Source organism: Pseudomonas sp. TWI929, assembly GCF_039673335.1.
In the GTDB taxonomy this organism is placed as follows: domain Bacteria; phylum Pseudomonadota; class Gammaproteobacteria; order Pseudomonadales; family Pseudomonadaceae; genus Aquipseudomonas.
In genome coordinates this window covers 1-56,697 of the sequence record NZ_JBDJLK010000012.1, presented here as the reverse complement: position 1 = coordinate 56,697, position 56,697 = coordinate 1, and the positions used below count along the sequence as shown (strand labels likewise).

The following is a 56,697-nucleotide window of genomic DNA, read 5'->3' as shown; positions in this document are numbered from 1 at the left end:
GGGCCAAAATACTGGGCAGCATCCGTATTGGTAACAACGTGATCATCGGCGCCAATGCCGTGGTGCTGGTGGATGTGCCAGACAACTGCCTGGCAGTCGGTGTGCCAGCCACCATCAAGGCCAGGCAACCTGCCGCAACGGCACCTGTCGAGTGAAGCCCATGGCAATAGCGATTGGAGTAGTGGTCATTGGCCGCAATGAAGGCCAGCGCCTGGAGCGCTGCCTGCGTTCGCTGGCACAAGGTGCGGACAAGGTGATGTATGTCGACTCGGGCTCCACCGACGGTTCGCTGCAGTTGGCCCGCAGCCTGGGGGTGGAGGTACTGGCGTTGGACATGCGTATCCCGTTCACCGCTGCGCGCGCCCGCAACGAAGGCTTCGCCGCCTTGCAGCGGCTGCTGCCGTCGATGCAACTGGTGCAGTTCGTCGATGGCGATTGCGAGGTGGATGCCCGTTGGCTGGGTACCGCACAGGCGTTTCTCGACCAGCACCCGCAGGTAGCGGTGGTGTGTGGGCGCCGGCGTGAGCGCTTCCCCCAGCGGTCGGTATATAACCTGCTGTGCGACCTGGAATGGGACACACCGATTGGCGAGGCCAAGGCATGTGGGGGCGATGCGCTGATGAGGGTAGAGGCCTTCGCTGCCGCAGGCGGTTTCCGCCCCGACCTGATCGCCGGCGAGGAGCCTGAGCTGTGCGTGCGCTTGCGCGCCAAGGGCTGGAAGGTTTGGCGCTTGGCCGCCGAAATGACCTTGCACGACGCCGCCATGACCCATTTCAGCCAATGGTGGCGGCGCAGCCTGCGTGCCGGCCACGCCTATGCCGAGGGGGCTTACCTGCATGGCCAGCCACCTGAGCGGCACTGGCTGCGTGAGTCGCGGCGGGCCTGGTTATGGGGCCTGGGCATACCTGTGGTAACCCTGTTGGCCTGCCTGCTGCTGGGCGGTTGGGGCCTGCTGTTGCTGTTGGTGTACCCGCTGCAGGCCGTGCGCCTGGCTCGCCGGGGTGGCAAATCGGCGCGCGAGAACTGGCTGCAGGCGCTGTTCCTGGTGCTGGGCAAGTTCCCGGAAATGCTCGGCCAGCTGAAGTTCTTGCGCCACCGCTTTGCGGCCGGCAAATCGGCCTTGATCGAGTACAAATAAGAGAGGCCCGGTTGCTTGACGATGTTTTCAGCCATTTGCAGGCAGCATTGCCAAGCAGCGATCACATCCTTGGACTACAAGGAAAACAGGGGGATGCATTTATGTTGAGTGCATCGGCAGTAGGCAGACCGCCCGTAGTCGACAGCCTGAAGTGAAGGTGGACAGGGGAGGTTGGTCATCACGCGGGTGGGGATCTGGATTCGTATGCGCATTGCTTACTTCATCAATCAGTACCCGAAGGTCAGCCACAGTTTCATCCGCCGCGAAATCCTGGCGCTGGAGCGCCAGGGTGTAGAGGTGCAGCGTATTGCCCTGCGCGGCTGGGACGCCGAGCTGCAGGACGCTGAAGACACAACGGAGCGCGGCAAGACCCGCTACGTGCTGCAAGATGGCGTCAAAGGGTTGCTGAAGCCGACGTGGCAGGTGCTGCGCGCACAGCCGGGGCGTTTCTTCCAGGCCCTGCGGCTGGCCATGCGCCTTGGCCTGCGGGCGGATCGCGCCTTACCCTATCACTTGGTCTACCTGGCCGAGGCCTGCCAAGTGCTGCTGTGGCTGCAGGCAGGCGGGGCGACACACGTGCATGCACATTTCGGCACCAACTCCACCGAAGTGGTAATGCTGGCCAACGTGCTGGGCGGGCCGGCGTACAGCTTTACCGTGCACGGGCCAGAAGAGTTCGACAAGCCGCAATTCCTGCACATGGGCGAGAAGGTGCGGCGTGCTGCCTTTGTCGCTGCGGTGAGCTCCTACGGGCGCAGCCAGCTGTTCCGCTGGGTGGCGCACGAGCACTGGGCCAAGGTGAAGGTGGTGCATTGCGGCCTGGAGCGAGGCTTTCATCAGGTGGCACCGGTCAACGTTCCGTCGGCGCCACGGCTGGTGTGCGTCGGGCGCCTGTGCGAACAAAAAGGCCAGTTGCTGTTGGTCGAGGCGGCACGCAGGCTGGCTGCCCAGTCGGTTGCCTTTGAGCTGGTACTGGCGGGCGACGGTGAGATGCGCGAGCAGATCGACGCCTTGATTGCCCGGCACGGCTTGCAGCAGCAGGTGCGCATCACCGGTTGGATCAGCAGCGCACAGGTGCGTGAGGAAATCCTCGCCGCCCGCGCACTGGTCCTGCCCAGCTTCGCCGAGGGCCTGCCGGTGGTGATCATGGAGGCCATGGCCTTGCGCCGGCCAGTGCTCACCACCTATGTGGCCGGTATCCCCGAACTGGTGCGGCCTGGCGAGAACGGCTGGTTGTTCCCCGCCGGTGCCGTGGAAGCACTGGCGGCGGCCATGGCCGACTGCCTGGCACAACCTGCCGAAGTGCTGCAGCGCATGGGGGAGGCTGCCTATCAGCGCGTGTTGCAACGGCACGATATAGACACCGAGGCGGCCAGGCTGGCCGGCTACTTCAAGGCATCCGCATGATGAGTGTACTGGGTTGGTTACTGGGCCTGCTGGCGGTTATCGCCTTGCTGCCTGCAGTTGTGTTTTTCGTGCAGGTGCTGCTGGCTTGCCTGCCGGCGCGCTCGCGGCCCATGGGCAACAGCGTGCGCCCACGGGTGGCGGTGTTGGTACCTGCGCATGATGAAGCTTCGATCATTCGGGCAACGCTGGCGACGATCGGGCCGCAGCTGCTGGAGGGCGACCGCTTGCTGGTCGTGGCGGACAACTGCACCGACGACACTGCGCGGCTGGCTCGCGAGGCCGGTGCCGAAGTGGTGGAACGCCACGATGCGCTGCTGCGCGGCAAGGGCTATGCGCTGGACTTCGGCGTGCGGTACCTGGCCCAGCAGCCGCCCGAAGTGGTGATTGTGGTGGATGCTGATTGCCAGGTGAGCGAAGGGGCGATCGAGCGCCTGGCGCGTCGCTACCGAGAAGTCGAACGCCCGGTCCAAGCGCTTTACCTGATGCGCGCACCCGCAGGTGCCGGGTTGAAAGTGCAGGTAGCCGAATTTGCCTGGCGTGTGAAAAACCTGGTGCGCCCACGTGGTTGGGCGCGGCTGGGCTTGCCTTGCCAGCTGATGGGCACAGGCATGGCGTTTGGCTGGCACGACTTGGCCTTGATCGAACTGGCCAATGGTCACCTGGTTGAAGACGTCAAGCTCGGCCTGGACCTTTGCCAGCAGGGCAAACCGCCGGTGTTCTGCCCAGAGGCCTTGGTCACCAGCCAGTTTCCTGCCAGCCAGCATGGCCTGAACAGCCAGCGTACGCGTTGGGAGCATGGCCACCTTGGCTTGATGCTGGCCGATGCGCCAAAGCGGGTACAGGCTGCGCTTGCCCAGGGCAATGGCAGCCTGCTTGCGATGACCTTGGACCTGATGGTGCCACCCCTGGCGCTGTTGGTGCTGACGTTGATAGGGCTGAACCTGGTGACGTGGTTAGCCTACCTGCTGTTCGGCCTTGTGGCTCCGGCGTGCATCGCCATCACCGCGTTGGGCATGCTGGGCCTTGCCGTTTTGCTCGCGTGGGCCCGGTTCTGTCGTGAGCTGATCCCGTTTTCGGTACTGCTGTATGCGCCTTTCTACGCGGCAAGGAAAATCCCCTTGTATCTCGGTTTCCTGATCAGGCGCCAGGTCGAATGGGTACGTTCAAAAAGGGATGATGACTGATGGGCGAGAGGGTTTGGCATACACGCTGGAAGGCCATCATCGACAAGCTCGAGGTGGTCCCTGATGACGCTGCGGCGCAGCGCCTGCTGAAACAGCTGGCCGGGACGGAAACCGTAACGGTGTTGGGTTTTGTCAATGCCCATGCCATGAACCTGGTGGTGGGAGACGCTGCTTACTGCGACGCGCTGTCGGCCGCGGACGTGCTGCTGCGCGACGGTTCCGGCATGTCGCTGCTTTATCGCCGCGTGGGGCTTGAAGCTGGTTTGAACATGAACGGCACCGACTTCATTCCCAGGCTGATGGCTGCTTACCGGGGGCGCAGGGTTGCGTTCTGGGGCACGCAGCACCCTTATCTGAGGCAGGCCGTGCAGCGCAGTGAAAGCCTGTTCGGGGTGGTGCCGGTTTCGGTTCACGATGGCTTTGCCAGTATCGATAGCTACCTGGCGCTGGCCACAGAGCAGCAACCGGAGCTGATCGTGCTGGGCATGGGTATGCCCAAGCAGGAAGCCGTGGCGGCCAGGCTGGCAGCCACGGGCAGGCCCTGCCTGATTGTGTGCGGCGGGGCGATTCTGGACTTTCTCGGTGGCAAGGTCAGCCGGGCGCCGCGCTGGCTGCGGCACTTGGGGTGTGAGTGGGCCTACCGGCTGCTGTGCGAGCCAAAACGTTTGTTCATGCGTTATGTGGTGGGTAATCCGCTGTTTCTGCTGCGCACCTTGTTTTTTGGCAAAGCGGCGGTTTCGGCCAGGCGCACCGTGTGAATCGGCCAAAAAACCCGGTGGCGACCTTTCGCGGCACACCTGCGGCAGGTGGCTGCTACAGTGATATCAATGGCTTGGGGGCTGCACGATCCTGCTTCATTGGCTTTGCATTAGCTGTTTTCAAGACTTGATGTTTGATGGAAAGGCACTTGCTACGCTCAAAATGATGAGGCCTGAAATGGTTTTCGAACCCAGAAGCAGTCGTTCCTTACTCCAAAGAAGAAGCAGCGTAAGTAACGCCATCCAGGCAGGGCTCGACGGCGTTGCTGTAACCGGAATTGCCTGGTACCTGATCTACGATCAATTTGGTTACATTACGTCTGATTACGTGATCATGCTGCTGTTGCTGATTGGCGCGCTGGCAGTCATTTACGACCATTATGCGATCTACCGTACCAACGTCGGGCTTTCCATCAAGGCATTCCGGCTATTCAAGGCGTGGTCGGCAACTTTTTGTTTCCTGGTGGTCATGGCGTTTTTGACCAAACAAAGTGAAACCTATTCTCGGCTGCTGGTCGTGCAGTTGTTCATCATTGGCTACATTGCCCAGCTGTTTCTGCACTTTGCTGTACGCGAATTGCAAAAGCGGTTTACCGCGCATGCGCGGCTGGATAATGCACTGATTATTGGCGCCGGTGACCTGGCTAACTTCTTGTATCAAAAAATCAGCAACAACCCGTGGTTCGGCGAGCGGGTGCTGGGCTGTGTGCTGATCGACCAGGCTGATGTGCCGGAGCGCGAAAATGCCGAGGGCAAGCAGCGCCTACCGGTGCTCGGGCATATTACCGACCTTGATGAGATCGTCGCCCAGCACGGTATTCGAACCGTTTACCTGGTGACACCGCTTGGCGGCTCCGCAGTCATCAATGATGTGTACTTCAAGTTGCTCGACAAATGTATTGCCGTGAACTGGGTGCCCGATATTTTCTCATTACGCCTGATCAACCACAGCGTACGGGAAATTGCCGGTATTCCGGTGCTGACCTTGTCTGAAACCCCGTTGACAGGCATGAGCCTGTTCTTGAAAAACCTCGAAGACCGGGTGTTGGCGGCGCTGATTCTGTTATTTGCATCGCCCGTGCTGCTGGCGGTTGCCCTGGCAATCAAGCTCGATAGCCGTGGGCCGGTATTCTTCCGTCAGGAGCGTGCAGGCTGGACCGGGGAGTCGTTCCGCATCTGGAAGTTCAGGAGCATGCATGTTCACCAGCCGCAAGACGGCGTGGTCAAACAGGCGCAAAAGAATGACCCGCGGCTGACCCGGGTGGGCGCTTTTATCCGCCGCACCAGCCTGGATGAACTGCCGCAGTTGTTTAACGTGCTGACCGGGGAAATGTCGCTGGTTGGCCCTCGGCCGCATGCCTTGCAACATGACACGGTGTACTCACAGGACATCGTCGACTACTTTGCCCGCCACAACATCAAACCGGGCATGACCGGTTTGGCACAAGTGCGCGGGTTCAGGGGTGAGACCAAGGATATCGAGCAGATGATCCAGCGGGTAGACTCGGACATCGAGTACATCAACAACTGGTCACTGTGGCTGGACTTCGTGATTCTGCTGCGCACCCTCAATGCGTTCACTGGCAAGCAGGCTTATTGAGGCAGTAGGCCCAGCGATGTGAGGCACTACTGGCCAGCAGCACATTTGCGTTGCTGGCCAGGATCACTGTAGCTTCCGGAAACCCCTTTCAGGAAAGCTTCCCTTGGACTCGATCACCCAAGCCGTTCTTGGCGCCGCCCTGCAAGGTACCGTGCTCGGCCGCATCCAGGGCCGCCGCTCGCTGCTTTATGGCGCTGCACTGGGCACGCTGCCTGACCTGGATGTAATCATCCGCTATGCCGACCCGGTTTCGCAGATGACCTATCACCGCGGTTTCTCCCACTCGCTGTTCGTGCTCACCGGGCTGGCCTTGCTGCTGGCCTGGCTGGTCAACAAATGCTGGCCCGGCAAAGGTTACACCTTGCCCAGGTTGTTCCTGGCGTTCTGGTTGGCGCTGGCCACGCACCCGCTGCTCGATGCTTTCACGGTCTACGGCACGCAGCTGTTCTGGCCTTTGCACACCACCCCGGAAAGCTGGGCGGCGGTGTTCATCATCGACCCGGTCTACACCCTGCCGCTGTTGGCCGCGGTGGCCTACTCGGCCATCAAAGGGCTGACTGGCAAGGCTGTACGGTTACTTACCTTGTCGCTGCTGTTCAGTACGGCTTACCTGGGCTTTGGCCTGGCTGGGCGCATGGCGGCCGAGCAGCGCTTCCAGGCGGCCCTGGACCAGCAAGGTATCGTCGCCAGTGATGTACGCGCAGTGCCAATCGCTTTCAACAGCCTGGTCTGGCGAGTGCTGGCCAAGACACCGGATGGCAATTACTACGAGGGCATCAGCAGCTGGTTCGACCGGCAAGCACCAGAAATGCAGCGTTTGCCACGTAATCTGGAGTTGGCCAAAGCGTTGGCGGGTGACCCTTTGCACCAGCGCCTGCGTTGGTTCACCAATGACTGGCTGCGCTACGACGAGGTAGGCAATGCGCTGGTGGTCAGCGACCTGCGCATGGGGATCCCGGGGAGTTACACCTTCCGCTTCAGCATGGCGCACCGCGACAACCAAGGGCACTGGGTTGTCGATGTGCCTTCGATGTGGAAAGGGGCCGGGCCAGGGTCGATGTTCAATGGCGATGACCTGGTGCTGATCTGGCGACGCATCGTCGAACAACAACCGCCTTTGCCGCTGGCCGCCTGGACCGAGCGGTACCTGGGGCCCGGCGCTGTCGAAGGCAGGCGCTGAGGGGCCATTCGGTTGTCATGCCGTGCAGGCTCGATGCACCTGCTTGTAATCTGCAGAACTACACCCATTTAAAGCGGTCTCCCTCGATTTTCAGGATCCCAGCCATGGAACCCAACCGCTTCGGCGACATCGCCGCCTTCGTCAGTGCTGCGAAGGCCGGCAGTTTCACGGCCGCTGCCGCCAGCCTGGGCCTGACACGTTCGGCGGTGGGCAAGAGCATCGCCCGCCTGGAAGCACGCATGGCCGTGCGCCTGTTAAACCGCACCACGCGCAAGCTGAGCCTGACCGACGAGGGCCTGGTAGCCTACGAGCGCTGGCGGCAGATTCTGGATGACCTGGACGAAGTGGAAAGCACCATGGCCCAGCGCCGTGGCAAGCCCACCGGCACCCTGCGCCTGACCGCACCGTTGTCGCTTGGCCAGCGCCACGTGCTGCCGATCCTGGACCAGTACCTCAAGCAATGGCCCGAACTGCGCGCTGACATTCGCTTCACCGACCGTTTCGTCGACCTGGTCGAGGAGGGCGTGGACGTCGCCGTGCGTATCGGCGCCCCCAAGGAAGATTCGCAATTGTTGACTCGCACGGTGGCCTGGCAGCAGTTCGTCACCTGTGCGTCGCCCGCGTACCTTGAGGCGCGTGGTGTACCCCAGGTGCCTGCCGACCTCTACGGGCACGACAAGATCGCCTTCCTCGCCGGCGAGAAGGCAATGCCCTGGCGCTTTCATACCGAGGCTGGGCTGCATTTGTGCGAAGACCCCGGGCGGCTGAACATCGACAGTTCCGAGGCCATGCTCGATGGCGCCCGGGCAGGCTTTGGGCTGATTCACCTGCCTACCTACATCACCGGTGACGACCTGCGCGCCGGCACCCTGGTGGAAGTGCTGCAAGCCTACCGGCCACCGGCAGACCCGATCCGCATCGTGTACCCAAGCAAGCGTCACCTGTCACCACGGGTACGTGGCTTTATCGACCTGTTGGTGGCCAGTTGGGAACCGGGCGTGCCCTGGGAATACTGATTGGGGACTGCCAGGCCCCTATGTCGGGCCTGAAGCTGGGTTTATCACTGGCTTTGCAGCAGGGAAACTGGCAGCCACTGATAATCCCTCTGGAGACCCCATGACTGCTCTGTCCGTACTGGATCTGGTGATGATCGGCGAAGGCAAGACCTTTGCTGACGCGATCGAAGAATCCCGCCAATTGGCACGCCATGTCGAGCAACAGCAATACAGCCGCTACTGGATCGCCGAGCACCACGACATGCCGGGCATCGGCTCGGCTGCCACGTCGCTGGTGATCAACGAAATTGCCAACGCCACAACGCATATCCGCGTTGGTGCCGGCGGCATCATGCTGCCCAACCATACGCCACTGGTGGTGGCCGAACAGTTCGGCACGCTCGACACCCTGCACCCGGGCCGCATCGACCTGGGCCTGGGGCGCGCGCCGGGCACCTCCGGGCCGACCGTGCGTGCCTTGCGCGGCGCTGCGCCGGAGCGCGACTTCAGCCAGGACATCGCCGAGCTGCGCGACTACCTGGCCGACAACGGTAACCGCCGGGTGCGCGGCGTACCGGGCACGCACAATGTGCCGGTATGGATCCTTGGCTCCAGCCTGTTCGGCGCCGACCTGGCGGCGAAGCTGGGTTTGCCCTATGCCTTTGCCTCGCACTTTGCCCCGCGCTACCTGTTGCAGGCCATCGCCCATTATCGGGCCAACTTCCAGCCTTCGGCGCAGTTGGCCAAACCCTATGTGATGGTGGGCATGAACCTGTTCGCGGCTAGCAGCGATGCCGAGGCGGATTACCTGGCCAGTTCCCATCGCAAGTGGATGCTGGACTTGCACGTCGGGCGCTTCGGTTTGTTACCCAAACCGCAGGAGGGCTATGTCGAGAGCCTGCCTGAGCATGAGCGGGCGGTGCTGGAACAGGTGATGGCCTGCACCGTGGCCGGTGGGCCGAAGCGGGTACGGGAAGGTTTGCGTACGCTGATCGAGCAGACCGGGGCAGATGAGCTGATGATCGATTGCCGCATTCATGACCCACTGGCGCGGCAGCGGTCGCATGCCTACGCGGCGCAGGCTCTGGCTGAACTGAGTTAACCCTCGCCGGCCTCTTCGCGGGTAAACCCGCTCCCACATGATGTCCCTGTGGGAGCGGGCGTGCCCGCGAAGGGGCCGGAACAGGCAATAGAAAAGGGAGCCCAATAAGCTCCCTTTCTGCATCAGGCCCGCTTGAGGAACGGATAATCCGTATACCCCTCAGGCCCATTGGCATAATCGAACTGCGCGCGGTGCTCATTCAACGGCGCCTGCAGCCGTAGCCGCTCTACCAGGTCCGGGTTGGCGATGTAGCTGCGCCCGAACGCCACGGCATCAATCAAACCTCGCCCGATCAGGTCTTCGCCTTTCTCGGCGGTGTAGGCACCGGCTGCAATGATCACCCCTGGATAAGCAGCGCGGATGGCCTGACGGAATTCATCACGCAGCGGCTTGCCGCCGGCCCAGTCCGGCTCGGACAGGTGCAGGTAGGCGAGGTTGCGCTTGGCCAGTTCGCGGATCAGGTACAGGCCTGCGGCTTCCTGGTCTTCTCCATTGTCCACGCCATTGAAACCACCCAGCGGGAACACGCGGATGCCCACGCGGTCGGCGCTCCAGCTGGCAATTGCTGCGTCCACCGCTTCAAGCACGATGCGTGCACGGTTCTCGACGCTGCCACCGTAGCGGTCTTCGCGCTGGTTGGCACTTGGGGTAAGGAACTGGTGCAACAAGTAACCGTGGGCGGCGTGCAGTTCGATGAAATCGAACCCGGCTTCACGGGCATTTACCGCAGCCTGGCCGAAGTCGCCAACGATGTCGGCGATTTCCGCCTCGCTGAGCGCGCGCGGTGCCGAGGTTTCGACACGCATCAGGTTGCCCTGCTCGTCACGCAAAGTGGTGCGTGCACCGGCCGGCAGTGCCGACGGTGCCACCGGGGCTTCGCCGCCAGGTTGCAGGGAGGTGTGCGACACCCGCCCGGTGTGCCACACCTGCACGGCGCTGTGGCCGCCGTCGGCGTGGATGCCCTCGTTGATGTGCTTCCAGGCAGCGATCTGCTCGGCGCTGTGGATACCTGGCGAGCCGGAATAGCCCTTGGCCTGGAAGGAGATCTGCGTGGCTTCGGTGATGATCAGCCCGGCGCTGGCACGTTGGCGGTAGTACTCGGCCATCAGTGGGGTGGGCACGTCACCCGGCTCCAGGCTGCGCAGGCGGGTGAGGGGGGCCATGAACACACGGTTGGGCAAGGTAAGCGGGCCGATTTGCAGCGGTTGCAAGAGTTTCATTGCAGCTCCAGAGGTGGAAAACCAATGGGGCGCACGATACAGAGGTGATTGGGGAAAGGGGGGACCGGGAGCCCGGCGCGGGGCTCCCCAATGGCTGTTGCTGATGCTCTGCGCCGCCTGTTCCGGCCTCTTCGCGGGCGCGCCCGCTCCCACAGGGATCCCACAATATTGCAGGCTGTGGTGATCCTGTGGGAGCGGGTTTACCCGCGAAGAGGCCGGAACAGGTTGGTGATCAGCTGCGGGCCACCCGCCCAGTCACATAATGCGCCACATCATTGAACCCCGGCGTCGACGCATGCCCTGGCGTCACTAGCGAATCGATGAACGCTTCATCCTCTACCGTGATCTTCACCGCCAGCGCACCGCCATAGGTGTCCCACTGCTCTTCGGTCCGCGGCCCGACAATCGCCGAGCTGACCAGCTGGTTGTTCAGCACCCAGGCGATCGCAAACTCGACGATGCCCACACCCTTGGCCTCCACATACGCCTGGATCTGCCTGGCAATGGCCAGCGATTCCTGGCGCCACTCCACCTCCATGATGCGTTTGTCCTGGCGGCCGGCACGGCTGCCGGCATCTGGCACCGCACCTGGTGCATACTTGCCACTGAGCACACCCCGCGCCAACGGGCTGAACGGCACCACGCCCAGGCCATGGGCGGCTGCGGCGGTGAGTTGCTCCGGCTCGGCCTGGCGGTTGACGATGTTGTACAGCGGCTGGCTTACCACCGGCTTGGGCACACCGAGGCGCTCGGCAATATGGCAGACCTCGGCAATGCGCCAGCCACGGAAGTTGGACACGCCCCAGTAGCGGATCTTGCCCTGGCGCAGCAGGTCGCCGATGGCTTGCACGGTTTCTTCCAGTGGTACCTTGTGGTCTTCGCGGTGCAGGTAGTAGATGTCCAGATAGTCCATGCCCATGCGCGTAAGCGTGGCCTCAAGGGCATTGAAAATGTGCTTGCGCGACAGCCCGCTACGGTTAGGCAAACCATCGGCCGGGCCGAAGCCAACCTTGCTGGCGACGATCCAGTCCTGGCGATGGCGCGCCACCGCTTCACCGACGATTTCTTCCGAGCGCCCAGCGTTGTACACATCGGCAGTGTCGATGAAGTTGATGCCTTGGTCCCAGGCCTTGTCGATGATGCGCAGGGCGTCCTCGGTGCTGGTCTGCTCGCCGAACATCATGCTGCCCAGGGTAAGGGCGGAAACCTGCAGGCCGCTGTGGCCGAGGGGGCGGTAGATCATGCGCGTGGGTCCTTTTCGATCGGCTGATTCAGCTGTTTTACACGCAACGAGAAGGCATTGAAAGGCTGGGTGCGACCTGCTGCCTTCCTGATAATTCTGCCAGTAGGCCAATAGCCGACATCCCTATATTGTTTGCCATGACGCTGCTTTTTTTTAAGGGAGGGCACCCATGACGAACAAGCGCAATTTTTATCTAGACGACAATCTGGCGGTGCAAGCTGGTGCCAACAAACGTCGCACTTACACCGTTTACGGGTATGGCCCAGACATGACCAGGGAGACCTTGTCAGGGTTTAACGGGCAGCTACTCGATCTGGTAACTCGAGGCTATCATCTAGGACAGGGCAGGCGATTCTACAGCCCTGCGCTGGGGAGATTTTGCAGTCCAGACCCGCTGAGCCCTTCAGGACGTGGCGGGATAAATGGTTACGCATACTGCGGCGGTGATCCTGTCAACTTCATTGACCTTTCTGGATTAAACCGACGTTGGTACAAACCTTCTCCTCCGGCCTATAGTCCACGGCGCCTTTCTGAGCAATCCAAGAGGGAGTTTGGCAGGAAAGCACTCACCCGCAGCAATAGCCTGCCAAATTCGTGGAATGACCCGGAAACACTACCTACATTCCGTGAGGCTAGCGAGGCCGCGCGTTATCTTGATAAAAGTCAGCTTGATGTTGTGCGATATGCCCAGGAAACACAACGGAACAAGGTACTACCTACTTATGCCCAAGCTACAAATCCCAAGGGGCTGGCTAAGTACCGGTTTAATGACGATTTTTCGGAGACGCGGCATTTGCAGAGCGCGCAAATTATTGATTCCGACGCTGGACAGAGTCGTCTGGACAACATGCTCAGATTAGTTACATCAGTTAAAAAAAGTACCTTGGTAAGTTTCTTGGTAGCCACAGGAAGTGTAGCAATTATTATTGTCGGGACGTATTTTGCTTCAGAGGCCATTAGAAAATGGAGCGAATGATGATGCCACGTAGCTAGCCGTCGCATACCTGATGCTGGTGCTAAATTTGCCTCGCACTGTCTGTAGCGGGGAGAAGGTTTCATCCAATCAGCTCGAGTGCTTCCCGGATGCTCATAGGGCGTTTCATGCGCTGCGACAACTCTGCCATGGCATCGGAATAACCCTTGGCGATAACGGCCTCGACCTGTTCATCCACGCATTGCAGGGCGATAAAGTCGCCTTTTTCCGGTTCACCGACGAATTCGATGCGGTTCCAGTCCCGAGCATGGCCCAGCACCTCGTAGGTGCGCCCATGCTGGAAGGTCCAGAAAAACGGCACATCGGCATAACGGCGCTGTTCGCCGAGCATGTTGGCGGCGGCGATCACCCCGTGTTGCTGGGCCAGGCGCCAGTGCTCGATGCGCACCGGGCGCCCCGAGAGTGGGAATGTGGCGATATCCCCTGCGGCCCACAGGCCGTCGGCAGCGCGCATTTCGGCATCGACACGCACCGACTTGTCGTCGGCCAGCGGCACGCACTGGATGAAAGCGGTGGCCGGCTTTACCCCGGTGCCCAGCAACACCAGCGGCGTCTGCAGCCGCTCACCGTTGGCCAACAGCACCGCTTCGACCTTGCCCTGGCCCTCGATGCGTTCGACTTCGGTGGGGCCGTGGAAGGTGACCCCTTTGCGTTCATGCAACTCGCGGATGCTGCGCCCGATACGCTCGCCCAGCTGCCTGGCCAGAGGCACTTGGTGGCGGCTGACCAGGTGCACGTGCACGCCGTACTTGCGCAACGCCGAGGCGGCCTCCAGGCCAATGAAGCTGTCGCCGACGATCACCACTGGCTGGCCGGGTTCGGCAGCGTCGAGCAATTGCGCGGCATCGTCCCGTGAGCGCAGGGTAAACACCCCAGGCAGATCGACGCCGGGGATGTCGGGGCGCAGTGCTTTACCGCCGGTGGCCAGCAGGCAGGCGTCGTAGTCGATTTGCTGGCCGTCAGCGAGGATTAGCTGGCGCTTCTGGCTGTTGAGCGTACGCACCTTGCCGTGTTTGCGCTCCAGTTGGCCCTTGCGCAGGGCGTCGGCCTTGAGCAATGCGGGAACTTCATCGGGCGGCATCTGCCCGGCGATCACGAATTTGCTCAGGGCAGTGCGGTCGTAGGCTGGCTGGCGTTCCTGATCAACCCAGACCAGCCGGCCGGCGAAGCCATGGGCCAGCAGGGTGGCGACTGCGGCACTGCCGGCGGCCCCGGCGCCGACTACCACGAAACAGCGGGCATCGCTGTGCCTTGGCGGCTCGATTGCCGGCAGAGGCTGGTCGTCGACCCACACTTCATCACCCTTAACCCAGGCCTTGTAGCGTCGCAGGTCGGCCAGGGCCGGTGGTTCACATACCGCCCCCTCGTCCACGGCGAAGGCGGCCTTGTGCCACGGGCAAACCAGCAGGCCGCCGCAGATTACGCCTTCATTGAGCGGGGCGCCTTCGTGGGGGCAGTTGCCCTGGTAGGCGTGTACCTGGTCGCCCTGGCGGATGAGGATGAGTTCTTCGCTGCCGGCCTGGACGCGCAAGGGGCGGCTTTCATCCAGTTGGGCCAGGCGGGCCACGGCGTGCTGGGTCATGAGGCTTCTCCAAAGGGGGCCTTTGGAACCATTTGACGCCTGGGCTGGGGAGGGGGGGCGTTGAGCTGACGATCGGCGGGGGCGGGAAGTTTTGTGTGGCCTGGGCGGGCCTCTTCGCGGGTAAACCCGCTCCTACAGGGGTGCCACAATGTTCAAGCTTGTTGTTGTCCTGTGGGAGCGGGTTCACCCGCGAATGGGTTCAACTGGCCCTTACAGAACTCAGCGTACCAGCCCGGGTCACGCGCAAGGCCACCAGGCTACCGACCACAATCAGCGCCGCCAGCGAGTACAGCGCGGCATCGGTAGACCCAGTCTGGTCCTTGATGAACCCGACCAGGTATGGGCTGAGGAAACCGGCCATCTGGCCCACCGAGTTGATGATCGCCAAACCGGCCACAGCGGCACCAGCACTGAGCAACGCGGTGGGCATCGGCCAGAACATCGGCAAACCGGTAAGGGCGCCCATGGTAGCGATCGACAGGCCAAGGATGGCAATAGTCGGATTGCCGGAGAAGTTCACCGCGATCAGCAGGCCAATGGCGCCCATCAGCATCGGCACTACAAGGTGCCAGCGGCGCTCGTTACGCAGGTCAGCCGAGCGGCCACAGAGGATCATGAACACACCGGCCAGCAGGTACGGAATGGCGCTGAGCCAGCCGATCAGCAGCGGGTTGTCGAAGCCCATGCCTTTGATGATCGATGGCAGCCAGAAGTTGATCGCGTACACGCCGCTCTGGATGCAGAAGTAGACAAAGCCGAAGGTCCAGATCAGCGGGTTGGTCAATACCGCGAGCACGCTGTCACCGGTGGTGTTCGGCTTGCTGGCGGCGTCGGCTTGCAGGTCGGCAGCGATCAGTTGGCGTTCGGCCGGGCTCAGCCAGGCGGCTTTCTGGTAGCCGTCACTGAGCAGGAACACCGCCAGGATACCCAGGGCAACGGTCGGCAGGCCCTGGATCAGGAACATCCACTGCCAGCCGGCCAGGCCGTGCTGGCCAGCGGCAAAGTGCTGCAGGATCCAGCCGGAGAACGGCCCACCGAGCAGGCCCGATACCGGGATGGCGGACATGAACAGGGCCATGATGCGGCCACGGCGGGCCGCCGGGAACCAGCGCGAAAGGTACAGTACCACGCCCGGGAAGAAGCCGGCTTCGGCGGCGCCAGTTAGCAGGCGCAAGGTGTAGAACTCGGTAGGGGTGGTGACGAACAGCAGGCAGGTAGAAAGGCTGCCCCAGGCGATCATCATCAGCGCAATCCAGCGTCGCGGGCCGAAGCGGTTGAGCGCCAGGTTACTTGGTAGGCCGCAGAGTACATAGCCGATGAAGAAGATGCCGGCACCAAGGCCGTACACCGTTTCGCTGAACTTCAGGGCGTCGAGCATTTGCAGCTTGGCAAAGCCGACGTTGACGCGGTCCAGGTAGTTGAACAGGTAGCAGATGAAAATGAACGGTATCAGCCGCAGGGTGATGCGCCGGTACAGCGCGTTGCGGGTGGTGTCCGTGCCTTGGTCAGGGGCGGGGCTGTGTGCCATGATCGGGTTCTCTGTTGTTATGGTTGTCGCCGCGTCGCCTGTTCCGGCGCTCGCCCTGACGAGTCTCGGGGACTGCGGCGTGCCTGTCTTTGTGCTTTTGCACAGCACTTGGCCCGGGCTGCTGTGCCCGGGCCCAAAAAGCCTGACACCTATTGGGATTACGCAATGTTCGAACTCGACCATGACCTGGCACAGGATATCGTTGACCGGGCAATGGCCATTTTGCCGTGCAACGTCAATGTCATGGACAGCCAGGGCTTGATCCTGGGCAGTGGCGAGCCGGAGCGCATCAACACCCGTCACGAAGGTGCGCAGCTGGTATTGGCCAACGGCCGCATCGTCGAGCTGGACGTGGAAGCGGCCAAATGCCTGAAGGGCGTGCAGCCTGGGGTGAACCTGCCACTGATGCTCGATGGCCGGCTGATGGGCGTGCTTGGCCTGACTGGCGACCCCCAGCAGGTGCGCACCTATGGCGAGCTGGTACGCATGACCGCCGAAATGTTGTTGGCCCAGCGCCATTTGCAGGCCGACCAGCAATGGCGACGGCAGCGCTGTGACGACCTGCTGGCCCTGCTGCTGGGCGGCAGCGGTGACTCCCCCCGGTTGCTCGACGAAGCCCGGCAACTGGGCCTGAAGCCTCAGCTACCGCGTGTGCCGTGCCTGTTTGAGCTGGCTTCCGGGCCACCCGCCGAGGCGCTTGCAGCTTGGTTGATGAGCCGTTACCCAGACAGCTGGTGCGTCAGCCCGGCCCGCCAGTCGTTGTTGTGGTGCCGCCCGGCGGGCGTTGCCCTGGACGAACCACGCCTGCTGGAACGCCTGCAACGCCATGGCTGGGAAGTGGAGCGGCTGGCCCTGGGCAGCCCCGCGCAAAGCCTGGAGCAATTGCGCCGGGGTTATCGCCGGGTGCGTGACTTGCTGGCCTACGGGCGTGAGGTGCTGCCCGCCGAGCGCTTGCTCAGCCTGCAGCGTTACCGGCTGCCGGCGCTGTTGTGGCGGCATCGCAACGATGATGCGCTGGATGAGCTGCTGGGGCCGTTGCAGCGCATTCGTGCCAAGGACAGCAGCGGCCAGTTGCTCGCCACCCTGCGTGCGTGGTGCGCCCATGACGGCCAGAGCCAGGCCTGTGCCGACGCCTTGGGCATCCACCGCAACAGCCTGCGCTACCGCCTGGAGCGGATTGCCGAGTTGGGCGAAGTCGACCCGCAGCGCATGGAAGGCATGCTTAGCTTGTACCTGGGGTTGCAGCTGTTGCCCGCTGGTTGAACGGTTCACCTGCACCGGCCCTATCGCCGACAACAGGTGAAAGGCATCTGCCCAAACAACCCGGCCAGCGATTTGTGCATTTGACCGAGGCCACCTTGGCGAACAACTGTCAGCATGCCGCTCATCAGGACAGGAGAATCCCCATGAAGATCGTCATTGCCCCCGACTCGTTCAAGGACAGCCTCGACGCTGCCGGTGTCGCCCGCGCTATCGCTGCAGGCCTGGGCGATGCGTGGCCAGACGCCGAGCTGGTCGAGTGCCCGATGGCCGATGGTGGCGAAGGCACCATGGAGGCGATCCTGGCCGCCAGCCACGGCGAACTGCGCCGCCAGGCCGTGCGCGGGCCGCTGGGGCAAAGCGTCGAGGCTGGCTGGGGCTGGTTGCCAAAAAGCCGCACGGCAATCATCGAAATGGCCCAGGCCAGCGGCCTGCAGCTGGTGCCGACCGGCCAGCGCGATGCCTGCCGCAGCAGCACCTGGGGCACCGGCGAGCTGATTGCCGCTGCCCTGGCCGCTGGCGCACAACGGGTAGTGCTGGCCATCGGTGGCAGCGCTACCAACGACGCCGGCAGCGGCATGTTGCGCGCACTGGGCCTGCGCCTGCTGGATGCATCCGGGCAAGCGCTGGAAGAGGGCGGCCTGGCCCTGGCCAAGCTGGCCCGTATCGACGCCAGCGACCTTGACCCACGCCTGGCCGAGGTGCAATTCGAAGTCGCCGCAGACGTCGACAACCCGCTGTGCGGGGCCAACGGTGCGTCGGCGATCTTCGGCCCGCAGAAGGGTGCCAACCCGCAGCAGGTGCAGGCGCTGGACCAGGCGCTGGGGCATTTTGCCGACCACTGTGCACAGCTGCTGGGTGAGGATGTACGCGACTACCCGGGCTGTGGCGCAGCGGGTGGCATGGGCTTCGCAGCCCGGGCGTTCATGGGCGCACAGTTCCGCCCGGGGGTAGAGGTAGTGGCCGAACTTGCCGGCCTTGATGCCCTGGTGCAGGGCGCAGACCTGGTGGTAACCGGCGAGGGGCGTTTCGATGCCCAGACCTTGCGCGGCAAGACGCCGATGGGCGTGGCCCGGGTTGCCAAGCGCCATGGGGTGCCGGTGGTGGTACTGGCCGGGACCTTGGGTGAGGGTTACCAGCAGTTGTATGCCCATGGGGTCGATGCCGCTTTCGCGCTGGCGAGCGGGCCGATGAGCCTGGAGCAGGCGTGTGCTAATGCCGCTGAACTGCTGCAGGCGCGGGCTTGTGATATCGGGCGCCTGTGGCGCTGCGCAAAGCGAACTTGATCAGGCTCCAAAAGCCTGTGCTGAACCCGCTCCTACAGTGTTTCTAGTGGCCTGTGATGTCTTGGTTATCGAACATGGCAATGAAGTTGGCCAGCGCTGGCGATGCATTCTGGGCGCTCCATTTCATGTACAGGCCCAGGCCAGGTGAGGGTTGCTCGCCTATCGGCCGGATCGAACAGAAGTGCACCCGTTCGCGCGGGGTGGACTCGGCGAACGATGCCGGCACCAGGGCCACGCCAAAACCACAGGCCACCAGGCCAAGCAAGGTATGGATCTGCGCAGCCTCTTGCACCACCTTGGGGTAGAAACCCGCCGCTTCGCACAGTGCCACCAACTGCGCATGGTAGCCGCCGCCCAAAGCTTGCGGGGTGAACACAAAATCTTCGTTGGCAAACTCGCGCAGGTCTACCTCGCCTGGCTGTGCCTTCGGGTGGCTGGCGGGCAGGGCCATGACGATCTGCTCGTCTAGCAGCAGCCGTGACGCCAGGGTGCCTGCCGGCAGCGGCAACCTGCGCATGAAGCCGATATCTGCTTCACCGGCCAACAGCGCCTTGGCCTGCGAGGCCGACGGCATCTCGCGGATGGTCAACTGCACGTCCGGGTAGTTTTCGCGAAAGCGCCGCAAGCTGTTCAGCAGTGAGTCGTAGTAGGCAATGGAAATGGCGGTGATGGTCAGCTTGCCGCTGATACCGACAGACACGTTGCGGGCATACTCGATGCCCTGTTCCAACTCGGCCAGCGTGCGGTGAGCAGTGTCGAGGAAGGCCGCGCCAGCTGCCGTCAAACGGACCCCGCGCTTGTTGCGCAGCAGCAGGCTGAAGCCGAGTTTGTCTTCGAGGCGGCTGATGGCCTGGCTCAGTGGCGGTTGCGCCATGTGCAGGCGCTCGGCAGCCTTGTGGAAGTGCAGTTCTTCGGCAACGGCAATGAACTGCCTGAGCAGGCGTGTCTCGATCATCCAGCATTCCTTCTGCGCGCTGACACGGCAGTGATATCCATGAGATATCAAAGTTGCATGCTTTTAATATTAAGTCATTGATTTTTTAACTGTTATCGTAAAAAAGGAAAAGCGAAGGCAGCCAGAAATGCCCGTAACAAGGAATGCAACAACGTGCCAGTCAAAGTCGCCAACACACGCGCCGACCTGGGCGAAAGCCTGGTCTGGGATGAGCGCACCGGCGCGCTGTACTTCGTCGATATTTCTGGCGGGCGCATCAACTGCTTGACGCCTGAGGGCGAAGTGGAAAGCCTGTACGAGTCCGCCGCGCGCATCGGCGCCCTGGCGTTGACTGACCAGGGCAACCTGATTTTTACCGAGGATGCCAGTGTGGCCATCTTCGACATGCTGCCGCGCAGGGTGCGCCAGCATTCGGCGTCGGTTCATTACCGGCCCACCTACCGCTTCAACGACGGTGCCTGCGACCCGCAGGGGCGTTTCGTCACTGGGCTGATGGATGAGGAAGCCAGTGGCAACACCGGGGCGCTGTTCCGCTTTGACGGGCAATTGAGCGACCAGGTCATCCATGACGACATGGCCCTGCCCACTGGCCTGGCCTGGTCGCAAGACGGCCACACGGTGTACTTCGTCGACTCGGCCGCGCGCGCCATCTACCGCGCCGAATACCTGACCGAAGGCCGGCTGGGCGCGGTCTCGCTGTTTGCCGAAACACCCGCCGAGCTGGGCCGGCCAGACGGCATTGCCCTGGACCGCGAGGGTGGGCTGTGGGTGTGCCAGTTCAATGGTAGCTGCCTGTTGCGCTATGACCGCAACGGCCACCTGACCGACCAGGTGCTGATGCCGGTACCACGCCCCACCAGTTGCTGCTTTGGCGGGGCCGGGATGAATACCTTGTACATCAGCACCGCGCGGTTCGGCATGAGTGCCTCAGACCTGCACCATTACCCGGATGCCGGTGACCTGTATGCCATCCGCCCGGAAGTTGGCGGCATCGCCCGGCACTGCTTCAAGGAATGAGGTGATGGACCTGGCTGGCCGGTAACACGGCCAGCTCGCCAAAGCGTTGCGCCGAGTCGATGTAGCGCAATGCCGACTTGGCGTCTTTCCAGCCCACGTAGCTCATCAACGACTTCAATTCCCAACCGTTGGCCGTGGCCCAGGTGGCGAAGCCGCGCCGCAGTGAGTGGCCGGTATACAGCGCCGCTGGTACCCCGGCACGTTCCAGCATGCGCCGCAACAGGCCGATCAGGCTGTTGCTGTTGAGTGGTGTATCGCTGAGGTTGCCCCAACGGTCTAGCTTGCGGAATACCGGGCCGTGGGCAATGCCGGCGACTTCCAGCCATTGCAGGTAAGCCGTGACCGGGCACAGCGCCTTGAGGGCAGGGGTGCGGTGCTGCACGCCGAGGGCTTCGCGGTCGCCCTTGCTGCGCGGCAGGAACAGGGTTATGCCGACACCGGCCTCGGCCTGGATGTGCTCGATGCGCAGGCGGGCCAGTTCATCACCGCGAAAACCACGCCAGAAGCCCAACAGCAGCAATGCCGCGTCGCGGCGTGCCCGGCGCAGGGCAGCCAGGTCATGCTGTTCACGCGCCTGGCGGGCCTCTTCTTCGAAGCATTCCACGGCGGTTTGCAAGTGCTGCAGCAACAGTGGGGCTGCCTGTTTGGGCGGTGTCGGGTGCAGGGTGCGGATACCGCGTAGTACCTGGCGCACCAGCGGCGCCTTGGTCGGGTCGGGGAAGCCTTGGGCGATGTGCCATTGGCTGAGCGCGGCCAGGCGTTGGCGCAGGGTACTGACCGCATGCTGGTCGGCGTGGTCGGCCAGGTAACGGGCGATACTCTCGGCCGTGGCCGGGAGAAAGCCGCCCCAGTGGGTTTCGAAATGCTCGATGGCGGCCTGGTAGCTGCGCCGGGTGTTGTCACGGGTGGCGGCGCGGAGATAGCGCTCGATGTCGGTCATGGTGCGGGTGTCGGCGGGTGATGGGTACACGATAAACGGAAATGGTTTGTCTGTCCCGGTTGTGATGCTTTCGTGATAGTTGGGGGCGCTTTGCGCCCCTTTCGCGACGCAAGGCCGCTCCCACAGGATTGCGCTGCCTGTGGACCCAGTGAAACCTGTGGGAGCGGCCTTGCGTCGCGAAAGGGCTGCAAAGCAGCCCCAGAATTTGAATTGCTCAGCGCGGTACCGCCGCATCCATCATTTGCTGCAGCGGCGCATATTCGGCCTGGCTGACTGGCGCCAACCCACTGTTATCGGGATTACCGCCAGGCGCAGGCTACGTGGCGTGCAGTCAGCCAGCGCGGTATTGATCAACAGGTTGGCAAGCACCAGCCCGGCCAGGGCCTTCAGTACACGCATGCCTTGTCCTCGATGCCGTTGAAGGGCGGGTATTCGCGTAACTGCGCTGGCGACAGCGGGCGGCTGAAGTGGTAGCCCTGGGCGATATCGCAGCCCGCGAGCTTCAGGCATACCACCTGTTCGCGGGTTTCCACGCCTTCGGCCACCACCTCCAGGCCCAGGCGTTTGGCGAGGATGATGGTGGAGGACACGATCGGGCTGTCGTCGTGGCTGTTGGACAGCGGCGCAATCAGCGAGCGGTCGATCTTCAGTTTGCTCAGCGGCAGCGAGTGCAAGTGGGCGAAGCCAGCGTAACCACGGCCGAAGTCGTCCAGGCTGATGCCCAGGCCGGCGCCGCGCAGGGTGTGCAGGTGCGCCACTGCCGTGCCTTCCGGGTCGAGGATGGTGGTTTCGGTGATTTCCAGCTCCAACCGCTGCGGGGCGATCCCATGTTGCTGCAATTTGCCCAGCAGCCTTGCAGCGAAGTCGGCCTGGCGTAGTTGCAAGGCGGATACATTGACTGCCAGCCGCACCTCCAGGCCTTGGGCATGCCAAGCCCTCAAGGCTTCACAGGCCAGGCGCAGTACCTCCCAGCCCAGCTCGACAATGAAACCACTGCGCTCGGCCAGGTCAATGAAGCGGTCTGGGTAAAGCAGGCCGAATTCGGGGTGGTCCCAACGCACCAACGCTTCGTAGCCCAGCACCTGCTGGGTGTCGAGCCGTATCTGCGGCTGGTAGTGCAGCACAAACTGGCGTTCGGCAAGGGCACTGCCAAAGGCCTGTTCAAGGGTGAAGGCCTGGATGTCGGCCAGGTTCAGCGACGGGTCGAAGAAACGGTACTGTGCCCGCCCGGCTTGCTTGGCCGAATACATCGCGGCATCGGCACGGCGGATCAGGCTGTCGATATCCTGGCCATCACGCGGGCAGATGCTCACGCCTACGCTGGGGCTGGTGTTGACCTCCTGGCCATCCAGGGCGTAAGTGGCCGAGAGCTTCTGCACCAGTTCACGAACCCAGGTATTGATCTGTTCTTCGCTGCGCTCGCCAGCCAACAGCACCACGAACTCGTCGCCGCCAAAGCGCGAAGCTTCGTCGCCGGGCTCCAGCAGGCGCTGGATGCGGCCGGCCACGGCCTGCAGCAGCAGGTCGCCGATCTTGTGCCCGAGCGAATCGTTGATCGACTTGAAACGGTCCATGTCGATGAACAGGATCGCCATCAGCCGGCGCTTGCCACGTTGCCGGGTCAGTGCCAGGCCAGCCACCTCGACGAACTGGCGGCGGTTGTGCAGCCCACTGAGGTGGTCGGTGGCGGCGGCATGGCTGCTGCGCCGGTGTTCATCCTCGAGGCGGCCGATAAGCTGCTGGTTGACCTGCTGGGCATGTTCCAGTGCGGCGAAGGCCTCCTGGCGCTTGCGCAACAGGCGCAAGGTCCACAGCAGGCTGGCGAGAATCATCAGGGTCATGCTCAGGTTCAGCCAGAACTGCCGGGAATAGGCCAACGCCGAGGGTGCGAGGATTTCATCCTGGCGCTGGCTGACCACCACGCTGAAGCCCCGCTCAGGCACGCGCCGGTACAAGCTCTGGTACGCATCACCGGCCGCATACTGGGTCAGCATGCCCGCTTCAATGCCGGCATCTGGCAGCTCGGGTTGCAGCGCGTCACCGGCCACCACCACGCCGCTGGTGTCGATACGCAGCCGCTCCAGGCCGTCATCCTGCAGCAGGCGCACCAGCCCACTGCTGCCCAGGTCGATATGCTGGAACAGCACCGCCAGGTAACCGATGTCCAGCTGCACCACCAGGATGTTGTCGATTTCACGGCCGGGCAGGTCGGTCAGCGGCAGCAGGAAAGGCAGGCGCCAGTTGGGCAGGGTGGCCGGCTGGCCGGGCGGTTGCACGCTGGGCAAAAAGGGTTTGAAACCATAGCGGGCAACATGCCGCTGCAACTGGCGCAACCAGTCTTCGGGCAGTGCGGCGGCCTCATCGGCATGGCTGGCCGACAATAGCCTGCCTTGCCGGTCGTACAGGCTCATGCGTTTGAACACCGGGTCTTCGGCAAGGATACGCGCCAGGCTGAAGTGGCCCTGGCGCAGTACCTTCATGTCGTCCTGGGTGACCCGGCCCACAGCCTGGGCGCGGTCGACCAGCTGGCGCAGGCTTTCGCCGACGATACTGGCCAGGTTCAGGTGCTCGGCAGCCTTGGCCGACAGCGCGTTCTGGCGGGCGGCGGCTTTCTGCGAAACGTGCAGCCCCCAGAGAAAGGCCAGGGTGGCTGCACACAGCATCAGTATCAGCAGCCGCAGAAGGCTGGCGGATGAAAGCGAACGGCGAATCACTGCTGATAGTTCCCGACCCTGGGTGATGGTCGAAAAATACGACAGTAAGATGACAGCCTAATGACTGATGGCCATGTGCCTTTAAGGTTTCCCCCTATCTGCCACGGGTGATTGCAGGCGTGCGGTCTCCTCCTCGATGTAGCTCATCAACGCGCTGACCTCGGCGTCGCCCAGGCGCATGTTGGGCATGGCCAGCCGGTTGTACTGTTCATACAGCAGCATGGCCAAGGGGTCTTTCTGGGCCAGCATCGCGTCGGGTTCCTTCAGCCAGCGGGCCAGCCAGTTGGCGTCACGCTGACGGGTCACGCCCAGCAAGTCCGGGCCGATACCGGGTTGCCCTGGCTCGGCATTGCCCAGGGTGTGGCAGGACGAGCAGCGGGTGCGGAAGATCTGTTCGCCACTGCTGGGCGGACGCACCTCGGGGGCCTTGGCATAGTCGTTGGCCATGGCGCTGGCTTGCTTCCAGTTGTGCAGGCTGTTGCCCAGGCGGTCGGCGAGGATATAGGGGCTTTCGAAGGGCGAGGCCTTCATCCAGCGGCCGGTGGCCTGGTTGCCGATGATCAGGCTCAGGTTGTGGTCCTTGGAGCGGCCGTTTTCCAGGCCGTCGATCCACAGCCCCAGGCTACGGCGCAATTGCTCGATGTCGGCAGGTTCGCCGGTGAGCAGTGTCCAGCCTGGGCCGATGCCGAACTTTTCGGCGTAGCGCTTGAGGGTGGTAGGGGTGTCGTTGTAGGGGTCGATGCTGATTGAGTAGAGGAAGATGTCCTTGCCGACCCTGTCGCCGAGTATTTTCTGTACCTGGCGCAGGCGGGCGGTTTCCACCGGGCAGGAGTCGGTACAGCCGGTGAAGATGAAGTTGATGGCGACCACCTTGTCCTTGATCAGGTCGTCGAAGAAATGCACTGTTTCGCCGTCCTGGGTGAGCAGGGGGATGTTGGGGAAGTAGTTGGAACCCCAGGGGGTTGCCGCTTCTTCGGCCACCGGTTGTTTTGGCTGCAGCGGCCAGAACGGGACGCTGGCGGCGAACAGCGCGAGTACCAGCAGGAAACGCCATGAGCCGGGCATGATGTGGTCCTCGTCAATTATTGCGACGCGGTGTATGGCACCGGCTTTGCCGGTGTTCGCGGGTGAACCCGCTCCTACAGGGATTGCGCAGTGGCTGCTACTGTGAAAACCCTGTGGGAGCTGGCTTGCCGGCGATGGGCCGCAGAGCGGCCCCCGCTTTTGGTTACTTGATGCTGATTGGCACTGTCACGCTCTGCCCCAGTGTCGACTTCACGGTCACCGTTGCCGGTGTGGCCGGGCCGTTGCCGGTGGTGGTGGTCGACAACCGCCAGCGGGCGCCGCTGGTGGCGGCGGTCAGCGTGGCATTGCCCAGGTTCAGCGGGCCACTGGTGGTTGCGGCCGTCACACTGATGCTGTTGCCGGTGGCCACCGAGGTGGTACCGGACAGGTCCCAGGTGTAGCGGTTGCCACTGCGTACCTGCACCACGGCACTGGTGACCTGGATCTGGTCGACCGCTGCCGCCGGGCTCACTGCAATGCTGACCGTGGCCGGGGTAACCGATTCGGCACCTTTGGCATCACGCGCCGTGTAGCTGAAGCTGGCGGTGTACGCTGTGTCGACCGTGGCCGGTGGGGTGAAGGTCACCGTGGTGCCGTCGGTGCTGACAGTACCCTTGCCAGAGTCCGGCTGGTTGAGGCCAGTGACGGTCAGCGGTACGTTGCCATCCGGGTCGGTGTCGTTGGCCAGCACGTTCAGGGTGATCGGCTTGCCAGCGGTGGTTGCCGCACTGTCGTTTGCCGCGACCGGTGGCTTGTTGGCTGGGTCCTCATTGCCACCCTGGCCTTTGGTGCGGAAGGTCGGCAGGCCTACCGATGCCATGTATTCCACGCCATCCCAACCCGGCAGCGGGGTCGGCATCACCTGGAACTGCCCAGGGTGTTCAATGTCCCAGCGCAGCAGCATCGACGAGTCCTCATGCTGGGTGTTGTGGCAGTGCTCCATGTAAGTACCGGCAAACTCGCGGAAGCGGATGGCCATTTCCACTTCTTCCGACGAATCAGCGTCTGGCCCGATGCGGTATACGTCCTTGCGTGCCCATTTTTCCCACTCTGGCGGTGCCTTGCCATCGCGGCTGAGGATCACGCCTTCTTCGAAGTGCACGTGTACCGGGTGGCTCCAGCCGTTACCGCCGTTGACGATTTTCCACACTTCCATCGTACCGTCGCCACTGAAGCCACCGTCGGTGGACTGGTTGGCCAGTTGCGGTGCTGCGCTGATGCGCCGTGGGTCCATGCTGTAGCCAAAGCCGCCGTCGGTCTTGATGGTCCATGGGGTGGTGTCGGTACCATCGGAGCGACCAAAGATGAACTCGCGGTGGCGGGCATCCTTGATCTTGGCCTGGTCAGCCGCCGAGTTGCGGTCAATCGGCAGCGGGATCATCTTCAGGCCTTCAGCCTTGCCCGGCTTGGCCGGCTCGTAGGCGACCGGGTCCATGCTCAGGTCCTGGCCGCTGTAAGGCTGTACTACCAACTGCAGGAACTTGCCGATTGCCGGGTCGCCTTTGTCCCACTGCGGGCCCTTGCTGGTTTGCTTGATCACTGCCTTGTATTTTTCCGACAGCACATCGGCCAGCGAGATGGCACCTTCCGGGCCCTTGCCGGTCTGGTGCTCCATCAGGTTGACGAAGTACAGCTTGTCGCCGACCTTGATGCCGTTCTTGGCGAAGTTGATGATGATGTCGTAGCGCTCGGCGATGCCTTGCAGCGGCAGGATACCGTTGTTGTCCTGCAGGTTGCCGTCGCCGTTGAGGTCCATGGTGCCGTCGAACGGCACGGCGTGTTCCATGATGTTCCCGTCGTTGGCGATCATGTGGAACGGCACCCGCGCATACGACACGTTGGAGCCGGACGGCCCTTTGAACTCACCACTGGTACCGGCAATTTCACGCACTACGGCAAACTTGAAGTAGCGCGACACCGAGCCATTGAGGATACGGAAGCGGTAGGCGCGTGCGCGCACTTTGAGCTTGGGCTGGTACTGCCAGTTGACCAGGATCTGGTCACCGAGGAAGCCGTCGGTGTTGAAAGGGTTGAACCACAGCTGGCCGTTGGCATCCCAGGCCTTGTCGGCGATCACCAGGTTGACGTCGTAGTCACGGTTCCCCCACGGCATGGCCGAGCCACTGGGGAAGCGCAGGTTGACGTTATCCTGCAAGGCTTCGTTGCCCCGGTCGATGGCACTGTAGTAGTTCATCATCACGGCGTTGCCTTTGTAGACGTTCTGCGCCGTGAAATCCATCATATGGTCGTGGAACCAGTGGGTACTCATGGTTTCACGCCAGTCACCGCGAATCTTGATGCTGCCGTTCTGGCAGGTTTTCAGGCCGGGGGTGGCGTCGTTGACGAACAAGGTTTCCCCTGGCGAGCAGGGGAAGGCCGCACGCGGGTCCTGGGCACGGGTGTTGATGGTGTCGTAGCCGGCCAACTGCACCGGCCAGCGATAGTCATAGTACTGGCCGGGGAAGAAGTAGGCGTTGGCAAAGCCGTCGCTCTCGGCCGGGGAGTGGCCGTTGTGCTCGTGGGTGGAAATGGTGTGCAGGCCAAAGCCGCCGTTGGCCGAAGGGTCGATTGGCAGCGCGTTGTAATGGCGCATCAAAATGGGTTGGCCATAACGCACCATCAGCAGCTTGGGCGGGAAGGTTCCGTCAAAAGTCCACAGCGACTTATGGTTTTGCAGCGGGAAGTTCGGGTGGAAGCGGGTATCGATGCCCTTGGTGGTGCCCAACGTGGTCGGGATGTCGGACGTCTGGTAGTACAGCCCGCCCGGTGCGAACTCACCGACCGCATAGTTATGCATCTGTTTGCGGTCACGCAGCCCCTGGTTGATGCGCGCACCGGCCTGTGCGGTCTTGAACCCGGCTTGGGGATAAAACTCGTTCCAGCGCTGGTGCGACCAGCCTTTTCCTGGTGGCCGGCCTTCAGCTGGCGAACCGACCGGGTGGCGGTTGAGGAACATCTCGATCTGCGCCTTCCATGGGTTGCGATCCAGCACGTTGGCGTACTGGGTCGGGAACGGGTACAGGCCCGGTTGCTTGAGGAAGGCTTCCAGCGCGGTGCCGCTTGGGCCGCTGCGGGCCACCACGTTGGGGTCTTGTGCGGGGGCTGCGCCCAGCGTGGGCACCGGGAAGGTCAGGTCTGGCGGCGGCAATGTAGGGTCAAGTTTTTCTGGCCCGAATTCTTCGAACAGCAGCAGTTGTTGAGTGAAGGGTTGTGCGCCGAACAACGGGCTGGGCTTGCCATTGGTGGGGTATTTGTCGGAGGTCTGCAGCGCCGGCGGCAATACGTTGTCGGTGCGTACCGTGTTGCGGTCGCCATATACACCGTCAGTCAGCTCCAGCGCGCCTTCGTTGGCCTCTGGCAGGGTAGAGAGGTTGAGCAGCGCCTGGGTCGGGTCGGCCGGCTGGTCGGTATAGGCCGATGGGTCGGTTGGCGGTGGCATGCTGTTGTCGTCGAGGGGGGCGGCCATGGCAGTGATCAGCCCAAGGCTGAGCATCAGCGCAGTGACGGAAGACAGCTGGAAAGCATGCCTTGCTGGGTGGATCACGGCAGGTGTTTTCATTGACTGATGCCTCGCTTGCGGCTGTATGGCTTTCGGCCATCAATGGCGTTTTGCCCGGTAAATGGCCCGGAGCAACCGCTGTGCCAACAGATATTTCTGTAATGCTTTGTTAAACAAATCCTTGCAGCGCTTGGGGTGCGCTAAATAACGGGGCGTCAAAAATGGGTATAAGTCCCCACTAGCGGGTCACCCAATACCCAGGGTTTGGGTGGTTTGGGTAGTGACAGCACTGGCGCGCTGGGGTATACCTGAGCGCCACCAAGGGGAGCCCGGCAACGGGCTGAGAAACCGCTGGATGCAGCAGCGCGGTGACCCTTCGAACCTGATCCGGATCATGCCGGCGAAGGGATGGGGACTTGAAACCTGCCTTTTTGCCGGCCTCACTGCGAGGCCAGTCCATGCCACCTTCCACGGTCTCGCTGTCACCCCCATCAAGGACAGCAACATGACCGAACGTTTCAGCCAGTCCCTGCGCCGCATCAGCGAGCCGACCTGGTCGGCGGCCGTTGGCCACCGCTTCGTGACCCAACTGTGTGACGGCAGCCTGCCGGACCCGATCATGGTCAATTACCTGGTACAGGATCACCGCTTCCTCGACAGCTTCCTGACCCTGCTGGGCGCGGCCATCGCTACCGCCGACACCTTTGAGGCGCGCCTGCGCTTCGGCCGCTTTGCCGGGATGATCTCCAGCGACGAGAACACTTACTTCCTGCGCGCCTTCGAAGCCCTGGGCGTAAGCCCGGCACAACGCAGCGAACCGGCCGACACCGCGCCAACCGCAGGTTTCAAGGCCATCATGCGCGAAGCGGCGGCGACCCGTTCCTACGCGGCGGCACTTGCGGTGCTCAACGTTGCCGAAGGCCTGTACCTGGACTGGGCGCTGAAGGCGCCAAAACCGATGCCTGACAACTTCGTCCATGCCGAGTGGATCACCCTGCACGACAACCCGGCGTTCCAGGACTTTGTCGCCTTCCTGCAGGCCGAGCTGGACCGCGTCGGCCCGCAGCAAGCTGCGCTGGCGGGCGACTTCTACCAGCGCACCGTGGCGCTGGAGTTGGCCTTCTTCGACGCTGTGTACCCGGAGGAAAAATGAGCATGGATATCTTCGACCGCCTCAAGGCGGCAGCCGCACCGCAGTGGAACAGCTATGTGGACCACGACTTCGTGCGTCAGATGGGCGAAGGCACGCTGAGCGAAGAAGCATTTCGGACTTACCTGGTGCAGGATTACCTGTTCCTGATCCAGTTCGCCCGCGCCTGGGCGCTGGCTGCCTACAAGAGCCGTCGTCCGGCCGATATCCGTGCCGCGCAGGCCGGCTTGGCGGCGATTCTGGATGAAACCGAGCTGCACCTGCGCCTGTGCGCGCGCTGGGGGCTGACCCAGGCCGATATCGAGGCAGCGCCAGAGCACCAGGCCACGGTGGCCTATACCCGCTACGTGCTGGACTGCGGCGCCGCCGGCGACCTGCTAGAGCTGCACGTGGCACTGGCGCCCTGCGTGATCGGCTATGCCGAAATCGGCCAGACCTTGGCTGAGCGCATTGGCGATTTGAGCAACCACCCGTACCGCGAGTGGATTGGCGAGTATGCCGGGGAAGGCTACCAAGGGGTGGCAGCGGCAGCGCGCAAGCACCTGGATGAGCTGGCGGCGCGGAGCATGACCGAGCAGCGCTTCGCTGAATTGGTGGGGATTTTCGGCCAGGCGTCCAGCCTGGAGGCTGATTTCTGGCAGATGGGCCTGGCTTCGAGTTGACGCTGTACCTGTGGGCGCGGGCTTGCCCGCGAAGCAGGCGACGCGGAATATGGGGTCGCTCCTACAATTGCGTATGAGCGAAGTCCATGGCAAGGAGCAACAATATGCACATCCTCAACGCACGCCTGCGCGGCAAGCCTGGCTTGTTCCGCATCGAACTGAACGGCGAGCGCATCGCCGCCATCGTGCCGCAGGCCGAAGTGCTGGCGCCCGGTGCTGCCGACGACCTGGATGCCGGACAAAACCTGGTGGTAGCGCCTTTTGTCGAACCGCACATTCACCTGGACGCCACGCTGACCGCTGGTGAACCGAAGTGGAACATGAGCGGTACCCTGTTCGAAGGTATCGAGCGCTGGGCCGAGCGCAAGGAAATCACCACCCACGACGACATCAAGACCCGCGCGAAAAAAACCATCGGCATGTTGGTGGATCACGGTATCCAGCATGTGCGTACGCATGTCGATGTAACCGACCCGAAACTCACCGCGCTAAAGGCCATGGTCGAGGTACGTGACGAAGTGCGCGAACTGGTCGACCTGCAGATCGTTGCCTTCCCCCAGGAGGGTATCGAGTCTTACGCCAATGGCCGGGCGCTGATGACCGAAGCAGTGGCCATCGGCGCCGATGTGGTCGGCGGTATTCCGCATTTCGAGAACACCCGCGACCAGGGTGTGTCGTCGGTGAAGTTCCTGATGGACCTGGCCGAGCGTACCGGCTGCCTGGTGGACGTGCATTGCGACGAAACCGACGACCCGCAGTCGCGCTTCCTTGAAGTGCTGGCCGAAGAAGCCCGGGTACGCGGCATGGGGGCCCGAGTGACGGCCAGCCATACCGTGGCCATGGGCTCGTACGACAATGCCTACTGCTACAAGCTGTTTCGCCTGCTCAAGTTGTCGGGTATCAATTTTGTGTCGTGCCCAACCGAGAGCATTCACCTGCAAGGTCGCTTCGACAACTACCCGAAACGCCGCGGCGTTACCCGCGTGGCGGAGATCGATCGTGCCGGGATGAACGTATGCTTTGGCCAGGACTCGATCGTTGACCCGTGGTACCCACTGGGCAATGGCAACATCCTGCGCATTCTCGAAGCTGGCCTGCACATCTGCCACATGCTCGGCTATGAAGACCTGCAGCGTTGCCTGGACCTTATCACCGACAACAGCGCCCGCACCCTGAACCTGGGCGAGCGCTATGGCATCGAGGTGGGGCGGCCGGCGAACCTGTTGCTGCTGTCGGCGCCAGACGATTACGAGATGGTGCGCAGCCAGGGGCATGCACTGGTGTCGGTACGCAATGGCAAGGTGCTGATGCGCAGGACACCTGCCATGGTTGAGCGCATGATGCGCTGACGCCAACCCTCCATTCAGATCTACACAGCGCCCCGCCGGCCTTGAGCCAGCGGGGCGCTTTGCCGTGGGCGGTACGCATTGCTTTGCGGTTTTTCGACGCTTTCAGTCGATAAGGTGCGATAAGCCGTGATTATTTAACCTTAGGAAATGTTTGCAGCTGCCATTGGTTATCTCCATAATTGGTATGTAATTACATGTTACATAACACAGTACAAAATCGTAGGAGCAAGCATGGCCCGGGGCGGTATCAACAAGGTGGTAGTGCAACAGGCGCGTCAGGCGCTGATTGCCCGGGGTGAGAACCCCAGCATCGATGCCATACGTATCGAGCTGGGCAATACCGGCTCGAAGACCACGATTCACCGCTACCTGAAAGAACTGAACGGCCAGCAGCCTGTAGCGTCGGAAGGTGGCGCGGCGCTGAGTGATGTGCTGAGCCGCTTGGTAGGGCAACTGGCAACCCAGCTGCAGGACGAAGCCGACCTGAAGATCGAGCAAGCCGAAAGCACCTTCACCCAACAGCGCGAACAGCTGGAAGCGCAGCTGGCCATCGCCCAGCAGGCATTGGCCGCAGCGCACCAGCAGCACCAGATTGACGTGGCCGCATTGGCCGCCGAGTCGGAAAAGCTGCTTTCCACCCAAAGTACGCTGCAGGCCGAACAGCTGCGCAGTGCCAGCCTCAACCAGTCGCTGGGTGAGATGCAGGTGCGCCTGGCCGACAAGGACGAGCAAGTGCGTTCGCTGGAAGACAAGCACCGCCATGCCCGCGATGCCCTGGAGCATTACCGCAGCGCCAGCCGCGAACAGCGTGAGCAGGAACAACGCCGCCACGAAGCGCAGCTGCAACAGCTGCAGGTGGAAGTGCGCCAGCTGCAGCAAGGCATGATCGTCAAGCAGGATGAGCTGACCCGCCTGCACCGCGACAACGAGCGCTTGCTCGGTGAGCACCGCCAGGCCGCCAGCGAATGCCGGGCCCAGGACGAGTTGCTGGAACAGCGCGATGCGCAGATTCAGGGCTTGCGCACGATCCTGGCCCAGGCCCAGGGCGCCAGCGAAGAAATGCGCCGGCAGCTGGATGTACAGGCACAAAGCCTGGAGGCCAGGCGCGACTTGTGCGCCGATCAGGCTCGGCAGTTGCAGTGGCTTGAGGAGCAACTGGCGGAACGTGATGAAGCGTTGGCGCAGTGCAGGGCGCAGTCGCTTCCGGCGGAGAGTGAGGGTGCGGCAAAGGGTTAATCTTTTTCGCCGTGGGTTTTGCCCGCGCGACGCTGAACTATAGTGAAAGGCGGCGAATGCGGTATGGCTAGGGATTCCAATGTGCGCAGCCAGGAAACAGGATGACGACGGGCTCTTCGCGGTAACCAGCGAGGGCCGCGCCGTGGCGCTGTTCCGCCTGGTACTGGCGTTCATGCTGGTGGTGATGCTGGCCTTTGTGCTGGTAGAAGGCTGGCGCATCTGGCGCGACTACCGGCACGCCTACAGCAATGCTGAGAACATGGTCAGCAACCTGGCCCGAGCCACGGCGCAACATGCGGAAGACGCCATCCGCCAGGTCGACGCCATCACCGCGGCCTTGGCCGAGCGCCTGGAAGGCGACGGTTTCGACCACATCAACCGGCCGCGCCTGCATGCCTTGCTGGCCCTGCAGAAACACATCATGCCGCAGTTGCACGGTTTGTTCGTATATGGCCCGGATGGCAGCTGGATCGTCACCGATCAGGCGGCTATCCCGCCGAATGCCAACAATGCTGACCGCGACTATTTCATCTACCACCGCAACCATACCGATCGCGGTGTGCGTATAGGCTCGGTGGTGCGCAGCCGCTCGACCGGCGATTTGATCATCCCCATTTCCCGACGCCTGGAGTATGCCGATGGTGCCTTCGCCGGCGTGCTGCTAGGCACCATCAAGGTGGAATGGTTCGTGCGCTACTACGGCGACTTCAAGATCGACGAGCGCGGCGCGCTGGTACTGGCCAAGCGCGATGGCACCATTCTGGTAAGGCGGCCGTTCGTGGAGCAGGTGGTGGGCCGCAGCCTGGCGAACAGCGAAATTTTCCGCAACCACCTGCCGTATGCCCCGGAAGGGCTGGCCGAGGCTGTTGCAGTGGTGGATGGCACCCCTCGACTGTATGGCTACCGCGCGCTTTCGAGCTACCCGCTGGTGGTGGAAGCGGGCTTGTCGCGGGAGTCGATCATCGCCCCCTGGCGGCACGATGCGATCAAGTCAGTGGCCGTGTTGCTGCTGTTACTGGTTGGCCTGGCAGCGTTCGGTGGCGTGGTGCTGCGCCAGTTGCGCGAGCGCATTGTCATTGAGCGGGCGTTGCACCAGGCCCACCAGACGCTGAAGTCCCTGGCCCTGACCGACAGCCTGACCGGGCTGGGTAACCGTCGGCGGCTGGATGCGGTTTTCGAGCCAGAACTGCGCCGGGCGCGGCGCCAGGGCTACCCGCTGGCACTGGTGATGCTCGACCTGGATTACTTCAAGGCCTACAACGACCGCTACGGTCACCCGGCGGGCGACCAGTGCCTGCGGCGCTTTGCCGAGTTGCTGCAGCAGGCATTGAAACGGCCGGCGGATTTGGCTGTGCGATACGGCGGTGAGGAATTCACCTTGCTGCTACCTGACACCGACGCCTTTGGGGCAGAGGTACTGCTGCAGGAACTGCAGCAACTGTTGAGGCGACAGGTGTTTGAGCATGCGGGCAGCCCATTGGGGCGGGTGTCGTTCAGTGCCGGCATCGCCGTGGGCGACCTGGCGCGGGAGGGGGTGACTGCGCAGAGCCTGATCGCGGCGGCGGATGGGGCGTTGTACCAGGCCAAGCGGCAGGGGCGGGATGGCTATTGTGTGGCGGGAAGTGTGGTGGTGGACGTAGACCAGTAAACCTTGTGCCCCTATCGCCGGCAAGCCAGCCCTAACCTCGACCGCATCGGCTTGCCGGCGATGGGCTGCGCTGCAGCCTCGGAGTCTAGGAACCAACTCGATAGCGCATGGCACAACGCCCAATAAGGCCGTGAGCATGCTCGCTAGCCAGAATGCCCCGTAGTCGCTCACTCAACAGCCCTTTTTCGATCATTTCAAACCCATACCGCAGGTAGAAGGGCGCATTCCAGGGCACATCGACAAAAGTGGTCAACGTCAGCTCGCTGGCACCTCCCAGGCGCGCCTCATCGACCACCCGCTGCAACAACCGGCGCCCGACACCTTGCCCCTGGGCCTCATGGCGCACCGATATCTCGTGAAGGTGCAAAACCCGCCCCTCGAACCGGGCGCAGGCAAAGCCGACAATGCGCCCAGCTGAATCCTCGGCGACCCAGCTACCACCGGCGTCAATGAATGCCCTGTGCTGAGCGCAATCCATCACATCGCCTTGCGCCAGCCAGGCCAGTGCCGGCCAGCCGGCAAAAGCCTGTGCTGCCGAACGTTCGACGTCCGGCAGCCATTGAATATCGCGTTCAAGGGTAGCGCGAACAAGCATGAATCCTTCCTGTGGTTCTAGTCCGCCGCCAACACCTGCGGCTGTAATTGCCAGCGCACCTAGCTTACCCTTTTCTCGGCCTGCAGCCGGTCACGCCACATGGAAAAATAAACCGCTAGCCGGTACCCTAGCGCCTCCCTTTGCCATCACCCGGAACGTTCCATGCTGTTCAATTTCGCCGTGCTGTTCGGCACCCTGGTGGCCATGGAGGGCGTTGGCACGCTGGCTCACAAGTACATCATGCATGGCTGGGGCTGGTGGCTGCACCGCTCGCACCATGAGCCCCAACTGGGCATGCTCGAAACCAACGACGTGTACCTGGTGGCCCTGGGGCTGATCGCCACGGCGCTGGTGGCGCTGGGCAAAAGTGGTTATGCGCCATTGCAGTGGGTGGGCGGTGGCGTGGCCGGGTACGGGGCGCTGTATGTGGTGGCCCACGATGGGTTCTTTCACCGGCATTGGCCGCGCAAGCCACAGCCGGTCAACCGCTACCTCAAGCGTTTACACCGGGCGCACCGCTTGCATCATGCGGTGAAGGGGCGCACTGGGAGTGTGTCGTTCGGGTTTTTCTATGCACCGCCGTTGAAGGTTTTGAAGCAGCAGCTTCGGGGCAAGCGCAACCATTTCTGACAGCCTGAACGGGCCTCTTCGCGGGTAAACCCGCTCCCACAAGGGTAGCGGTAGCTGTGGGGTTTACCCGCGAAGAGGCGATCAGCCTTGATTCACTGTTTCACCCTCGGGCTGCGCCGCCACATGCCCCCGGCTAACCCACCAGCCAAACCCCGCCGCAGTAAAGAACATGATCAGGCTGTACAGCGCCGCGGGCACCGCCATGGTCGCGTTGTTCAGCAGCGAGGGGCTTAGCGCCAGGGCAATCGCCAATGTCCCGTTGTGGATACCGATCTCCATGCCAATGGCAATCGCCTGGCGCTTAGGGATGTTCAGCAGTCGCGGCACCCAGTAGCCCACAGCCAGGCTCAGCAGGTTGAACAGCAATGCAGCCAGGCCCACTACCGGCGCGTACTCGACCACGGTCTGCCAGTCCTTGGCCAGGGCCAGGACAATGGTGAAGGCCAGGAACAGCGCCGCCACCAGCTTCATCGGCTTTTCCATGCGTGCAGCGAATGCGGGTGCGAAATGGCGTATCAGCATGCCCAGCGCCACCGGCAGCAGGACAATGGCAAACACCTGCATGACCTTGGCGAACTGCAGCGGGATGGCCTGGTCCGAGGCCATGAACCAGCTCAGCGAAAGGTTGACCAAAAGCGGCATGGTCAGGATCGCGATCAGCGAGTTGACCGCCGTCAAGGTGATGTTCAAGGCCACATCACCATGGGCCAGGTGGCTGAACAGGTTGGCCGTGGTACCGCCCGGCGACGCGGCCAGCAGCATCAACCCCACTGCCAATGCCGATTCCAGGCCAAAACCGTTGGCAATCAGGAAGCACACCAGCGGCAGCAGCAGGATCTGGCAAGCCAGGCCCACCACCACTGGTTTTGGGTACTTCACCACACGCGCAAAGTCAGCCAGGGTCAGTGACAACCCGAGGCCGAGCATGATGATGCCCAGGGCCAGCGGCAAAAAGGCGGTAAGCAGGGGCGAGGCGGTCATGGGCGGTCTCTCGGGCGAAGGATCTGCAGGAGTGTAGGTCGGCCCGGACTGATAGCTAATTGCAAAGGGCCAGCTCTTGGTAACCGTTTGTTACCAAGCGCAGCGGCTGGCGAGGCTGCATGCTGCGTTGCAGTGGGCCTGCAGGCGCAGTAGCATTCCCGTTTTAACCGAGGATTAGCCTGTCATGCCGTTCCAGCAAGGTCTGCTTGCCACCCCGGTGCCGGCCCACGCCCGTCACCTGTTCTTCACCCTGCAGTCGCCCGAGGCGTTGCCTGCCGCCCTGGATGCCTTGCTGCCACAGGTCGATGGCGAACAGCTGATCCTGGGCGTCGGCGCCCCGCTGGCCAAGGCCCTGGGCCGTGAAGTGCCAGGCCTGCGCGCGTTCCCGCAACTGGATGCCGCGGTGGAAAACCCGAGCACCCAGCACGCCCTGTGGCTGTGGCTGCGTGGCAACGAACGTGGCGACCTGCTGCTACGTGCCCAGTCGCTGGAGCAGGCGCTAGCACCCGCCCTGCGCCTGGCCGACAGCGTGGATGGCTTCCTGCACCGTGGCGGCCATGACCTGACGGGCTACGAAGACGGCACCGAAAACCCCGTGGACGCAGACGCCGTGCAAGCCGCCATTGCTGCCGACGGTTCCAGCTTTGCTGCCTTCCAGCTGTGGAAGCACGACCTGGAGTACTTCAAGTCGCTGCCCCAGGCTGACCAGGACAACATCATCGGCCGCCGCCTGAGCGACAACGAAGAACTCGACGACGCCCCCGAGTCTGCGCACGTCAAGCGTACCGCCCAGGAAAGCTTCGAACCCGAAGCGTTCATCGTTCGTCGTTCGGTGGCTTGGGCCGACCAGCGCGGCGCCGGCCTGGCCTTCGTCGCCCTGGGCCACAGCTTTGATGCGTTCGAAGTACAGCTGCGGCGCATGAGCGGCCTCGAAGACGGCATCATCGACGGCCTGTACCGCTTCAGCCGGCCACTGACCGGCGGCTACTACTGGTGCCCCCCAATGGGCGAAACGGGTGTCGACCTGAGCCAACTGCTGCAGGCCTGATCACTAAACATCCAGATACAGAAACACCCGCAGGCAAGGGGTAGAGCGGCTAGCCTTGAAAGTTTCCGATTCATGACGGGAGCTTTTCCATGTATGCACGTCGTGATGTCCTACGCGCAGGTGCCACTTTGGGCTTGCTGGCCGCAAGCCCTTGGTTGCACGCCGCCGCCCCGGCGGGTTTGCTGACCCGTAAAGTGCCGTCCACCGGTGAAGCCTTGCCGGTGATCGGCGCCGGTACCTCTGGCAGTTTCGAGGTAGAAGCCGGTTCAGCCCAGTACCAGCAGCTGAAAGCGGTGCTCAAGGCGTTTTTCGAAAGTGGCGCCCGGGTTATCGATACTTCGCCCAACTACGGCGGCGCCGACAGCATTCTCGGCCAGTTGCTGGAGGAGGGTGGCTGGCACCGGCAGTGCTTCATTGCTACCAAGATAGCCGCCGACAGCCGGGCCGACGCCGAATCGCAATGGGCCGGCAGCCTCAAGAGCTTGCGCACCGACAAGGTCGACTTGCTGCAGATCCACAACCTGCGCGACTGGCAGACCCAGCTGCCCTATGCCCGCGAGTTGAAGCAGCAGGGCAAGACGCGTTATGTCGGTATCACTCACTACCTCAACAGTGGCCAGGACGAAGTCGCCCGCATCGTGCGCAGCGAGGCGCTGGACTTCATCCAGATCAACTACTCGGTCAACGCCCCCGATGCCGCCCGTGAACTGCTGCCACTGTGCCAGGACAAAGGCGTCGCGGTACTGATCAACCGGGCCTTCGACGATGGCCGCCTGTTCGCCAGGGTCAAGGACCAGGCCTTGCCCGGCTGGGCCGCAGAAGCAGGCATCAGCAGTTGGGCGCAACTGTTTCTCAAATTTGCCATCAGCCACCCGGCGGTGACCACAGTCATCCCCGCGACCGGTAAGCCTGAACGCCAGCTCGACCAGCTCAAGGCCGGGCATGAACCGATGCTCACTCAGGCGCAGCAACAGGCGCTGATCAAGCAGTTTGCCTGACACCATGCAAGCCTGGCGACGGCGCCTGGACCAAGGGCTGAACATCCAGCCTGGCGAAGGCCCGGCGGTGGTCGCCGGCTTGCTATTGTTCTACCTGCTGTTCACCGGCTACTTCATGCTGCGCCCGGTGCGTGAAACCATGGGTGTCGCCGGTGGCATAGACAACCTGCAATGGCTGTTCACCGGTACCTTCATCGTCACCCTGGCGTGCCTGCCGCTGTTCGGCTGGCTGGCGTCTAGGGTGCAGCGCAGGCATATCCTGCCGTGGACCTACGGCTTCTTTGCCAGCAACCTGTTGCTGTTCGCCGTGCTGTTTGCACGTAACCCAGACGATTTGTGGACTGCCCGAGCCTTCTACATCTGGCTTTCAGTGTTCAACCTGCTGACCATCTCCCTGGCCTGGAGCGTGCTCGCCGACCTGTTTTCCACTGCGCAGGGCAAGCGCCTGTTTGGTTTGCTGGCCGCCGGGGCCAGCCTGGGCGGGCTCAGTGGCCCTATCCTCGGCACCTTGCTGGTGGCGCCGCTGGGTCATGCCGGGTTGCTGGTACTGGCGGGGGCATTTCTACTGGGCAGTATCGGCGCGACCCTGTACCTGCAACGCTGGCGAACGCGCCACCCATTGCCGGCGCAACCCGAACGCGTGGGCTCCCGACCATTGGGCGGCAACCCGTTTGCCGGGGCCACCGCCGTACTGCGCTCGCCGTACCTGCTGGGCATCGCCCTGTTTGTGGTGCTACTGGCCAGCGTCAGCACCTTCCTGTACTTCGAGCAGGCGCGCATCGTCAGTGAAACCTTCACCGACCGCACCCGGCAAACCCAGGTTTTCGGCCTGATCGATACGGTGGTGCAAGCCTTGGCCATCCTCACCCAGGTGTTCCTTACTGGCCGCCTGGCCCGCCGGCTGGGCGTGGGGGTGTTGCTGGTGGCGGTGCCGCTGGTGATGGCCGCAGGCTTCCTGTGGCTGGCACTGGCACCGGTGTTTGCCGTATTCGTGGTCGTGATGGTGGTGCGCCGGGCCGGTGAGTACGCGCTGGTGCGGCCCGGGCGCGAGATGCTGTTTACCGTGCTGCCCGCCGAGGACAAGTACAAGGCCAAGAACTTCATTGATACCGTGGTCTACCGTGGCGGCGATGCCTTGAGCGGCTGGGTCAAGCGCGCGCTGGACGTGATGGGCGAGCACCCGCAGCTGGCGATGTTGATCGGTGCGCTGATCGCCCTTGGCTGGGCAGCAACCGGTGGTTGGCTAGGCCGCCGCCAGGCCCGTCTGGATAACCCGCCGCACGACTGACAGGCGCACCAAATATGGCTTCGCCGCTTATTTAACGCCACCGGTCCGAACCCTTGGCAATAAAACGAATCCCCCGATATCGCCGAACTCCGAACTTGTGTACGGCAGCGTGCCGTGCACCCCGAAGTCATATGAGGTTTGAGACCATGGCCAACAAAGAGAACAGCCGTACCGGCAATCAACAAGGCAGCCAGGGTGGCAACAAGAACCCAGGCAACTTCGCCAATGATCGTGAGAAGGCTTCCGAAGCCGGACGCAAGGGCGGCCAGTCCTCGGGCAGCAACATGCCGCACGATCGCGAGTCGGGCCGCAAAGGTGGCCGCTCGTAATTGACCGACAGGCAGTGCCGGGGTGACCTGGCACTGCAATCAGCGAAAAGGGGAGCACGGCATGACGGTGATGAACTGCAACACCGATGCAATTGCGCCCGTGGCTGCCGAAAGTAGCAGCCTTCAACAACGCTACCAGGCGCTGCTGGCAGGCCAGGATGAAACCAGTGGCCTATGGCTCGAAGAGCAACTGGCACGTGCCGCGAACTTGCCAGATGACCTGCCCGACACACCGTCCACCTTGCCGGCCTGGAGTGCAACCCTTGCCGCCAGTGTCGCTGCCGCCTACGCCGAATACCTGAAGCAACGCCGCCAAGGCGCACCGCGCCGATTCTTTGCCAACCGCGCCCATGCGCTGTGGTTTCTGCAACAGGTCGCACCGACCAAAGCCGTGGACGGTGCTTGGCTGCACGGCACCCTGCGGCACTGGCGCGACCCGCGCTATCATGGGCTGATTCGCACCTACCTGGAAGAACTGGGCAACGGCGACCCGCGTTGCAACCACGTGCTGATCTACCAACGCTTGCTGGGCCGCCTGGGCTGCATGGAGGCCATGCCGCTGGACGACACGCGCTACCTGCAAGGCACTCTGCAACTGGCGCTGGGGCAACATTGCGACGCTTTTCTGCCTGAGGTCATTGGCTACAACTTGGGTTATGAGCAACCACCCTTGCATCTGCTGATCACCACTTACGAGCTGGCCGAACTGGGTATAGACGGCCAGTACTTCCAGTTGCATGTGACCATCGACAACGCCGCCAGCGGCCACGCGCAGCTGTCGCTGCAGGCGCTGCGCCAGCTGAGCCCCGAGCATGACAAGCAAGCGTTCTATGCCAGGGTACGCTGCGGCTATCGCCTGAATAACCTGGGTATCGCTGCACCTGACCTGATACACCAGTTCGACCTGCAAGCCGAGCTGTTCGCTGCCCTTGAGCGCAAGCGGGTGTACGGCCAGTTCATGCATGCTGACCATTGTCGCCTGCAACAGCGCACCATTAATCAGTGGCTGGCCGCACCCGGCGCCATGCCCGCGTTCGTTGCCGCATTGCAGGCTCAAGGTTGGGTCCGCCGCGGCCAGGACCCGGCACAGAGCCGCTGGTGGACGCTGATCGAAGGGCCGGCCGCAGCGATGTTCGGCGTGTTCAACAGCTATGAGAAACAACTGTGGCATGACTGGATCGCCGACACCTGGCAACCCGTCGTCCGCCGAGTAGCCCCAGGTAGCTGGGGGTTGCCTGAATCGGGCGCTGAAACCCCCGCCAGCATGGCGACCGAACCACCTGCGACGCTGATCGAGCGCATGGCCGGTAACCGCCATGCCACGCCAGACGGCCTGTTGGCCACACGCGCCTATAGGCGTACAACCGGCCTGCTTCACGAGGAACCGCGCTGATGATGCTTGCTCCCCCACAAGTCGAGGGCGACCAGGCGCTATTGCAACTGGGCCAGCGCCTGCGCGCTGATGGCTACCGTTTTACCTGTGTGACTCCGGCCACCCATTCCCGGGTCAACGGGCGCGAGGGCACCGCGCAAGCCAGAACCCTGCGCGACGTGTTCGGCTGGAGCCGGCCCTTCGCCCCAGGGCTGCTGTCGGCAGACGAGCTGCAGTTGCTCGAACGCGCCCAAGTACTGGTGCCGCACGGCGAACTGCTGGCCAGTACGGTACGCTGGTCCAGCGTGGATGAACTGCTGCTGGTGCATTCGGCGTTTCCTACTGACGCCAGCGATGCCGTATTCTTCGGCCCAGACAGCTACCGCTTTGCCCAGGTTATCCAGGACCACCTGCAACATAACCCCACGCAGGTCGAGCATGCGGTGGATATTGGCTGCGGCAGTGGTGTGGGCGCCTTGCTGATTGCCCGCGCCGCCCGGCACGCGCAGGTCAGCGCCGTGGATATCAACCCCATGGCGCTGCGCTACACCGCGATCAATGCCGCCCTCGCGGGGGTGAGCAACCTGTCGGTCGAACCCAGTGACTTGCTGGGCGGCATCACCGGCACGTTCGACCTGATCGTCGCCAACCCACCTTACATGCTCGACCGCAGTGCCCGCACCTATCGCCATGGCGGCGGTGCCTTGGGCGCCGAGGTATCGCTGCGCATTGTCGAACAGGCTTGCGAACGCCTGAGTCGGCACGGCACCTTGTTGCTGTATACCGGCGTGGCGATCGTCGAAGGCCGTGATGCCTTGCTCGAAACCATCCGCCTGCGCCTGGCAGGCCCAGAATGGTCGTGGGTGTATCGCGAGATCGACCCGGACGTGTTTGGCGAGCAACTGGGCGAACCCGGCTACGAGCAGGTGGAACGCATCGCCGCCGTGGCGCTCACCGTCACCCGCAACCGCTGAGGTAGCATGGCCCAGCCCTGTACGTTCGGCATCGAGGAAGAATACCTGCTGGTCAGGCTTGGCTCGGGGCAAGTGCCGGCTACACCGCCGCCAGCGGTGATCAAGCGCTGTCGCGAGGCGCTGGGCCAGTACTTTGCCCAGGAGATGTTCCGCAGCCAGATCGAGCTGGCGTCGCCAGTGTTCAGCAACCTGTATGAAGCACGCGAGTTTTTCCAGTACAGCCGGCAGCGGCTGCGCATGGCGCTGGCCGAGGAGGGCATGGGCTTGTACGGCGCGGCCAGCCACCCCAGCGCCGCCTGGCTGCGGCAGAAGCCCGCAGCCCCGGCGCATTACCAGCAACTGTTCGATGACTACCGGCATGTAGCGCGCCGCAGCCTGCTCAACGGCCTGCATGTGCACGTTGGCGTGCCGCCAGCGTGCGATCGCATGCAACTGATCAACCGCCTGCTGGGTTGGCTGCCTTTGCTATTGGTGCTGAGTACCTCATCGCCCCTGTGGGCCGGCCAGCGCACCGGCTACATGAGCTACCGCCGGGTGATTTGCGGCGAGTGGCCGCACATGGGCTTGCCCGAACCCTTGCCGGACTGGCCGGCCTATGAACACTACCGCGCGTTGTTACAGCGGACCGGTTCCTTGGCTGCGGCTGGCGACTTCTGGTGGGCGCTCCGCCCTTCGCGGCGCTTCCCTACAGTGGAGTTGCGCATCTGCGATGGCTGCCCGCAACTGGAAGATGCCCTGTGCATCGCTGCGCTGTTTCGCCATCTGGTGGAGCACAGCATTACCTACAGCCATGAGCCGCCGCCCTGCAGCCGCGAGCTGCGCTGGGTCGCCCAGGAAAACTACTGGCGCGCCATGCGCCATGGGCGCCACGGCAAGTTTATTGGTATGCACGAGCAGCAGCCGGTCACGGCGAAAGGCTGGCTGGCGCAGATGCAGGAACAGATACCGCTCGACAGTACAGACGCCGAACGCGCCTACAAGCATGCCCAGCACCTGCTGCATGACGGCACTCATGCTGACCAGCAACTGCGCTGCCTGGCTCAAGCCAGCGCTGCCGGGCTGAGCAAGGCGCAAGCACTACAGGCCGTGGTGGCCGCCGGGGCTTGCAATTAGCCCGAGTTGGCCGACAATGGCCGCGCCCCTTGCAGCCATTCGGAAACACCTGCTCCATGATGCTGATCAAGCAATTCCCCGAAATTTCCCTGGATGACACGCTGTTCGTCTTCGCTCTTGAAGCAGAGGCGGGCGAGGTATTCGGCGAGGTGAACACCGTGTTCACCGGCATTGGCAAGGTCAATGCGGCTATCGCCCTGACCAAAGCCATCGCAACTCACAGGCCCAAACTTATCGTCAACCTTGGCTCGGCGGGCAGCCAGCGCCATGGCAAGGGCGAGGTGGTGTGCTGTAACCGCTTCGTGCAACGCGACATGGACGTGACCCCTCTGGGCTTTTCCCGCTTTGAGACGCCGTTGTCGGATATCCCGGTAATACTGGAGCATGGCGCGGCCATCCCTGGCCTGGCCCTGGAAACCTGTGGCAGCGGCGACAGCTTCGAGATCAACCACGGCGACGCGCCGTATGACGTGGTTGATATGGAAGCCTATGTACTGGCGTTGATCGCACGCGGCGAAGGCATTCCGTTCGTGTGCCTGAAATACATTTCCGATGATGCCGGCAGCGATGCGGCGGGGGATTGGGCGGTGCAGGTGCATTTGGCGGCCGAGGCGTTCAAGCAGGTGCTGTTCAGCGAGCTGTGACCGCTGGTCAGTGTTTGCGGCTGCCGCAGGGCAGGGCACCTAAACATTCGCCGCCTGCCGCAGTCAGCACTGTATCGGCAGGCAACCTTGGGTAAACCGTCATGGCTCGGGCAATCTGGAAAGGCGCCATCAGTTTCGGCCTCGTGCACATCCCCGTGGCCCTCAATACCGCAGTGCGCACCGAGCGGGTGGATTTCGACTGGCTCGACAAACGCAGCATGGAGCCGGTGGGCTACAAGCGGGTGAACAAGGTCACCGGCAAGGAAATCGACAAGGACAATATCGTCAAGGGCGTGGAGTTCGAGAAAGGCCGCTATGTGGTGATCAGCGAGGAGGAGATCCGCAAGGCCCGGCCCGAAGCTACCCAGACAATCGATATCTTTTCCTTCGTCGAAGCGGGCGAGATCCCGCTACAGCATTTCGACACACCGTACTACCTGACCCCGGACCGCCGTGGTGGCAAGGTTTATGCCTTGCTTCGCGAAACGCTGGAAAAAACCGGCAAGGTGGCGCTGGCCACGGTAGTGCTGCATACCCGTCAGCACCTGGCGCTGCTGCGCCCGCTGGAGGATGCACTGGTGATGATTACCCTGCGCTGGCCTGAAGAAGTGCGCGGGCTGGAATCGCTGGAGCTGGACAGCAGCGTGACTGACAGCAAGGTGGAAAAGCGCGAACTGGACATGGCCAAGCGCCTGGTCGAGGACATGAGCGGGCCATGGAAACCTGGGGATTATCACGACGCCTTCCGCCAGACCATCATGGACCTGGTGGAAGAGAAGGCCAGCAAGGGCAAGATCGAGACGGTGGAGAAGGGCGGCAGTGTGGCGGCGGAGAAGGGCGCGGATATCCTCGACCTGACCGAGCTGCTCAAACGCAGCCTGGGTGGCAAGAAGCCGGCGAAGAAGGCGCGCAAAGCCTCGTGAACTTCCCTGGCTTAGCGGGCATGACAGGTGCCGATTGAACCCGAAATCCGCGTAAAACCTGTGGGAGCGGGCGCGCCCGCGAAAAATCCAACGCGGTGCATGGCACCGGCTGCGCCGGTGTTCGCGGGCACGTCCGCTCCCACAAGGATTTCGCAAGCCTCTGAATCTTGGGCAAGACCATTCCAATCAGATGTATGCCTGCAACCCCTGCAGATAATCACCAAACCCTTCCCGAGCACGGCTGTCCCGCCGGCTGCTGGTAGCCACGCTGTGCCTGGCAGTCCACACGATCTGCGAGCCGCTTGCCTGCAGGTCGCTGACCAGTTGCACATCTTCGTGTGCCGCCAAGGGCTGAAAACCGCCCACCCGCTCGTAGGCATCGGCACAGACACCCAGATTGGCCCCGTGCACATGCCGATGGCCTTCCCGCGCCTCGTAACGGCTCTGGTACAGTTTGCGCAGGGCTGCGGTCTGCCACGGCTGCCAATATTCGACATGCACCGTGCCACACACCACCTCGGCGCTGCAGGCCAACTGCGAAAGCAACCAATGCCCCGGCACCCGGCTGTCTGCATCTGTGCACGCCAACCACTGTGCCCCACGCTCGACCATGTGTGCTGCGCCCACCCGCCGGGCCATGCCGACATTACCGGCGTCCACCACCAGCACCTGCACACCGAAACGCCGAGCAACCGCAGCGCTGCCATCGCTGCAGCGGTCCAGCACCACCAGTACTTCCACCCGATGCCCTGACTGCTGCGCCTGGACGGCCGCGATCAGCACCGCCCGCAGGCAGCGCCCCAGGCGACGTGCTTCGTTATGCGCCGGGATGATCACGGCAATCATGGGCAGGTCTCGTCCAGGTCGACCACGCTGGGCTGGCATGACCAGTATTCCAGCACGAAGTCCGCTTCTTCATGCTGGAACTGCTGATACAGCGGCAAGTGCCGGGCTAGCATGCGGTGCACTTCACGCCCGTCCTGCGGGCAACCGGCGATGGGATGCTTCCAGTGACAGGCCAGCAGCCCACCGTCATAGGTCAGGCTGGCCACCGACTGCTCGATCACCTGCAGCCAGTCGGTGGGATCAAGGTAGTAACCCACTTCACTGAGCACGATCAGGTCGAAGCGCCCGCCTGGCCAGTCTGCCGGCAGCTGGGCCAGTACTACCGAGACATTGCGCATGTCAGCCAGGCGCTCACGGGCCAGGCCGACAGCAGTCGGGTCGATGTCCTGGCACAGCAGTTCGGCGCAGCGTTCAGCCAAGCGTGCACTGAGTTCGCCATTGGCACAGGCCGGCTCGAACACCCGCCGGTAGCACTGGTGCGGCAGGCTGGCCATCACCAGTTCGCGCTTGCGCTTCTCGTACCAACGGGTACGGAAGGCCCAAGGGTCTTCATTGCTGGCGTACAGGTCGGCGAAGTACTGCGGATCAAGGCTCATGACAACTCCGTTTACAGGAAAACCAGTTCGAAAGGCTGCAGCAGGCAATCCAGCAAGTTCTGCGGCAGTACGGGCGGGTTGTCACCGTCAGCTTCCAGCTGGCTGGCATGTGCGGACAACGCCTTGCGCTTGTCCGCCACACGGGTTTCATCCAGCTGCAGCCGGTGTGCGCGGGGCCAGGGCAGGCGAGGGTCGTCGGGCTGCGCCCAGTGCCAGGCCCATATCGGTACTTCGGCCAGCTGCACCTGCCGGGCCTGCGCCGCGCGTGCGGCAGCGCGCCCGACCGCCTCGTGGTCGCAATGGCCATCGCCACGCCAGGTGGCCATCAACAGGTCATCTGGCCGCAGCAATTGGGTGAGGTGGCTGACCAGAAAGGCTTCTTCACGCGGTAACTGGCCGTCCTTCAGGTGCAGCCTGCGCCAGTCCAGTTGGTTAGGGTCCAGGCCGAGCTGTTTCAAGGCCTGGCGGCTTTCCAGCGGGCGCTGGCGGCGCAAGCGGTGCTCGGTCCGGTGGCTGGAGCCGGGGTGGCTGCCTTCCCCGTCGGTGGCGGAAATCAGTACCAACTCATGCTCACGCCCCCTGAAACCGGCCAGCAGGCCACCGGCCATGAGGATTTCGTCATCCGGGTGCGGTGCCAGCAATACCAGGCGGCGACCCGGCGGGCACAGCTCACGCGGATCGAGCCAGGTGGCGCGTGCCAGATGTGCGGCCTGCTGCCAGGCGGCCCAGGGTGTACCGCTGGTGGATTGGATCAGGTTAGCGGTCATAGCTGCCATGCTCCGGCCGGCCCCTGGGCCAACTGCTGGCCCAGCACCGCCAGGTCACGCTCGGCATGGCTTTGGCGCAGGAACACCGGCAGGTCGGCGCTCAGCCGGGCAAAATGGCTGCTGCGGCAGAACGGCGTGGCGCCCAAGGCACGGCCAACGTGGCTGATGACCTGCTCCACGGCCTGTTCTACCTGGGCGCGGGTACGGCGCACCTCGAAACTGGCATCCACCCCGGGCTGCCGGTCGATCCAGGCGGCGCATTCACGCAGCGCCGCGCGCGCGCCGTACAACGCCGCATCCACCGCCCCAAGGTGGGCATCGGCATGCGGGTCGGGGCGCGGCTTGCGGCAATGCTCGCGCAGGTAGTCCGCCAGCGCCTCGGCCGCACCGTACCAGCAGGCGGCAATGCCGGCACCACCTTGCCAGAAGCCCGGGCGTGCGAGGTATTGGCCGGGTTTGCCGATAAGTGTGCCTGGGGTGTCGTTGAACGCTACGTCGACGCTGGCCGTAGTCGCCATGCCAACGGCCTGCCAATGTTCGATGTTCAAACCCTGGCTTGGCTGCGACAACTCGATTGCCACCAGTTGCGGTTGTTCCGCCTCATCCCAGGCGGTGATCAGCGCCCGGTCGATTTGCAGGGCCCCTGAACACCAGGCTTTGCGGCCATTCAGGCGTACCTGGTCGCCATTCCGAGCGATGATATGGGTGCGGGCATCGGGCGGCTCGGCGGCCCACACGCCCCAGATGCCGTCAGCGGCGTGATGGGCGGCGGCACATTCGGCAAGAATCGCCAAGGCGTCGGTGTGGCCCTCGTACAGCTTAGCCAGCGCCAGGTCGCAGCCGGCCACCCGCGCCAACGTCTGCCAGCGGCGCAAGGTGTTGCCTTGCCCCGGCAAGGGCAGCAGGTCGAGGTGGTCAGCTTGCAGCGCCTGGATCAGCTGCGGCAGCTGGGTGTCGAGGTTCAATGGTTGCAGGCGTTCGCCAAAAGTACGTAACAGGCGGTCCAAGGTGGTCAGGTTGAAGTCCTGAACGATGCTCATGGGTGTTTCTCCCGGGTCATGTCCACTATTCGAGCCCCAGTTGCTTGCGCATGCGCGCAGTGATCGACTGGCGCACCTTGCTGATGTCGTACCAGGGGTCGTCGACCTCCGCCAGGCGCTCGCCAAGGTTGCCGATATGCCACTGGTTAGCACCTTTGAGCCGAGGCAGTTCCTCACGCCAGATCGGTACCGATACCGGCAGGCCCTCCCGGGCGCGCAGGGAGTAGGCGCAGGCAGTGGTCGCGCCTTTGCCGTTACGCAGATAGTCGATGAAGATGCGCCCGACCCGGTTTTTTGGCCCGGACACGGCACTGAGCCGGTCAGGGAACAGCTTGGCCAGGTAATCGACGATGGCATGGCTGAAGCCCTTGACCTCGTCCCAGCTGGCGCGACGGGTCAGCGGTACGACCAAGTGCATGCCTTTGCCGCCACTGGTTTTCAAAAACACCGTCAAGCCCAGTTCATCCAGCAGGGTCAGGGCCAACTGGGTGGCCTCCAGCATGGCCTTCCAGGGCAGCGCCGGGTCGGGGTCGAGGTCGAGCACGAAACGGTCGGGTTTGTCGAAATCCTTGTCGGTGGCGTTCCAGGTGTGCAATTCGAGCATGTTCATCTGAACGGCGCCCAGCAGGGTATCGATGCGGTTGATGACCATAGCTACCTGGCCTGCTTCGGCTTTTTCGTAGCTGAGCACATTGGGAATGTGCAGCTGCCCTGCGTTCTTCTGGAAGAACAGCTCGCCGGCCAGGCCATCCGGTGCGCGCACCAGCGCTACCGGGCGGTGCTTGAGCTGAGGCAGGATCCACTTGCATACGGCGGCGTAGTATTCGGCGACCTCGCGCTTGGTAACGCCGCTGGTGGCGTCGACTACCCGGTCCGGGTGGGTCAGGCGCAGTTCGCCCAAGTTATCAGGCGCCTTGGCCTGCTTGCGTTTGGGCACGGTCTTGGCGGGCATGGCGCGCTCCAGGTCGATGGCGGCGGCGGCCTTGTCATCGCGCAGGCCATGGAACACCGAGTGACGCACGATGCCGTCACGGGTCATCTGGGCATAGGCGACTTCGGCCAGCAGCTTGGGCTGCAGCCAGTGCACGCCACGGGCGTCAGCACCGGTGGGTGGCTTGGCCAAGGAAGGTCTGGCGGTTTCCAGTGGTTTGAGCCGCTCGTGGATGCTCGCCAAGGTGGTGGTGCTGAAGCCGGTACCGACCTTGCCGGCATAACGCAGTTTGCCACTGTCACTGTCGTGCAGGGCCAGCAGCAGGGCACCGAAGCCGCTGCGGCTGCCTTTGGGGTCGGTGTAGCCAACGATCACGAATTCCTGGCGTTGCTTGCACTTGAGCTTGACCCAGTCCGGGCTGCGGCGGCCACTGTATGGGCTGTCGGCACGCTTGCCGATCAGGCCTTCGAGTTCCAGCCGGCAGGCGCTGTCGAGCAGGGATGCGACGGGTTGGTCAAAGTCGGCGGAATACTTGAGAACGTCCGATTCATTGTGTTCAAGCAGGCGCCGCAAGGCTTCGCGACGGTCCTGCAGCGGCACTTGGCGCAAGTCCTGGCCGCCGAGAAAGGGCAGGTCGAACAGGTAATAGGTGATGCGCTCGTCGTGCTCGGTGTCGAAGGCGTTCTGCAGCGCCTGGAAGTCCGCCGCACCGTGCTCGTCAGCCACGACCATTTCGCCATCGAGCCAGGCCGAGTCGATGCCCAGCGCGCGTAACGCGCCGACCTGGCGGGGCATCTTGCTGCTCCAGTCGTGGCCATTGCGGGTGAACAGGCGGACGTCTTCGCCGTCGATGCGGGCCAGGATGCGATAGCCGTCGAACTTGACTTCATAGCGCCAGTCGCCGCTGGGCGGCGAATCCACCAAGGTGGCCAGTTGCGGTTGTAGCTGTGCCGGCAAAGGCGCCTTGCGTGCTTTGCCGACGCGTTTACGGCTGGCGCGCGGTTTGGCGGCGGCTTGTTTCGCAGCGGGCTTGCGTGGCACCAGGGTACGGTCGCTGAGCACGCTGTCGGGCTGGGCCTCGACAATGCTGTAGTCGGCCTCGCTACGAGCCTGGCTATCGTGCGACTTCACCAGCATCCATTGCTCTTTCTTGCCGGCCAGGTGGGTACGAAACAGGTTCCACACGCCACTGAGCTTTTCACCTTGCAGGCGAAAACGCAGTTTGCCCTTGGCGTAGGCCTCACGGGCATCACCTTCGGGCTCCCAGACACCGCGATCCCATACGATCACATCCCCTGCACCGTAATGGCCTTCGGGGATATGGCCCTCGAAATCGGCGTAGTCCAGTGGGTGGTCCTCCACATGTACGGCCAAGCGGCGCACCTTGGGGTCCAGCGACGGGCCCTTGGGGATCGCCCAGCTTTTCAGGGTGCCATCAAGTTCCAGGCGGAAGTCGTAGTGCAGGTGGCTGGCGTCGTGTTTCTGGATGCAGAACTGCAGCGCATGGGCCTGCTTGCCCCGGCTGCGTTTGCCACTGGGCTCGGGCGTGGCATTGAAGTCACGCTTGCGCGCATATTCCTGCAGGGGCTTGGCCATGGCGGGCTCCGGGCGATTCGCAGTCTGTAGACGTGGGAGGCGCCGGCCCGGCGGGTAGTTCAAAAAACACGCCATCAAAAACTCTGAATCTTCGGCAAGCCGGCGCAGTCGACCGAATGAAGCCACCTGACGGAGAAGGCACATGGCCCGAGCAGATGAACCGCGTGGCCGAAAGCGGCATGAGGATAACGTCACCTATCTCGCTCCGCGCCGCTGGGTGCCGCTGGGTGGGGAACCGTGGACCGATGATGTGATCGATGACGAGGAGCACAAGCCATGAACGAGCAGCGCTGTGCGTGTGCGCATTGTTCCTGCACTGTGGATGCCAATGCTTTGCAACGGGACGGCAAGCTTTATTGCTGTGAGGCCTGTGCCAGCGGGCATCGCAATGCCGAGCCGTGCCGAATGCAGGATTGCAATTGTGGAAAAAGACCGGGGGAGAGCGCCGTGGACAATGCGCTGGATGAGACCTTTCCGGCGAGTGACCCGATTTCGCCTTGATAATTGATCCCTGCTGTTGGCAGGCGCTCCACATATCCCTGTGGGAGCGGGTTTACCCGCGAAAAATCCAATGCGGTGCATGGCACCGGCTGCGCCGGTGTTCGCGGGTAAACTCGCTCCCACAGGGTCTCTGCTCCCACAAAAAAACCGAGTACGCCTGCTGAGTCAGTGCGTCTGCCAGATGCCGTTGTTGCGCTCGCAATCGGTGCGGGCCTGGCCCAGGCTGGGGGTATCGTAGTAGTAGGTGATTACCCGCGCCTCTTTGGGCAACGCCGGCTTGTCACCACCGGTGGCCTTGGGGTTGGCCAGCGCTTCCTGGGTCAATGGCGCGATGCAGCTGCCGACACTACCATCGGCACAACGCGCCACCTTGTGCTTTGTACTGCTGAGCATGTCCTTGCTCTCGTTGCTGCACGACCAGTTGATCGCTTCGGCGGGCAGGTTGCCATAGCTGTAGCAGGTGTGCCGTTCCACTGGCTTGACCGCCTCGCTGGAGGACCGGGTGAGCACGTCGCAGGCTTCGGCCAGGGCTTGGCCGCTGGCCAGGCTGGCAACCATCAACATCAGTACAGGGACACGCATTTGCCACCTCCCGGGCCACAGGCCCTTGCAAGGTCTAGGCGGGCTTGTCGCGCCGGCGCATGGCCTTGGCGCGCTTTTCCAGAACCAGGTAGGTAACCACCGCCAACAGCAGCGGCACCAGGTAATACAGCGTGCGATAGCCCAGCAGCGCCGCCACCAGCGTGCCCTGGGCCATCTGCCCGTGCAGCAAGGCCAGGAATACCGCTTCCAGCACCCCCAACCCGGCCGGGATATGCGCGACCACGCCAGCCACGCAGCTGATCAGCAAGATGCCCAGTATCGACGGGTAGAAGGCTTCGCCTGGCAGCAACCAGAAGATCAGCAACGCCATCAGCGCCCAGTTGCTGGCGCCCAGCGCCACTTGGCACAGTGCCAGGCGCAGTGACGGTAGCGTCAGCTCATGGTCGCGCCAGCACCAGGTGCGCTTTTTGGCGACCCCGCAGGCCAGCAGGTAGCCCCCGGCAATGGCCAGCAACAGCAGGCCGATCAGTCTCAGGCCGGTAACCCCCACAGCCCAATTGCTGGGCAGTTTGACCAAGCCCAGGGCGAACACCGCGCCGGCCAGTAACATGTACCCCATCCAGTTGGTCAGCAGTCCCAGGGTGAGGATGCGGGTGATGGTCGCCGTGTCCAGGCTCAAGCGGCTGTAAAGCCGGTAACGCAAGGCAACGCCGCCCACCCAGGTGGTGAAGTTGAGGTTGAAGGCGTAGCACACGAAAGCGATTGGCAGTACCTGGCGGGCTGGCAGGTGGTGGCCGGTATATGCCCGGGCCAGCAGGTCGTAGCTGGCAAACGTCAAGTAACTGCACACGGCAATCGCCAGGCCGATGGCCAGCGTCCCGGGCTTGTAGGCCAGCAGTGACTGGCGCACCTCGTGCCAGTCGAGGTTGCGCGCCAGCACGTACAGCAGCATAGGGATCAGCACCAGGAATGCCAGTGTGAACAGGCGTTTGCCCCATGGTTGCCAACGTTTCTGCGCCATCAGGTGTGGTCCCCGTGTAGATCACCGTGGGCTTCGACCTCCGGCTGCACCGAGCGCAAACGCTGGCGGTGCGCCGGGAACCAGCCGGCAATGCGTGGGAAATGGCGGATCACATGGAAGCACACGAAGATCAATGGTGCCCGCCACCAATAGCCGCGGAACATGCGTTCCAGGGTAACCGGCTTGCATTGCTCGCTGGCCAGCGCCTGCAGGTGCTGGTTGAGCTGCTGGTTGAAGGCGCGGTCACGGATGAACAGGTTGGCCTCCAGGTTGAACGCCAGGCTGAGCGGGTCCAGGTTGCTGGAGCCGACAGTCGCCCACTGCTCATCTACCAGCGCCACCTTGCCGTGCAACGGCCGCTGGCAGTATTCGTAAATGGCCACGCCATCGCGTAGCAGGTAGTTGTACAGCAGCCGCGACAGCGCCCTGACCCAGCGCATGTCGGGCTGGCCCTGCAAGATCAGCCGTACCTCCACACCACGCCGAGACGCATTGCGCAGTTCGCGCATCAGCCGGTAGCCGGGGAAGAAATACGCGTTGGCCACCACGATGCGCTGCTTGGCGCCACGAAACGCCTGCAGGTAGTGGGCCTCGATGTCGGTGCTGCGCAGCCCGTTGTCGCGCTCGACCAACACCGCGCTGCTGGCCCCGGCAGGCTCGGTCAGCGGCCGCACCGCGCTGGGTGGCTGCAGTACCGGCGACATCAGGCGCTTGCTGGCGGCATGCACCTGCGCCACCACCGGGCCGGTGACCTCCACGGCATAGTCCTGCTTGGCCATGGCACCAAAGTCGCCCAGGTGGTCGGCGCTGTAGTTGATGCCGCCGATGAACGCCCGCTCGCCATCCACTACCACGATCTTGCGGTGCAGGCGCCGGAACAGGTTGGTGCGCATGCCCACCAGCCGCGGCTGCGGGTCGAACGCGTGGAAGCTGACCCCGGCGTCGGTCATGGCCGCAATGAATGCTTCGGGCAGGTCGGCGGTGCCGTAGCCATCCACGGCGACTTCGACACGTACGCCCCGGCAAGCGGCATCGACCAGTACTTGCTGCAATTGCTGGCCAACCTTGTCATCGAAAATGATGAAGGTCTCCAGCAGTATTTCTTCGCGTGCCTGGGCCATGGCCTCGAACACACGGGGGTAGTATTGCTCGCCATTGATCAGCAACTGCACGCTGTTGCCGTCTACCCAAGGTCGGTTCACAGGTTGATCTCCGCGGCCAGAGGTGCGTGGTCGGATAAGTGCGACCACGGGTATTTCGACAACACCTGGGCAGTGCCGGGCATGGCGTTGCGCAAATAGATGCGATCCAGGCGCAACAGCGGCAAACGGGCCGGAAAACTGCGGGCCGGGCTGCCGAAATGCTCACCGAAGGCCTCGATAAGGTGCTTGCACAGCACCGTGTCGGCCTTCAACCGCCAATCGTTGAAATCACCGGCCACGATCACCGGCGCCTTGGGCGGCAGGTTGTCGAGCAGATCCAGCAGCAACTTCACCTGGCTTTGTCGGTGAGCTTCGCGCAGGCCCAGGTGCACGCACACCGCATGCACCTGGTCATGCCCCGGCACTTCCAACTGGCAATGCAGCAGGCCGCGCTGTTCGTTGCCCTGCACCGAAACATCCAGGTTGTTGAAGCGGCTGATGGGAAATTTCGACAGCAAGGCGTTGCCGTGGTCGCCGTGTGGGTACACGGCATTGCGGCCGTAAGCGAACTGCGGCCACATGCTGTCGGCGAGAAACTCGTATTGCGGCGTTTCTGGCCAGGCCGGATGGCGCAGGGCATGTTGCTGGTGGCTGCCATGCACTTCCTGCAAGAACACCAGGTCAGCGCCAGTGGCACGCACAGCCTCGCGCAGCTCGGGCAGGATGAAACGCCGGTTGAAGAAGGTGAAGCCCTTGTGCACGTTCAGCGTCAGCACATTGAGCCGGTGCACCGCGGTGACCTTGTCGATGATGCAGCGCGGGGCGGGCAGGGTCCTGTTCACAAGGCCACCTCCGGCACCACGCCCGGTTCGGTCATCAGTGCGTGGTCCAATGACAGCTTTTGCAGCAGGCGGCGGGCGTCGTAGGGCGTGTGCACTTTCTGGTCCTCATAGCCGGTTCCTTGTTCAGTCGCTCTGAAGATGCGACCGGTGAACGCCGGCCAGGGTTCAGCACGGTTGACCAACGGGAAAGGGGTATGCCGGGTGGAACTTTGCCGCCGCTGACGTTTCCACCGCATACCTGCCACGAGGAAGGGTGCGAGCATGAAATTCGACCGTTTCTCCCAATGGCTGGCCAATTGGGCCGGCCGCCCGCTCAGCTTCGGCATCGCCTGCCTGCTGATCGTTAGCTGGGCTGTCACCGGGCCACTGTTCGACTTCAACGACACCTGGCAATTGGTGATCAACACATCGACCACCATCATCACCTTCCTCATGGTGTTCCTGATCCAGAACACCCAAAACCGCGACAACGACGAACTGCACATCAAGATCGACGAACTGCTGCGTACTACGCGCAGGGCGCACAAGGCACTGCTGGATCTGGAAGACATGGACCCGGCCGAGCTGCATGCCTTGCGCAAACAGTACCGGCAGATGGCCGGGCAGGGTGACGATGCGCAGAAGACCAAGGAATGACCTGCCAACCCTGGAGGCAAGCATGGCCAGACACATCATTCACTTCACCGGGCCGATCAACTCGTCGACCTGTGGCAACTTGATCAACACCTGCTCGCGGGCGCTGCAGCAGGGGGTCGATGTCCTGCAGTTGAACATCGCCACCATGGGCGGCGAGTGCAGTTATGGCTTTACCCTGTACAACTTCCTGCGGGCGCTGCCGGTCGAAGTGCATACCCACAACCTAGGCACAGTGGAGTCCATGGGCAATATCCTGTTCCTGGCTGGGGAGCGGCGTACGGCTTGTAGCCTCAGCAAGTTCCTGTTCCATCCATTCCACTGGACCTTGCATGGCTCGGTGGACCATGCGCGGATGGCCGAGTATGCGATGAGCCTGGATTACGACCTGCGGCTGTATGCACAGATCGTCGCCGAGCGGACCGCGGGGGCGGCCGAGGTATTGGATGTGCCGCGTTACTTGATGGCTTACCCGCGAATACTGGGGCCACGGGAGGCACTGGAAAACGGCATGATCCATGCCATTGACGAGATGCCGATCGAGATGGCGGCGGTGCACTGGAGTGTGCATGCCTAGTGCTGGCCTGTGCCGGCCTCTTCGCGGGTAAACCCGCTCCCACATGCACTAGTCC

52 protein-coding genes, 2 pseudogenes and 1 riboswitch (1 of these 55 only partly in view) are annotated in these 56,697 nt (G+C 63.1%); of the genes and pseudogenes, 32 read left to right on the top strand and 22 right to left on the bottom strand.

Annotated elements, in window-relative coordinates; translation table 11 throughout:
- From ABE456_RS08035 to ABE456_RS07990, 10 genes and pseudogenes are all read left to right on the top strand, one after another.
- Positions 1–155, top strand: the 3' end of a protein-coding gene (locus ABE456_RS08035) for a serine acetyltransferase (RefSeq protein ID WP_346643445.1). Its footprint begins 370 nt before the window's first position; only the last 155 of its 525 coding nucleotides appear in the window; its start codon lies off the left edge, out of view; its stop codon occupies positions 153–155.
- Between the two features lie 5 nt (positions 156–160).
- Positions 161–1,138 (top strand): glycosyltransferase, encoded by a 978-nt coding sequence (locus ABE456_RS08030; RefSeq protein WP_346643444.1) that lies wholly within the window; start codon positions 161–163, stop codon positions 1,136–1,138.
- 11 nt (positions 1,139–1,149) lie between these two features.
- Positions 1,150–1,293: pseudogene (locus tag ABE456_RS08025) on the top strand (DUF535 domain-containing protein); the annotation flags it as partial.
- Between the two features lie 49 nt (positions 1,294–1,342).
- The gene (locus tag ABE456_RS08020; protein WP_346643443.1) at positions 1,343–2,545 is read left to right on the top strand and encodes a glycosyltransferase; all 1,203 of its coding nucleotides are present in this window, start codon (positions 1,343–1,345) and stop codon (positions 2,543–2,545) included.
- Complete coding sequence (locus tag ABE456_RS08015; protein WP_346643442.1) at positions 2,542–3,729, top strand: glycosyltransferase family 2 protein; 1,188 nt, start codon at positions 2,542–2,544, stop codon at positions 3,727–3,729. The genes ABE456_RS08020 and ABE456_RS08015 overlap by 4 nt, the downstream gene beginning before the upstream one ends.
- A complete protein-coding gene (locus ABE456_RS08010) occupies positions 3,729–4,487 on the top strand; it encodes a WecB/TagA/CpsF family glycosyltransferase (protein ID WP_346643441.1) in 759 nt (252 codons plus the stop codon). Before ABE456_RS08015 ends, ABE456_RS08010 begins: the two co-directional genes overlap by 1 nt.
- Positions 4,488–4,665: 178 nt before the next feature.
- Positions 4,666–6,087 (top strand): undecaprenyl-phosphate glucose phosphotransferase, encoded by a 1,422-nt coding sequence (locus tag ABE456_RS08005; RefSeq protein WP_346643440.1) that lies wholly within the window; start codon positions 4,666–4,668, stop codon positions 6,085–6,087.
- 103 nt (positions 6,088–6,190) lie between these two features.
- A complete protein-coding gene (locus ABE456_RS08000) occupies positions 6,191–7,267 on the top strand; it encodes a metal-dependent hydrolase (protein ID WP_346643439.1) in 1,077 nt (358 codons plus the stop codon).
- Positions 7,268–7,371: 104 nt separating this feature from the next.
- Positions 7,372–8,283 (top strand): LysR family transcriptional regulator, encoded by a 912-nt coding sequence (locus ABE456_RS07995; protein ID WP_346643438.1) that lies wholly within the window; start codon positions 7,372–7,374, stop codon positions 8,281–8,283.
- Positions 8,284–8,383: 100 nt separating this feature from the next.
- On the top strand, positions 8,384–9,364 hold the full coding sequence (locus ABE456_RS07990) for an LLM class flavin-dependent oxidoreductase (RefSeq protein WP_346643437.1): 981 nt from the start codon (positions 8,384–8,386) through the stop codon (positions 9,362–9,364).
- Between the two features lie 122 nt (positions 9,365–9,486).
- Here ABE456_RS07990 and ABE456_RS07985 read toward each other — a convergent pair whose 3' ends face one another.
- Positions 9,487–10,584 carry an alkene reductase gene (locus ABE456_RS07985; RefSeq protein ID WP_346643436.1) on the bottom strand — a complete coding sequence of 366 codons (1,098 nt, stop codon included), beginning with the start codon at positions 10,582–10,584 and terminating at the stop codon, positions 9,487–9,489.
- Positions 10,585–10,816: 232 nt separating this feature from the next.
- Positions 10,817–11,827: an aldo/keto reductase gene (locus tag ABE456_RS07980; RefSeq protein ID WP_346643435.1), complete on the bottom strand. Its 1,011-nt coding sequence runs from the start codon at positions 11,825–11,827 to the stop codon at positions 10,817–10,819.
- Positions 11,828–11,996: 169 nt separating this feature from the next.
- Here ABE456_RS07980 and ABE456_RS07975 point away from each other — a divergent pair, with 169 nt between their 5' ends.
- A complete protein-coding gene (locus tag ABE456_RS07975) occupies positions 11,997–12,803 on the top strand; it encodes an RHS repeat-associated core domain-containing protein (protein WP_346643434.1) in 807 nt (268 codons plus the stop codon).
- Between the two features lie 79 nt (positions 12,804–12,882).
- Here ABE456_RS07975 and ABE456_RS07970 read toward each other — a convergent pair whose 3' ends face one another.
- Both ABE456_RS07970 and ABE456_RS07965 read right to left on the bottom strand, forming a co-directional pair.
- Entirely contained in the window at positions 12,883–14,403 is a 1,521-nt protein-coding gene (locus ABE456_RS07970; RefSeq protein ID WP_346643433.1) for an FAD-dependent oxidoreductase, read from the bottom strand.
- A gap of 199 nt (positions 14,404–14,602) precedes the next feature.
- Entirely contained in the window at positions 14,603–15,931 is a 1,329-nt protein-coding gene (locus ABE456_RS07965; protein ID WP_346643432.1) for an MFS transporter, read from the bottom strand.
- A 165-nt stretch (positions 15,932–16,096) separates the two neighbouring features.
- Here ABE456_RS07965 and ABE456_RS07960 point away from each other — a divergent pair, with 165 nt between their 5' ends.
- Both ABE456_RS07960 and ABE456_RS07955 read left to right on the top strand, forming a co-directional pair.
- Positions 16,097–17,194 carry a sugar diacid recognition domain-containing protein gene (locus ABE456_RS07960; protein WP_346643431.1) on the top strand — a complete coding sequence of 366 codons (1,098 nt, stop codon included), beginning with the start codon at positions 16,097–16,099 and terminating at the stop codon, positions 17,192–17,194.
- Positions 17,195–17,337: 143 nt separating this feature from the next.
- Positions 17,338–18,477, top strand: a complete 1,140-nt coding sequence (locus tag ABE456_RS07955) for a glycerate kinase (protein ID WP_346643430.1) — start codon at positions 17,338–17,340, stop codon at positions 18,475–18,477.
- A gap of 43 nt (positions 18,478–18,520) precedes the next feature.
- On the opposite strand, the gene ABE456_RS07950 is transcribed toward ABE456_RS07955, so the two are convergent.
- Complete coding sequence (locus ABE456_RS07950; RefSeq protein WP_346643429.1) at positions 18,521–19,432, bottom strand: LysR family transcriptional regulator; 912 nt, start codon at positions 19,430–19,432, stop codon at positions 18,521–18,523.
- 153 nt (positions 19,433–19,585) lie between these two features.
- Between ABE456_RS07950 and ABE456_RS07945 the strand changes: the two genes are divergently transcribed.
- Entirely contained in the window at positions 19,586–20,449 is an 864-nt protein-coding gene (locus ABE456_RS07945) for an SMP-30/gluconolactonase/LRE family protein (RefSeq protein ID WP_346643428.1), read from the top strand.
- On the opposite strand, the gene ABE456_RS07940 is transcribed toward ABE456_RS07945, so the two are convergent.
- The 5 genes from ABE456_RS07940 to ABE456_RS07920 all read right to left on the bottom strand — a co-directional run bounded on the left by ABE456_RS07940 (position 20,439) and on the right by ABE456_RS07920 (position 28,727).
- On the bottom strand, positions 20,439–21,419 hold the full coding sequence (locus ABE456_RS07940; RefSeq protein WP_346643427.1) for a site-specific integrase: 981 nt from the start codon (positions 21,417–21,419) through the stop codon (positions 20,439–20,441). The two genes, ABE456_RS07945 and ABE456_RS07940, sit on opposite strands and share 11 nt — an antisense overlap.
- A 207-nt stretch (positions 21,420–21,626) precedes the next feature.
- A complete protein-coding gene (locus ABE456_RS07935) occupies positions 21,627–21,788 on the bottom strand; it encodes a hypothetical protein (protein WP_346643426.1) in 162 nt (53 codons plus the stop codon).
- Complete coding sequence (locus ABE456_RS07930; RefSeq protein WP_346643425.1) at positions 21,776–24,103, bottom strand: EAL domain-containing protein; 2,328 nt, start codon at positions 24,101–24,103, stop codon at positions 21,776–21,778. The genes ABE456_RS07935 and ABE456_RS07930 overlap by 13 nt, the downstream gene beginning before the upstream one ends.
- 81 nt (positions 24,104–24,184) lie before the next feature.
- Entirely contained in the window at positions 24,185–25,168 is a 984-nt protein-coding gene (locus ABE456_RS07925) for an SCO family protein (protein ID WP_346643424.1), read from the bottom strand.
- Between the two features lie 163 nt (positions 25,169–25,331).
- Positions 25,332–28,727: an Ig-like domain-containing protein gene (locus ABE456_RS07920; protein ID WP_346643423.1), complete on the bottom strand. Its 3,396-nt coding sequence runs from the start codon at positions 28,725–28,727 to the stop codon at positions 25,332–25,334.
- A 251-nt stretch (positions 28,728–28,978) separates the two neighbouring features.
- Positions 28,979–29,093, top strand: a riboswitch (TPP riboswitch).
- Between the two features lie 79 nt (positions 29,094–29,172).
- Here ABE456_RS07920 and ABE456_RS07915 point away from each other — a divergent pair.
- From ABE456_RS07915 to ABE456_RS07895, 5 genes are all read left to right on the top strand, one after another.
- Positions 29,173–29,820: a TenA family protein gene (locus ABE456_RS07915; protein ID WP_346643422.1), complete on the top strand. Its 648-nt coding sequence runs from the start codon at positions 29,173–29,175 to the stop codon at positions 29,818–29,820.
- Entirely contained in the window at positions 29,817–30,479 is a 663-nt protein-coding gene (gene tenA / locus ABE456_RS07910; RefSeq protein ID WP_346643421.1) for a thiaminase II, read from the top strand. The genes ABE456_RS07915 and tenA overlap by 4 nt, the downstream gene beginning before the upstream one ends.
- A 104-nt stretch (positions 30,480–30,583) precedes the next feature.
- On the top strand, positions 30,584–31,828 hold the full coding sequence (codA, locus tag ABE456_RS07905) for a cytosine deaminase (RefSeq protein WP_346643420.1): 1,245 nt from the start codon (positions 30,584–30,586) through the stop codon (positions 31,826–31,828).
- Between the two features lie 231 nt (positions 31,829–32,059).
- Positions 32,060–33,064, top strand: a complete 1,005-nt coding sequence (locus tag ABE456_RS07900) for a DNA-binding protein (RefSeq protein ID WP_346643419.1) — start codon at positions 32,060–32,062, stop codon at positions 33,062–33,064.
- A 79-nt stretch (positions 33,065–33,143) separates the two neighbouring features.
- Positions 33,144–34,712 (top strand): sensor domain-containing diguanylate cyclase, encoded by a 1,569-nt coding sequence (locus tag ABE456_RS07895; protein ID WP_346643418.1) that lies wholly within the window; start codon positions 33,144–33,146, stop codon positions 34,710–34,712.
- A gap of 85 nt (positions 34,713–34,797) precedes the next feature.
- On the opposite strand, the gene ABE456_RS07890 is transcribed toward ABE456_RS07895, so the two are convergent.
- Positions 34,798–35,307: a GNAT family N-acetyltransferase gene (locus ABE456_RS07890; protein ID WP_346643417.1), complete on the bottom strand. Its 510-nt coding sequence runs from the start codon at positions 35,305–35,307 to the stop codon at positions 34,798–34,800.
- 162 nt (positions 35,308–35,469) lie between these two features.
- Here ABE456_RS07890 and ABE456_RS07885 point away from each other — a divergent pair, with 162 nt between their 5' ends.
- On the top strand, positions 35,470–35,937 hold the full coding sequence (locus ABE456_RS07885; RefSeq protein ID WP_346643416.1) for a sterol desaturase family protein: 468 nt from the start codon (positions 35,470–35,472) through the stop codon (positions 35,935–35,937).
- A gap of 81 nt (positions 35,938–36,018) precedes the next feature.
- Here the strand turns inward: ABE456_RS07885 and ABE456_RS07880 are convergent, their stop codons facing one another.
- Positions 36,019–36,918, bottom strand: coding sequence for a bile acid:sodium symporter family protein (locus ABE456_RS07880; protein ID WP_346643415.1), 900 nt, complete (start codon positions 36,916–36,918; stop codon positions 36,019–36,021).
- A 184-nt stretch (positions 36,919–37,102) separates the two neighbouring features.
- On the opposite strand from ABE456_RS07880, the gene ABE456_RS07875 reads away from it, so the two are divergent.
- The 9 genes from ABE456_RS07875 to ABE456_RS07835 all read left to right on the top strand — a co-directional run bounded on the left by ABE456_RS07875 (position 37,103) and on the right by ABE456_RS07835 (position 45,607).
- Positions 37,103–37,966, top strand: coding sequence for a Dyp-type peroxidase (locus ABE456_RS07875; protein ID WP_346643414.1), 864 nt, complete (start codon positions 37,103–37,105; stop codon positions 37,964–37,966).
- 89 nt (positions 37,967–38,055) lie between these two features.
- Positions 38,056–38,964, top strand: a complete 909-nt coding sequence (locus ABE456_RS07870; protein WP_346643413.1) for an aldo/keto reductase — start codon at positions 38,056–38,058, stop codon at positions 38,962–38,964.
- A gap of 4 nt (positions 38,965–38,968) precedes the next feature.
- Positions 38,969–40,252, top strand: a complete 1,284-nt coding sequence (locus tag ABE456_RS07865; protein ID WP_346643412.1) for an MFS transporter — start codon at positions 38,969–38,971, stop codon at positions 40,250–40,252.
- Between the two features lie 146 nt (positions 40,253–40,398).
- Positions 40,399–40,581 (top strand): KGG domain-containing protein, encoded by a 183-nt coding sequence (locus ABE456_RS07860; protein ID WP_346643411.1) that lies wholly within the window; start codon positions 40,399–40,401, stop codon positions 40,579–40,581.
- 61 nt (positions 40,582–40,642) lie between these two features.
- Positions 40,643–41,974 (top strand): iron-containing redox enzyme family protein, encoded by a 1,332-nt coding sequence (locus ABE456_RS07855; RefSeq protein ID WP_346643410.1) that lies wholly within the window; start codon positions 40,643–40,645, stop codon positions 41,972–41,974.
- Positions 41,974–42,927 carry a class I SAM-dependent methyltransferase gene (locus ABE456_RS07850; RefSeq protein ID WP_346643409.1) on the top strand — a complete coding sequence of 318 codons (954 nt, stop codon included), beginning with the start codon at positions 41,974–41,976 and terminating at the stop codon, positions 42,925–42,927. Before ABE456_RS07855 ends, ABE456_RS07850 begins: the two co-directional genes overlap by 1 nt.
- A gap of 6 nt (positions 42,928–42,933) precedes the next feature.
- Positions 42,934–44,040, top strand: coding sequence for a carboxylate-amine ligase (locus tag ABE456_RS07845; protein ID WP_346643408.1), 1,107 nt, complete (start codon positions 42,934–42,936; stop codon positions 44,038–44,040).
- Between the two features lie 56 nt (positions 44,041–44,096).
- Positions 44,097–44,684, top strand: a complete 588-nt coding sequence (locus ABE456_RS07840; protein ID WP_346643407.1) for a nucleosidase — start codon at positions 44,097–44,099, stop codon at positions 44,682–44,684.
- Positions 44,685–44,785: 101 nt separating this feature from the next.
- On the top strand, positions 44,786–45,607 hold the full coding sequence (locus ABE456_RS07835; RefSeq protein WP_346643406.1) for a Ku protein: 822 nt from the start codon (positions 44,786–44,788) through the stop codon (positions 45,605–45,607).
- Positions 45,608–45,793: 186 nt separating this feature from the next.
- Here the strand turns inward: ABE456_RS07835 and ABE456_RS07830 are convergent, their stop codons facing one another.
- The 5 genes from ABE456_RS07830 to ligD are packed head-to-tail and all read right to left on the bottom strand — an operon-like array spanning position 45,794 to position 51,383.
- On the bottom strand, positions 45,794–46,453 hold the full coding sequence (locus ABE456_RS07830; protein ID WP_346643405.1) for a glycosyltransferase: 660 nt from the start codon (positions 46,451–46,453) through the stop codon (positions 45,794–45,796).
- On the bottom strand, positions 46,450–47,049 hold the full coding sequence (locus ABE456_RS07825) for a class I SAM-dependent methyltransferase (protein WP_346643404.1): 600 nt from the start codon (positions 47,047–47,049) through the stop codon (positions 46,450–46,452). Before ABE456_RS07825 ends, ABE456_RS07830 begins: the two co-directional genes overlap by 4 nt.
- Before the next feature lie 11 nt (positions 47,050–47,060).
- On the bottom strand, positions 47,061–47,816 hold the full coding sequence (locus ABE456_RS07820) for a PIG-L family deacetylase (RefSeq protein ID WP_346643403.1): 756 nt from the start codon (positions 47,814–47,816) through the stop codon (positions 47,061–47,063).
- Positions 47,813–48,856, bottom strand: coding sequence for an acyl-CoA dehydrogenase family protein (locus ABE456_RS07815; protein WP_346643402.1), 1,044 nt, complete (start codon positions 48,854–48,856; stop codon positions 47,813–47,815). Before ABE456_RS07815 ends, ABE456_RS07820 begins: the two co-directional genes overlap by 4 nt.
- Before the next feature lie 25 nt (positions 48,857–48,881).
- The gene (gene ligD, locus ABE456_RS07810) at positions 48,882–51,383 is read right to left on the bottom strand and encodes a DNA ligase D (protein ID WP_346643401.1); all 2,502 of its coding nucleotides are present in this window, start codon (positions 51,381–51,383) and stop codon (positions 48,882–48,884) included.
- A 276-nt stretch (positions 51,384–51,659) separates the two neighbouring features.
- On the opposite strand from ligD, the gene ABE456_RS07805 reads away from it, so the two are divergent.
- Complete coding sequence (locus ABE456_RS07805; protein ID WP_346643400.1) at positions 51,660–51,884, top strand: metallothionein; 225 nt, start codon at positions 51,660–51,662, stop codon at positions 51,882–51,884.
- 165 nt (positions 51,885–52,049) lie between these two features.
- On the opposite strand, the gene ABE456_RS07800 is transcribed toward ABE456_RS07805, so the two are convergent.
- The 5 genes and pseudogenes from ABE456_RS07800 to ABE456_RS07780 form a co-directional block, all read right to left on the bottom strand.
- Positions 52,050–52,466: a hypothetical protein gene (locus tag ABE456_RS07800; protein ID WP_346643399.1), complete on the bottom strand. Its 417-nt coding sequence runs from the start codon at positions 52,464–52,466 to the stop codon at positions 52,050–52,052.
- A gap of 34 nt (positions 52,467–52,500) precedes the next feature.
- Positions 52,501–53,448 (bottom strand): lysylphosphatidylglycerol synthase domain-containing protein, encoded by a 948-nt coding sequence (locus tag ABE456_RS07795; RefSeq protein WP_346643398.1) that lies wholly within the window; start codon positions 53,446–53,448, stop codon positions 52,501–52,503.
- Positions 53,448–54,650, bottom strand: a complete 1,203-nt coding sequence (gene clsB / locus ABE456_RS07790; protein ID WP_346643397.1) for a cardiolipin synthase ClsB — start codon at positions 54,648–54,650, stop codon at positions 53,448–53,450. The genes ABE456_RS07795 and clsB overlap by 1 nt, the downstream gene beginning before the upstream one ends.
- On the bottom strand, positions 54,647–55,432 hold the full coding sequence (locus tag ABE456_RS07785; protein ID WP_346643396.1) for an endonuclease/exonuclease/phosphatase family protein: 786 nt from the start codon (positions 55,430–55,432) through the stop codon (positions 54,647–54,649). Before ABE456_RS07785 ends, clsB begins: the two co-directional genes overlap by 4 nt.
- Positions 55,429–55,536 (bottom strand): annotated as a pseudogene (locus ABE456_RS07780) (DUF72 domain-containing protein); the annotation flags it as partial. The pseudogene ABE456_RS07780 and the gene ABE456_RS07785, both read right to left, overlap by 4 nt.
- A gap of 157 nt (positions 55,537–55,693) precedes the next feature.
- On the opposite strand from ABE456_RS07780, the gene ABE456_RS07775 reads away from it, so the two are divergent.
- Positions 55,694–56,068 (top strand): low affinity iron permease family protein, encoded by a 375-nt coding sequence (locus ABE456_RS07775; protein WP_346643395.1) that lies wholly within the window; start codon positions 55,694–55,696, stop codon positions 56,066–56,068.
- A 22-nt stretch (positions 56,069–56,090) separates the two neighbouring features.
- Positions 56,091–56,642: an ATP-dependent Clp protease proteolytic subunit gene (locus ABE456_RS07770; protein ID WP_346643394.1), complete on the top strand. Its 552-nt coding sequence runs from the start codon at positions 56,091–56,093 to the stop codon at positions 56,640–56,642.
- Positions 56,643–56,697: the final 55 nt, after the last annotated feature.

Bases quoted from the DNA above. Each gene is read 5' to 3' on its own strand.
- ABE456_RS07840 (WP_346643407.1), top strand. From the start codon at position 44,097: ATGATGCTGATCAAGCAATTCCCCGAAATTTCCCTGGATGACACGCTG.
- ABE456_RS07815 (WP_346643402.1), bottom strand. From the start codon at position 48,856: ATGAGCATCGTTCAGGACTTCAACCTGACCACCTTGGACCGCCTGTTA.
- ABE456_RS07805 (WP_346643400.1), top strand. From the start codon at position 51,660: ATGAACGAGCAGCGCTGTGCGTGTGCGCATTGTTCCTGCACTGTGGAT.
- ligD (WP_346643401.1), bottom strand. From the start codon at position 51,383: ATGGCCAAGCCCCTGCAGGAATATGCGCGCAAGCGTGACTTCAATGCC.
- codA (WP_346643420.1), top strand. From the start codon at position 30,584: ATGCACATCCTCAACGCACGCCTGCGCGGCAAGCCTGGCTTGTTCCGC.
- ABE456_RS08010 (WP_346643441.1), top strand. From the start codon at position 3,729: ATGGGCGAGAGGGTTTGGCATACACGCTGGAAGGCCATCATCGACAAG.
- ABE456_RS07995 (WP_346643438.1), top strand. From the start codon at position 7,372: ATGGAACCCAACCGCTTCGGCGACATCGCCGCCTTCGTCAGTGCTGCG.
- ABE456_RS07915 (WP_346643422.1), top strand. From the start codon at position 29,173: ATGACCGAACGTTTCAGCCAGTCCCTGCGCCGCATCAGCGAGCCGACC.
- ABE456_RS07870 (WP_346643413.1), top strand. From the start codon at position 38,056: ATGTATGCACGTCGTGATGTCCTACGCGCAGGTGCCACTTTGGGCTTG.
- ABE456_RS07900 (WP_346643419.1), top strand. From the start codon at position 32,060: ATGGCCCGGGGCGGTATCAACAAGGTGGTAGTGCAACAGGCGCGTCAG.
- ABE456_RS07860 (WP_346643411.1), top strand. From the start codon at position 40,399: ATGGCCAACAAAGAGAACAGCCGTACCGGCAATCAACAAGGCAGCCAG.
- ABE456_RS07895 (WP_346643418.1), top strand. From the start codon at position 33,144: ATGTGCGCAGCCAGGAAACAGGATGACGACGGGCTCTTCGCGGTAACC.
- ABE456_RS08015 (WP_346643442.1), top strand. From the start codon at position 2,542: ATGATGAGTGTACTGGGTTGGTTACTGGGCCTGCTGGCGGTTATCGCC.
- ABE456_RS07770 (WP_346643394.1), top strand. From the start codon at position 56,091: ATGGCCAGACACATCATTCACTTCACCGGGCCGATCAACTCGTCGACC.
- ABE456_RS07960 (WP_346643431.1), top strand. From the start codon at position 16,097: ATGTTCGAACTCGACCATGACCTGGCACAGGATATCGTTGACCGGGCA.
- ABE456_RS07935 (WP_346643426.1), bottom strand. From the start codon at position 21,788: ATGCGTGTACTGAAGGCCCTGGCCGGGCTGGTGCTTGCCAACCTGTTG.
- ABE456_RS07865 (WP_346643412.1), top strand. From the start codon at position 38,969: ATGCAAGCCTGGCGACGGCGCCTGGACCAAGGGCTGAACATCCAGCCT.
- ABE456_RS07795 (WP_346643398.1), bottom strand. From the start codon at position 53,448: ATGGCGCAGAAACGTTGGCAACCATGGGGCAAACGCCTGTTCACACTG.
- ABE456_RS07920 (WP_346643423.1), bottom strand. From the start codon at position 28,727: ATGAAAACACCTGCCGTGATCCACCCAGCAAGGCATGCTTTCCAGCTG.
- ABE456_RS07890 (WP_346643417.1), bottom strand. From the start codon at position 35,307: ATGCTTGTTCGCGCTACCCTTGAACGCGATATTCAATGGCTGCCGGAC.
- ABE456_RS08020 (WP_346643443.1), top strand. From the start codon at position 1,343: ATGCGCATTGCTTACTTCATCAATCAGTACCCGAAGGTCAGCCACAGT.
- ABE456_RS08005 (WP_346643440.1), top strand. From the start codon at position 4,666: ATGGTTTTCGAACCCAGAAGCAGTCGTTCCTTACTCCAAAGAAGAAGC.
- ABE456_RS07820 (WP_346643403.1), bottom strand. From the start codon at position 47,816: ATGACCGCTAACCTGATCCAATCCACCAGCGGTACACCCTGGGCCGCC.
- ABE456_RS07990 (WP_346643437.1), top strand. From the start codon at position 8,384: ATGACTGCTCTGTCCGTACTGGATCTGGTGATGATCGGCGAAGGCAAG.
- ABE456_RS08030 (WP_346643444.1), top strand. From the start codon at position 161: ATGGCAATAGCGATTGGAGTAGTGGTCATTGGCCGCAATGAAGGCCAG.
- ABE456_RS07985 (WP_346643436.1), bottom strand. From the start codon at position 10,584: ATGAAACTCTTGCAACCGCTGCAAATCGGCCCGCTTACCTTGCCCAAC.
- ABE456_RS07880 (WP_346643415.1), bottom strand. From the start codon at position 36,918: ATGACCGCCTCGCCCCTGCTTACCGCCTTTTTGCCGCTGGCCCTGGGC.
- ABE456_RS07970 (WP_346643433.1), bottom strand. From the start codon at position 14,403: ATGACCCAGCACGCCGTGGCCCGCCTGGCCCAACTGGATGAAAGCCGC.
- ABE456_RS07875 (WP_346643414.1), top strand. From the start codon at position 37,103: ATGCCGTTCCAGCAAGGTCTGCTTGCCACCCCGGTGCCGGCCCACGCC.
- ABE456_RS07950 (WP_346643429.1), bottom strand. From the start codon at position 19,432: ATGATCGAGACACGCCTGCTCAGGCAGTTCATTGCCGTTGCCGAAGAA.
- ABE456_RS07965 (WP_346643432.1), bottom strand. From the start codon at position 15,931: ATGGCACACAGCCCCGCCCCTGACCAAGGCACGGACACCACCCGCAAC.
- ABE456_RS07855 (WP_346643410.1), top strand. From the start codon at position 40,643: ATGACGGTGATGAACTGCAACACCGATGCAATTGCGCCCGTGGCTGCC.
- ABE456_RS07850 (WP_346643409.1), top strand. From the start codon at position 41,974: ATGATGCTTGCTCCCCCACAAGTCGAGGGCGACCAGGCGCTATTGCAA.
- ABE456_RS07830 (WP_346643405.1), bottom strand. From the start codon at position 46,453: ATGATTGCCGTGATCATCCCGGCGCATAACGAAGCACGTCGCCTGGGG.
- ABE456_RS07825 (WP_346643404.1), bottom strand. From the start codon at position 47,049: ATGAGCCTTGATCCGCAGTACTTCGCCGACCTGTACGCCAGCAATGAA.
- ABE456_RS07980 (WP_346643435.1), bottom strand. From the start codon at position 11,827: ATGATCTACCGCCCCCTCGGCCACAGCGGCCTGCAGGTTTCCGCCCTT.
- tenA (WP_346643421.1), top strand. From the start codon at position 29,817: ATGAGCATGGATATCTTCGACCGCCTCAAGGCGGCAGCCGCACCGCAG.
- ABE456_RS07925 (WP_346643424.1), bottom strand. From the start codon at position 25,168: ATGCCCGGCTCATGGCGTTTCCTGCTGGTACTCGCGCTGTTCGCCGCC.
- ABE456_RS07775 (WP_346643395.1), top strand. From the start codon at position 55,694: ATGAAATTCGACCGTTTCTCCCAATGGCTGGCCAATTGGGCCGGCCGC.
- ABE456_RS07800 (WP_346643399.1), bottom strand. From the start codon at position 52,466: ATGCGTGTCCCTGTACTGATGTTGATGGTTGCCAGCCTGGCCAGCGGC.
- ABE456_RS07975 (WP_346643434.1), top strand. From the start codon at position 11,997: ATGACGAACAAGCGCAATTTTTATCTAGACGACAATCTGGCGGTGCAA.
- ABE456_RS07885 (WP_346643416.1), top strand. From the start codon at position 35,470: ATGCTGTTCAATTTCGCCGTGCTGTTCGGCACCCTGGTGGCCATGGAG.
- ABE456_RS07845 (WP_346643408.1), top strand. From the start codon at position 42,934: ATGGCCCAGCCCTGTACGTTCGGCATCGAGGAAGAATACCTGCTGGTC.
- ABE456_RS07835 (WP_346643406.1), top strand. From the start codon at position 44,786: ATGGCTCGGGCAATCTGGAAAGGCGCCATCAGTTTCGGCCTCGTGCAC.
- ABE456_RS07955 (WP_346643430.1), top strand. From the start codon at position 17,338: ATGAAGATCGTCATTGCCCCCGACTCGTTCAAGGACAGCCTCGACGCT.